Here is a 56,427-nt window from a genome sequence, read left to right on the forward strand (position 1 = left end):
CGTACGCGAGATCAAGGTCTCCCTGTCCCACTGCGACGACTACGCCACCGCGACCGCGCTGGTGACGTGGACGGACGGGAGTGGCGGGTGAGCCACGGCCTCGACCCAAGCCTCGACCCTGACCTCGTCACGCAGATCCTCAGCGATGCCGAGGGGCTCCGGGACCCGGACGCCGATCCGGAGCTGGAGGCGGTCAGAACCGCCATCCTGCTCGAGGACTCGCTCGGGATCGTGCTGAGCGACGACGACATCACACCCGCCGTCATGGGTGACCCGGCCGCGGTGGCCGATCTGGTCGAGCGGCGAGGCCACGCCTGATGTGCGGCATCTGCGGGATCGTGTCCACCGGCGCGCCACCCGACCTGGCCCTGCTGCGCCGGATGATGGGCCGGCTCGGCCACCGCGGCCCGGACGGCAACGGCTACTACCGGGACCGGGTCGCCGCGCTCGGCCACAACCGCCTCGCCATCATCGACGCCGCCGGCGGGGCCCAGCCGCTGTCCAACGAGGACGAGACCCTGTGGGTCACCTTCAACGGCGAGATCTTCAACTACGTCGAGCTGCGCGAGGAGCTGCGCGGTCGGGGTCACGAGTTTCGCACCGCGAGCGACACCGAGGTGATCGTGCACGCCTGGGAGGAGTGGGGCCCGGACTGCTTCTCCCGGTTCAACGGACAGTGGGCCCTCGCGCTGTGGGACCGGCGCGAGGAGCGCCTGGTCCTCTCGCGGGACCGGGTCGGGATGCAGCCGCTGTTCTTCGCCCGCACGCCGGGCGGGCTGATGTTCGCATCGGAGGTCAAGGCGCTGTTCGCCGATCCGTCGCTCGAGCGGGCTCTCGACCCGGCCGGGCTCGACCAGACCTTCACCTACTGGTCCACGGTCGCCCCGCGCACGGTCTTCCGCGGCGTCGAGCAGCTCGAGCCGGGACACTTCGCGGTCCTGGACCGCGACGGGCTGCGCACGGCGGCGTACTGGCGCATCTCGTTCCCGGAGCAGGGCCGGGAGCCGGGCCAGGACACACGTGCGAGCGCCGAGGCGCTGCGCGAGAAGCTGCTCGAGGCGACCCGGCTGCGGTTCCTCCGCAGCGACGTCCCGGTCGGCGCCTATCTCTCGGGCGGGCTCGACTCGTCCATCACGGCGGCGGTCATCTCGCACTACACCGACACCCCGCTGCACACGTTCTCGCTGCGGTTCTCCGAGGACGACCTCGACGAGGGGCGCTGGCAGAAGGAGATGGCGGCCCGGCTCGGCACCGAGCACGAGGACGTGGTCGTCTCGCCCGCGGAGATCGCCGACGTGTTCCCCGAGGTGGTCCGGCACACCGAGACCCCCGTGCTGCGGGCGGCGCCGGCACCGCTCTTCCTGCTCGCCAGACTGGTGCGCAACAACGGCTACAAGGTCGTGGTCACCGGCGAGGGCGCCGACGAGGTCCTCGCCGGCTACGACATCTTCCGCGAGGCGCGGGTGCGGCTGTTCTGGGCCCGTGAGCCGGAGTCGGCCAAGCGTGCCCGGGCGGCGGAGCTCCTCTATCCGTGGATGGCCCGTTCGCCCGGCCAGGTGCCGGCGTTCGCGCGCTCGTTCTTCGGCCGCAACCTCGACCCTGCCGACCCGGGCCTCTCGCACAGACCGCGCTGGGACTCGACCGCCGCGCTCAAGGGCCTGCTGTCGGCGGACCTGCGTGCCGAGATCGACCGCGGCGACACCCCGAACGTGGTCGGGTCCATGCCGCCGGGCAGCGCTGAGTGGGACCCGCTGAGCCGTGCTCAGTGGCTGGAGATGACGACCCTGCTCGCCGGCTACATCCTGAGCTCACAGGGCGAGCGGATGCTGATGGCGAGCTCGGTCGAGGGCAGGTTCCCGTTCCTCGACCCGGACGTGGTCGACCTCGCCAACACCCTCCCGGCCCGGCACAAGCTGTTCGGCCTGGAGGAGAAGTATCTGCTCAAGCAGGCTTTCGGCGACCTGGTCCCGTCCGGCATCCTCCGCCGGCCCAAGCAGCCTTACCGTGCGCCGGACGCGGCGAGCTTCTTCGCACCGGGGCGCCCCGCCTGGATCGACGAGCTGACCTCGGAGCGCGAGATCAGGGCGGCGGGCGTCTTCGAGCCGGCGCGGGTGGCGGGCCTGATGGCCAAGGCATCCAGGACCCGGGGCGAGAACATGAGCAACACCGACAACATGCGGGTCCTGGCAGTACTCTCCACGCAGCTGGTCCACGACGCCTTCGTCGAGGGGGACGACTGGTCAGCAGCAGAGCGCGCACTGCCGCCACCGGAGGTCGCCGTCGACCTCGTCACCCACGATGGGAGCGGTCGATGACCACGCCGGCCCCACGCTTCTCCGCAGCGAGCCTGCAGATCGATGCCGAGGCGGAGACGGCGCGGGTCCGCGAGTGCCTGGCCGGCTACCTGCGGGAGTCCAGGCGCAAGGGCGTCGTCGTCGCCCTCTCCGGCGGGATCGACTCCAGCGTCGTCGCGGCATTGTGCGTCGCCGCGCTGGGAAAGGAGCGGGTCTTCGGGCTGCACATGCCCGAGCGCGAGTCCTCGCCCAGGACGCTGACGCTGAGCCGGCTGCTCGCCGACTCGCTCGGCATCGACTCCACGCTCGAGGAGATCTCCCCGATCCTCGAGGCCGCCGGCTGCTACCAGCGACGCGACGACGCGATCCGGATGGTGGTCCCGGACTACGGGCCCGGGTTCCGGTCCAAGATCGTCCTGCCCAGCGTCATCGAGTCCGACAGCTTCCGGCTCTACTCGGTGGTGGTGAAGGCTCCCGACGGCACCGAGACCAAGCACCGCCTCACCCACGACGCCTACCTGGGCATCGTGGCGGCCACGAACTTCAAGCAGCGCGTGCGGAAGATGCTCGAGTACTACCACGCCGACCGGCTCAACTACGTCGTCTCGGGCACCCCCAACCGGCTCGAGTACGACCAGGGGTTCTTCGTGAAGCTCGGCGACGGCTCGGCCGACGTCAAGCCGATCGCCCACCTCTACAAGTCGCAGGTCTACGCCCTGGCCGAGCACCTCGGCGTCCCCGGGGAGATCCGCTGCCGGCCGTCCACGACCGACACCTACTCACTGGCGCAGTCACAGGAGGAGTTCTACTTCTCCCTGCCCTACGAGCGGATGGACCTGTGCCTGTTCGGCAAGAACCACGACGTTCCCGTCGAAGAGGTGGCGGCTGCCACTGACCTGACCGTCGAGCAGGTGCACCGGGTCTACCGCGACATCGACCAGAAGCGCAGCACGACGGCCTACCTGCACCGGGAGCCTCAGCTCGTGGCCGAGGTGCCGGAGGTCTGAAGACCTGAGCGACTAGCGGTTGACGCTGCTCATGTCGCCGTACCGGTCGCCGGCCACGGCGTCGCGAGGGACCGCGTCCTCGAGCGCCTTCAGGTCGTCGTCGGAGAGCACCACATCCGCGGCGCCGACGTTCTCCTCGAGGTAGGGGATCCGCTTGGTGCCTGGGATCGGTACGACGTCGTCGCCCTGTGCCAGCAGCCAGGCGAGGGCGAGCTGGCCGGGCGTGCAGCCCTTGGCCTCGGCCAGCTCGCGGACCTTGGCGACGAGCCGCAGGTTGGCGTCCAGCGCCTCGCCCTCGAAGCGCGGGAACCAGCCGGCCGCCCGCGAGTCGCCGGCCTCGAGCGTGTCGGCCGTGACGGCGCCCGTCAGGATGCCGCGGCCCAGCGGTGAGTAGGGCACCAGGCCGATGCCCAGCTCGCGGACCGTGGGCACGATCTCGTCCTCGAGGTCGCGGGTGAACAGCGACCACTCACTCTGGAGCGCGGTGATCGGGTGCACCGCGTGGGCGCGGCGGATCGTGTCGGCCGCGGCCTCGGACAGCCCGAGGTGGCGGACCTTGCCGGCCTCGACCAGCTCCTTCATGGCACCGACCGTCTCCTCGATCGGCACGGTGGTGTCGACCCGGTGCTGGTAGTAGAGGTCGATGTGGTCCACGCCCAGTCGCCCGAGCGAGGCGTCGCAGGCGGACCGGACGTAGTCGGGTCGGCCGTTGATCCCGATCCAGCTGCCGTCCGGGTTGCGCTCGTTGCCGAACTTGGTGGCGAGCTGGACCTCGTCACGCCGGCCGGCGATCGCCTTGCCGACGAGCTCCTCGTTGGTGAAGGGGCCGTACATGTCGGCGGTGTCGAGGAAGGTCACGCCCAGGTCGAGCGCCCGCTGGATGGTCTCGATGCCGTTCGTGTCGTCGCCGGTCCCGTAGAACTCGGACATGCCCATGCAACCGAGGCCGAGGGTGGAGACCTCGAGGGCCGAAGAGGATGGACCCGATGTGGTGCCGAGAGTGCGTCGTTGGAGAGTCATGCCCACCACTGAACTCCTTGGAGCGCGCTCCAGGTCAACCCAGGACTACGCGGCTGACACGCGCGTCTCATAGAGGCCGATCTTGTAGTCGATCGCGCCGAGGTGGTCCTGCACCTCGGCGAGGCGGGCCAGCACGACCTGCCGGTGGGAGCGCAGCAGCTCGAGGCGCTCGAGCTCGTTGCCGTCCCCGGCCCGGCAGAGCTCGGTGTAGCGGCGTACGTCGCGGATCGGCATTCCCGTGGAGCGCAGCTTGGTGATGAGCTGGATCCAGCCCAGGTCCTGCTCGGCGTAGCGGCGGTGACCGGATGCGCCACGAGGGATCTCGCGCAGCATCAGCCCGCCACGTTCGTAGTAGCGAAGGGTGTCGGCAGTCAGGCCGGTCCGCTCGGCGGCCTCGGCGATGGTCAGTCCACGTCCGTCCACCTGCCCAGTGTCAGGGTTGGAGTGCACTCCAGGTCAAGACGTTGCTGCCGTCGGGAATTAGTTAGCCTAGGTAATGAGTTAGGCTAACGACATGCCTACCGTCCAACGAGCTGCCCGCACCGACGCCGGACTCGCCGCCGAGCTGCGGGTCTCGGTCATGCGCCTGCGCCGCCGCCTCGCCAACGAGCGGGAGCCGGGCAACGAGCTGAGCATCGCCTCCATGAGCGTGCTGGGCTCGCTCTACCGGCACGGTGACCTGACCGTCGGCGACCTGGCGGCCCTCGAGCGGGTGCAGCCCCCGAGCATGACCAGGCACATCAACGCTCTCGAGGACGGTGGCTACGTCACCCGCAAGGCGCACGAGACCGACGGCCGTGTCGTCGTGGTCGAGCTGACCTCCGAGGGCCGCGCAAGGGTGCTGGCCGACCGTCGGCGCCGTGACGAGTGGCTGTCCCGGCAGCTGCGTGACCTCACCGCCGAGGAGCGCGACGTGCTCCGCGCCGCCGCCCCCTTGCTCCAACGACTTGCCGAGGAGGCCTGAGCCAGCCGTATGTCACAGATGTTCCGCACCCTCGAGCGCAACCACAACTTCCGCCTCTACTTCGCCGGGAGCGTCGTCTCCAACACCGGCACCTGGATGCAGCGGGTGGCCCAGGACTGGCTGGTGCTCAGCCTGCCCGGCACCGGCGGCTCGGAGCTCGGCATCACCACCGGCCTGCAGTTCCTGCCGATCCTGCTGCTCTCGCCGTACGCCGGGGTGATCGCGGACCGGTTCCCCAAGCGGGCGTTGCTCCAGCTGACCCAGCTGAGCATGGCGCTCTCGTCCCTCGCCCTCGGCGCCTTGGCCGTGTCCGGTCAGGCCGAGGTGTGGATGGTCTATGTACTGGCGTTCGTGTTCGGGATCGGCACCGCCTTCGACGGTCCGGCCCGGCAGAGCTTCACCTCCGAGATGGTCGACCGGGACGACCTGACCAACGCGGTGGGGCTCAACGGCGCGGCGTTCAACCTGGCGCGGCTGCTCGGGCCGGCCTCAGCGGGCCTGCTGATCGCGCTGCTCGGCAGCGGCGCCCGCGCGGCAGGGTGGGTGATCCTGCTCAACGGGGTGTCGTACTTCGCGGTGATCTGGCAGCTGCGGCGGATGGACGAGTCGCTGCTCCATCCCGCAGAGATCCAGCCGCGGAGCCCGGGGATGCTGGTCGACGGCGTGCGCTACGTACGCACCCAACCCACGATGCTCATGGTGCTGGTCCTGGTGTTCTTCGCCGGCACCTTCGGGATGAACTTCCAGATCACCTCCGCCCTGATGGCCACCCAGGTCTTCGACAAGGGCGCAGGCGAGTTCGGCGTCCTCGGGTCCGCGGTCGCGGTCGGGTCGCTGACCGGCGCGCTGCTGGCCGCCCGTCGTCCCCGGATCCGGCTGCGGCTGCTGCTCGTCGCCGCCACCGGGTTCGGGGTGGCGGAGATCGTCGCCGGGCTGCTGCCGAGCTATCTCACCTTCGCGCTGTTCGCGCCGGTGATCGGGTTCTTCGTCATCACCCTGCTGAACTCCGCGAACGCGACGATGCAGCTGGCCGCCGACCCGGTCTACCGCGGCCGGGTCATGGCGATCTACATGACCGTGGTGATGGGCGGCACCCCGCTGGGCGCGCCGCTGGTCGGCTGGATCGGCGAGGAGCTCGGTGCCCGGTGGACCCTCATCCTCGGCGGCGCCCTGGTGCTGGTCGGCGTCGTTGTTGCGGTGCTCGTCTACGAGCGGTCGAGCGCGGGCCGGAAGAACGTCTCGGTCACGAACGGTCCGCCGACGAACGCCGTCTCCACCTCGTCCTCGGGTCGCGAGGCGATCCTCGACGAGAACATCTCCGCATCGTCCTGAGGGTCGTAGCCGAGTGCCCGCCCCGGCGCGAGGTCCCACCACGCGCGGGTGTTGCGCGAGATGCCGTAGACCACGGCGTAGCCGGGCGCGGGAGCGGTCAGGGCCGCCTCGAACATCCGCACGCAGTCGTCATGGGACAGCCAGGTCGACAGGTGGCGCAGCGTCGTCGGCTCGGGCAGGAACGACCCGATCCGGCAGGAGATGACGTCCAGGCCGTAGCGGTCGGCGTACAGGCTCATCACGGCCTCGGCGGCGACCTTGCCGACGCCGTAGAAGGTGTCCGGACGAGGCCGGTGCTCGGCGGTGATCTCGCTGTCCCGGGGTCGCGGGGTCCGGCCCACCGCGTGGTTGGAGCCGGCGTAGACGAACCGCCGGACACCGTGCTCGACCATCGCGTCGAGGAGGGCCGCGGTGGTCACCGTGTGGGACGTGAGCGAGTCGGGCAGCGACGACTCGCCCGGGTGGCCGGCCAGGTGCACCACCGCGTCGAGGGACTGACCCCTGGACGCCTGGGCGGCGAACACGGCGGCGACGGCGTCCGCGTCCGCGCAGTCGCCGGTGTGCCACGGGATGTCGCTGCCGTCGGGTGCGGGGACCCGGTCGAAGGCGACCACATCGAGCCCGCGGTCGGCCAGGCCGACGGTGAGGACCTGACCGATGCTCCCGGCGGCGCCGGTGACCAGAACGCGCATGACCTGACCAGCCACTACAGCAGCGGGACGAGGTGGCCGAGGAGACTGCCCATCCGGGTCGCTGCGGCCCGCCCTGCTTCGAGGACCTCCTCGTGGTTCAACGGTTCGTGGCTGATCCCCGCGGCCAGGTTGGTGACCAGGCTGATCCCCAGCACCTCCATGCCGGCCTCGCGGGCGGCGATCGCCTCGAGCGCGGTGCTCATGCCGACCAGCTGCCCGCCCAGCAGCCCGGCCATCCGGACCTCGGCCGGGGTCTCGTAGTGGGGTCCGGGGAACTGGACGTAGACGCCCTCGTCGAGGGTCAGGTCGATCCGCCTGGCCAGCGCCCGCAACCGCGCGCTGTAGAGGTCGGTCAGGTCGACGAACTTCGCGCCGACGATGGGTGAGCGTCCGGTCAGGTTGATGTGGTCACTGATGAGCACGGGCGTCCCTGGCTCCCAGACCTCCCTGAGACTGCCGCAGCCATTGGTGAGCACGATGGTGCGGCAGCCGGCGGCGGCGGCGGTGCGTACGCCGTGCACGACGGCCGCGACGCCCTTGCCCTCGTAGTAGTGGGTGCGGCTCAGGAAGACCAGCGCCCGGACCCCGGCCAGGTCGAGCGAGCGGATCTTGCCCGAGTGGCCCGCGACCGCGGCCTCCCCGAAGCCCGGCAGCTCGGTGGCGTCGATCTCGGCCGCGGCCGGGCCCAGCGCCTCGACGGCCGGCAGCCAGCCCGACCCCAGCACCATGGCCACGTCGTGGCGTCCGACGCCGGTCAGCTCGGCAAGACGTGCGGCGGCCTCGTCGGCCAGGGCGTAGGGGTCCTGTTCGCTCACGCGCTCACCCTAAGACGGTCCTATGGTGAGCGCATGCTCGACCACTTCGGAATCAACTGCAGTGATCTCGCCGAGTCCTCGGCGTTCTACGACGACGTGCTGGCTCCCTTGGGTCACCGTCGGCTCATGGACTTCGGGGTGGCCATCGGCTACGGCACCGACAAGCCGGACTTCTGGCTGTCGACGTTCGAGGGGATGGGCCCCAACCGCGAGGTGCACATCGCCTTCACCGCGGCGGACGCGGCCACGGTGCGCGCCTTCGTGGAGGCCGCCCGGGCCCGCGGCGCCGAGGTGCTGCACGAACCGAGGCTCTGGCCGGAGTACCACGAGACCTACTTCGGCGGCTTCGTCCGCGACCCCGACGGCAACAACGTCGAGGCGGTCTGCCACCGAGGCGACGTCTAGTGGCCCGCTCCTAATGTCCCAGGGACCGGCAGGGCCGGGCTCGGAGTGCGGCCACGTAGTCGTCAGGCGCTGAGGCGGCCTCGGCGGCGTCGGCGAGGACCCCGAGGTAGGACGCCGACGGCAGGCCGCCCTCGAACGCGTCCAGCACGTAGGTCCACACGACCAGCTCCTCGGTCATCGTGGCGACCCGCACCTTGGTCTTGCGGTAGAGCCCGGAGTCGGCCGACTCCCAGCTGTCCAGGGCGGACTCGTCCTCGCGGGTGACGTCGTAGACAGCGACGAAGACCTGCTCGAACGGGTCCTGGACGATGGTCGCGAGGGCGCCGTCCCAGCCGAGGTCCTCGCCGCCGAAGGTCAGCCTCCACCCCGTCAGCCAGCCCGTCGCGTGCAGGGGTGAGTGGGGGCACCGCTCGCCCATGCGTTCGGGGTCGAGGTTCGTCCCGTAGGCGGCATAAAGCGTCATCGGGGTCCCCGCGCCGGCGCGAGCGAAGCGAGTGGCGTCGTGGGGTGAAGGGTCACGCAGAGGAGCGTAACCAGCCGACTAGGCTGCAACGGTGACCGCAGAGAACCACTTCGACGTCCTCGTCCTCGGTGCCGGGCCCGGCGGCTACGTCGCCGCGATCAGGGCCTCCCAGCTCGGCAAGACGGCGGCGGTGGTCGAGGAGAAGTACTGGGGCGGCGTCTGTCTCAACGTCGGCTGCATCCCCTCCAAGGCGCTGCTGCGCAACGCGGAGATCGCCCACATCATCACCCACGAGCGGAAGACGTTCGGGATCGAGGGCGAGCCCACGATGGCCTACGGCCCGACGCACGCGCGCAGCCGCGGGGTGGCCGACGCGAGCGCCAAGGGCGTGCACTACCTGATGAAGAAGAACAAGATCACCGAGCTCGACGGCTGGGGGACCCTCAAGGGGACGGTCGACGGCCGGCACACGGTCGAGGTGGACAAGGATGGCAACAAGGCGTCCTACACGTGCGACAGCCTGATCATCGCCACCGGCGCGAAGGTCCGGATGCTGCCCGGGATGTCGCTGAGCGACAACGTCGTCACCTACGAGGAGCAGATCCTCGACGCCGAGCTCCCGGGCCGGATCATCATCGGCGGGTCCGGCGCCATCGGCGTCGAGTTCGCCTACGTCATGAAGAACTTCGGGGTCGACGTCACGATCGTCGAGTTCCTGGACCGGATGGTGCCGACCGAGGACGCCGACGTGTCCAAGGAGCTCCTCAAGCAGTACAAGAAGCTCGGCGTCGAAGTGCTGCTCTCGACCAAGGTCGACTCCGTCGAGGACACCGGGTCGGGGGTCAAGGTGACCGTCAGCCCGGCGGCCGGCGGAGAGTCGAAGGTGCTCGAGGCGGACAAGTTCCTGGCGGCGTTCGGCTTCGCGCCTCGTCTGGACGGCTACGGGCTGGAGGCCACCGGCGTCGAGACCACCGACCGGGGCGCGATCGCGGTCGACGCCCGCGGCCGTACCAACGTCGACGGCATCTACGCGATCGGCGACGTCACCGGCAAGCTGATGCTCGCCCACACCGCCGAGGCGATGGGCGTCGTCGCGGCCGAGACCATCGCCGGCGCCGACACCGTCGAGATCGACTTCGACTTCATCCCGCGCGCGACGTTCTGCCAGCCCCAGATCGCCTCGTTCGGCTACTCCGAGGAGCAGGCCAGGGAGAAGGGCTACGACGTCAAGACGGCGCAGTTCCCGTTCTCGGCCAACGGCAAGGCGCGCGGCATGGCCGAGGGCGTCGGCTTCGTCAAGATCGTGGCCGACGCGAAGTACAACGAGATCATCGGCGCCCACATGATCGGTCCCGAGGTCACCGAGCTGCTGCCGGCGCTGACCCTCGCCCGGCAATGGGACCTCACCGCCGACGAGGTCGCGCGCAACGTCTTCGCGCACCCGACCCTGTCGGAGGCCATGAAGGAAGCCGTCGAGGGCATCGCCGGCCACATGATCAATCTCTGAGCCATGGCCACAGATCGCGTCGTCATCCTCGGCGGCGGCCCGGGCGGCTACGAGGCCGCCCTGGTCGCGGCCCAGCTCGGTGCCGAGGTCACCGTCGTGGACAGCGACGGGATCGGCGGATCAGCCGTCCTCACCGACTGCGTGCCGAGCAAGACGCTGATCGCCACGGCCGAGCTGATGTCGGACGTCCACAGCGCCAACGAGCTCGGCGTGATGATCGGCGACGACGGTGTACGTGTTGACCTCGCCCGGGTCAACGCCCGGGTGCTCAAGCTGGCCGCCGACCAGTCCGCCGACATCACCCGCCGTCTCGACAAGGAGGGTGTCCGGGTCGTCCGCGGCCGCGGCCGCCTCGACGGCCCGGGGAGGGTCGTCGTCGGCACCGGCGCCGACACGGCGTCGTACGACGCGGACGCCGTGCTGGTCGCCACCGGCGCGGCGCCGCGCACGCTGCCGAGCGCCCAGCCGGACGGCGAGCGGATCCTCACCTGGGAACAGGTCTACGACCTGGGCGAGGTCCCCACCGAGCTGATCGTCGTCGGATCTGGCGTGACCGGCGCGGAGTTCGCCAGCGCCTACCTGGCCCTCGGCATCCCGGTCACGCTGGTGTCGTCCCGTGACCGGGTGCTGCCGGGCGAGGACGCCGACGCGTCCGCGGTGCTCGAGGAGGTCTCGACGAGGCGCGGCATGAAGGTCCTGTCGAAGTCCCGGATGGAGTCGGTGACCCGCGAGGGGGACCAGGTGACCGTGACGCTCACCGACGGCCGGACCGTCGAGGGCTCCCACTGCATCCTGGCGCTCGGCTCGGTGCCCAACACCACGGACCTCGGCCTCGAGGAGGCCGGCGTGATCCTCAAGGACGGTGGTTTCGTCAACGTCGACCGGGTCTCCCGCACCTCGGCCCGAGGGGTCTACGCCGCCGGTGACTGCACCGGGGTGCTGATGCTGGCCAGCGTCGCCGCGATGCAGGGCCGGATCGCGATGTGGCACTTCCTCGGCGACGCGGTGCAGCCGCTCGACCTCAAGCGGGTCTCCTCCAACGTCTTCACGGCCCCGGAGATCGCCACCGTCGGCTGGTCGCAGCAGGCGATCGACGCCGGCGAGATCATGGCCGAGGCCGTCACGCTGCCGCTCTCCGGCAACGCCCGCGCCAAGATGCAGGGCGTGCACGACGGCTTCGTGAAGCTGTTCTGCCGCCCGGGCACCGGCATCGTGGTCGGCGGCGTCGTGGTGGGCCCACGGGCGAGCGAGCTCATCCACCCGGTGTCGATCGCGGTGGCGGAGTCGCTCACAGCCGACCAGCTGGCCCAGGCGTTCACCGTCTACCCGTCGATGAGCGGCTCGATCGCCGAGGCGGCCCGGCGGCTGCACAAGGTTTGATCGACGGACTCCGCGAGGAACGAGCGGAGTCCGGGTCGATCAAAGGTCGAGCAAGCCGCGCGACCGAGGAACGAGGTCGCGACCGGCGTGTCGAGACCACCGCAGCCAGCGCTGGAAGTCGATGCGCTCGGGCGAGCAGGAGCGTCGGCTGCGGTGGTCTCGACAAGCTCGACCAACGGTGGTCTCAGAGCCCGTCGAGCATCGCCTGCAGCCGGGCGATCTCCGCGCCCTGGTCGGCGATCACGTCGGTCGCGAGCTCGGCGACGCGCTGGTCGGCCCCGTGGGTGAGGACATACTGCGCCATCGCGATGGCGCCCTCGTGGTGCCGGATCATCGAGGTGAGGAAGAGCCGGTCGAACGCGGCGTCGCGGGCGGCCGCGAGCTCGTCGAGCTCCTCCTCGCTCAGCATCCCCTGCATGCCGGCGTGGCCGTGCTCGGCGTGGTCGTAGTCGTCCGGGTCCGCGTCAGGCGCGGGCACGTCGATGGAACGCTCGGTCAGCCACTGCGCCATCACCAGGATCTCGGCGGCCTGCGCGGCCGAAATGCGCTGCGCCACCTGGTCGAGCTGCCGGTTGTCGGTGCGGGCGCTGTCCACGAGCCCGGCCAGGTCCAGCGCCTGCCGGTGATGCAGCACCATCATCTGCATGAACGCGACGTCCTCGTGCGCGGCGTCGGTCTCCTCCAGCGGCTGGTCCGGGTCGCGAGTGGACGTGTCCTCACCGGGCGCACCTGGCTGCAGCTCGGGCACCGGCGCGGACGGCGCGCTGGGGGAAGGGGCTGCGTCCGCCGGGGCAGCCGGGTCGTCGCTGCAGGCGGTGACGCACACGACCAGGCAGACGGACCAGGCCACGCTCACCGCCGTACGCCGGGTCCGCTGCACGGTGCGTAACCTAGCCCGCCGCCCGTAGTTTGACCGTCGTGCCGACCCCACACCGGACCCCGCGACGACTCCGCCTCGCCCTGACCTCGCTCGCCCTGGGGGCCATGGGCCTCGCCCTGCTCCAGGCGCCCGCGATCGCCACGGCGCTGGCACCGGTGCTCGGTGGCGACGACGACCCCGCCACGTGCACCACCGCCGAGCTCAAGGCGCTCCAGGCGGCCGGCGACAACTTCGCAGACAGGTGTCTCCTGCCGGGCCAGGAGCTTGCCGGCCTGCGCGGCGCCGACTTCGGCGCGGCCGCGGAGGTCGACCGCTCCGACGACCTCGAGCTGGTCGCCAGCGTGCCGCTGAGCGGCGCGTTCGCGGAGGAGGGTGCCTACGGCACCGACATCGCGTTCAAGGGCAGGTATGCCTACCAGGGCAACTACAAGGGCTTCTCGGTCTACGACATCAAGACCCCCACCGCCCCGCAGCTGGTCGCCCAGGTCGTCTGCCCGGGCAGCCAGGGCGACGTGTCCGTCTATCGCAACGTGCTGATCCTCAGTGTCGACTCCAGCCGCAGCGACAACACATGCTCCAGCAAGGGGCAGTCGGCCAGCGAGAAGTCCTCGTGGGAGGGGCTGCGGGTCTTCGACATCCGCGAGCCCGCCCAGCCGAAGTACGTCGCCGCGGTGGAGACCGCCTGCGGTTCGCACACCCACACGATCGCGCCGTCCAAGAAGGGGAAGGCGCTCTACGCCTACGTCTCGTCCTACTCGCCCAGCGAGGACTTCCCGGACTGCCAGCCGCCGCACGACTTCATCAGCGTGGTCAAGGTGCCGCTCGCGAAGAAGAAGATGCCGAAGGCCCGGGTCGTCGCGACGCCCGTGCTCTTCCCGGACGGCGGCAACCCGGGCTCACCCACCCCGACCAGCGAGACCAGCGGCTGCCACGACGTGACGGCCTACCCCGCGAAGAACCTGATGGCGGGCGCCTGCATGGGTGACGGCATCCTGATGGACATCACGAACCGCAAGCGGCCGGTCGTCGTCCAGCGGGTCACCGACGAGGTCAACTTCTCGTTCTGGCACTCCGCGACGTTCAACAACGCGGGCACGAAGGTGGTGTTCACCGACGAGCTCGGAGGTGGCTCCCTGCCCACCTGCAACCCCGTCGCCGGACCGACCAGGGGCGCCGACGGCATCTACGACATCGTCGGCGGGCAGCTGCAGTTCCGCAGCTACTACAAGATGCCGCGGATCGAGGCGCTCACGGAGAACTGCGTGGCCCACAACGGGTCGCTGATCCCGGTCCCCGGCCGGGACATCATGGTCCAGGCCTGGTACCAGGGTGGGATCTCGGTCTTCGACTTCACCGACTCGGCCAACCCCGTGGAGATCGCCCACTACGACCCACCGCCGCTCTCGGACACCGAGCTCGTGCTCGGCGGGGTGTGGTCGGCCTACTGGTACAACGGCAAGATCTACGGCAGCGACATCACCCGTGGGCTCGACGTGTTCCAGCTCAGTGACCCGCTGGTGGCGCCGGCGCAGAACGTGCGCTTCGTCAGGTTCAACGCGCAGTCGCAGCCGTCCTACTGACGGTTCGGCCGGCCGGTCAGATGGTCGGGGCGTGTGGGGTGCCTGCGTAGAGCGCCCCCAGCGCGTAGCCCCCGGCGCCGCGAGCGTGCAGGGCCATCCGGCGCTGCAGCGATGAGGTGTCGTCCGGGTCGCTGAGCTCGGTCAGTCGCAGGAGCCGGCGGCGCGGGGCCAGGCCGGCCTCGATGCGCTGTACGTCGTCGGGACAGGCGCGGACCGTGCCGGCTCCCGGCCACTCGACCTCGGCCGAGGCGGGGCCGTGCCGGGGGTCGAACCAGCACGGCTCGGAGCTGGTCGGGGGCGGCTCGCCATAACAGATGGCCTCGGCCCGGGCGAGGTGGAAGCGGGCCTGGCACAGCGTCGTGTGCACGGCCATCACGTCGGCGAGCGTGGTGACCTCGCGCAAGGCCGCCCGGGCGGCGCCATAGAGCCCCGCGGCGCGCTTCCACTCGGTGGATGCCTCCCCGTCGAACCAGGGCGGGCTGTTGTCGAGGCTCTCGGCCAGCGCGGTCAGGTCCTCCCGGGCCAGCCGGGTGCCCAACCGGAACTCCGCCAGAGCGAGCTGTCGTCTCTCGGGCTGCGGTCGGCGGCGGGCGCCTCGGGCCATGTTCGGATGCTAGGTGCGCGGGACCCACCACCGGGTCACGGGAAGGTTGCAGATCAGAGAGGGATGCCACCCGGGAGGTGCGTGGCCCTGCCGGCACGCCTCAGGGCGATCGCGACTGCCTCGTAGTCGTTGGCCATGCCCCGCCTCCGCATGTCGGCTGGGGACCGGGGAGCGGAGCCCAGTTCGTCCCAAGTCACCTCGCCGCTGTCGAGCTTGATCGTTCGCCGTCGGGGCGCGCGACCCTCCGCGATCAGGTCGGCGTCCTGCTGGCAGCAGGCGTAGGTCGACGACTCTGCGCCGATCGGCGCCCACGTGGCCTCGGTGACGGCCGGCCCGTGCTGCGGGTTGAAGGCACACGGGTCCGTCCGGGTCGGCGGCTCCTCACCGCGCACGATCGCGTCGCTGCGAGCGAGGTGGACGAACGCCTGGCAGATCGTCTCCTGCACCGCGAGCAGGGCTTCGGCAGTCTCGGCCTCCCGCAGGCGTGGGCGGGCCTCAGCCGTCAGCGTGCGCGCCTTCGCCCGCTCGGCGAGCGCGTCCGGCTCCGCCGGGGGCGCCTCGTCCTCGAGGCGCTCGCCGAGCTCGAGGAGATCCTCGCGCGCCAGCTTGGTGAGCCACCGGAGCTGTGCGGATTCGTCCTCGGCTCTGCGCTTCCTGCCCAACGGGTTCCAGGCCATCCGACGATGGTAGGTCTGCCCGGTCGCCTGACAGCCTCCCCGCGCCGACCTACCCTCGGGACTCGTGACCATCTCTCGGGCTCCCGCCGCCCTCGCCCTCGTCGTCGCCGTCCTCGGGTTGCCGACGACGGCGCACGCCGCCGCAGACGACTGGACCATCCCCGACAAGGCGACCATCAGGATCTACGGGCACGGCTACGGCCATGGGCACGGCATGTCCCAGCACGGCGCCCAGGGCGCGGCCCTGCAGGGTCTCACCCATCAGGAGATCGTCGACTTCTACTACCCCGGCACGACCTGGGGGACCGCCAAGGGCAAGGTCAGCGTGCTCATCACTGCCGACACGACCAAGGACGTCCGGGTCGTCGCCTCCGGCAGCCTGCGGCTGCGGGTCCTCGCCAGCGGCAAGGTGCTCGAGCTCGCCAAGGCCCGGCCTCGGGCGACGCGGTGGCGGATCACCCCGGTGACCGGTGGCCGGTCGCAGGTGTCCTACCGGACCTCGTCGTGGAAGGTGTTCCGCACCGTCAACGGCGACGCCGAGCTCTTCACCCCGCGCGCGCCCACGACGTTGGTGCTGCCGAAGGGCGCCAAGGTCGCCTACCGCGGCGTGCTGCGCTCGGTGAAGAAGGACACGGTCAACGTGCTGCCGCTCGACAGATACCTCCAGGGAGTCGTGCCGCAGGAGATGCCCCCGCTGTGGGAGCCCGAGGCCGTCAAGGCGCAGGCCGTCGCCGCGCGCACCTACGCGGCCTACGAGCGCGCCCACCCGATCGCCTCGCACTACCAGATCTGCGACACCACCTCCTGCCAGGTCTACGGCGGCGCCAGCGCCGAGCACAGGGCCGCGACGGCGGCGATCCGGGCGAGCCGCGGCGAGGTCCTGCTCCACGACGGGGCGCCGGCGTTCACCCAGTTCTCGGCCTCGAGCGGCGGCTGGACCTCAGCCGGCTCCGCGCCCTACCTCGTGGCCCAGCAGGACCCCTACGACGGCTGGTCGGGCAACCCGCACAGCTCCTGGCAGACGGTCGTCAGCGACGGCACGGTCGAGAAGGCGTTTCCCGGCGTCGGCAACCTGACCAGGATCCAGTTCGCGGGCCGGGACGGCAACGGCGAGTGGGGCGGCCGGGTGGACCAGGTGACCGTCACGGGTGACAAGGGCGCCAAGACCGTCTCGGGGGAGGACTTCCGGTTCCTGCTCGGCCTCCGGTCCGAATGGGTCAACCTCACCGTGACCGCGGGGCGGGCTGGGAGCTAGCCCGACTCTCAGCTCAGCACCAGCACCAGGTCGCCGCCGTCGACGGCCTGGGTGCCGGCCAGTGCGATGCGCTCGACGGTGCCGTCGACCGGGGCGGTGATCGAGGCCTCCATCTTCATCGCCTCGATGGTCGCGACCGTCTCGCCGGCGGCGACCTTGGCGCCCTCCTCGACCACCACGGTGACGGCGCCCTGGAACGGAGCCGCGACCTGCCCGGGCTTGGCCGGGTCGGCCTTCTCGGCGACTTTCACGTCGGAGGAGACGCTGCGGTCACGGATGCTGATCGGGCGGAGCTGGCCGTTGATGGTGGCCATCACCGACCGGTAGCCGCGCTCGTCGGGCTCGCCGATCGCCTGGAGTCCGAGCAGGATCGTCTTGCCCTCCTCGATCGTGACCTCGTGCTCCTCGCCGTGGCGCAGGCCGTAGAGGTAGTCGATCGTGGGCAGCACCGAGACGTCGCCGTAGGTCTGCCGGGCCTCGGTGAACTCCTGGGTCGGGCCCGGGAAGAGGAGCCGGTTGAGGGTCTCGCGGCGCACCCGCGAGCTGCCGTGGGCGAGGGCCTCGCTCTGCTCCGCGGTCACCTCGCTCGCCGGCGGCCTCCAGGTCCGGCCCGCCAGCGCCCTGGTCCGGAACGGCTCGGGCCAGCCGCCGGGCGGGTCGCCGAGCTCGCCGTTGAGGAAGCCGATGACGGAGTCGGGGATGTCGAACCTGGCAGGGCCCTCCGCGAACTCCGCCGGGTCAGCACCCAGCCCGACCAGAGCGAGGGCGAGGTCGCCGACGACCTTGGACGACGGAGTGACCTTGACGATGTTGCCGAGGATGTCGTTGGCCGCGGCATACATGTCCTCGACCTGCTCGAACTTCTCGCCGAGACCCAGCGCGATCGCCTGCTGGCGCAGGTTGGAGAGCTGACCACCAGGGATCTCGTGCCGGTAGACGCGCCCGGTCGGGGCCGGGAGACCCGACTCGAACGGCGCGTAGACCCGCCTGGTGGCCTCCCAGTAGGGCTCGAGCGCGTTGACCGCGGCCAGCGACAGCCCGGTCTCGCGGGCGGAGTGGTCGGTGGCCGAGACCAGCGCGGACAGGGCGGGCTGCGAGGTCGTGCCTGCCATCGACGCGCACGCGGCGTCGACCGCGTCGACGCCGGCGTCGATCGCCGCCAGCAGGGTGCCGAGCTGACCACCGGCGGTGTCGTGGGTGTGCAGGTGCACTGGCAGGTCGAAGCGCTCGCGCAGCGTGGTCACCAGCGTGCGGGCGGCCGGGGCCCGCAGGAGGCCGGCCATGTCCTTGATGGCCAGGACGTGCGCGCCTGCCTCGACGATCCGCTCGGCCAGCCCGAGGTAGTAGTCGAGGGTGTAGAGCTTCTCGCCGGGGCTCGAGAGGTCGCCGGTGTAGCAGAGCGCGACCTCGGCCACGGTCGTCCCGGTCTCCCGGACCGCCTCGATCGCCGGCCGCATCTGCTCGACGTCGTTGAGGGCGTCGAAGATCCGGAACACATCGAGCCCGGAGTCGGCCGCCTCCCGGACGAAGGCCGCGGTTACCTCCGTGGGGTAGGGCGTGTAGCCCACGGTGTTGCGGCCGCGGAGCAGCATCTGCAGGCAGATGTTGGGGACCGCCTGGCGCAGGGCGTCCAGCCGCTCCCAGGGGTCCTCGGAGAGGAAGCGCAGCGCGACGTCGTACGTCGCTCCGCCCCAGCACTCCAGCGACCACAGCTCGGGGGTGGTGCGGGCGAGGTGGCCGGCCACCTGCAGCAGGTCCCGGGTGCGGACCCGGGTCGCGAGCAGCGACTGGTGGGCGTCGCGGAAGGTCGTGTCGGTGACGGCCACCGACGTCTGGGCGCGCAGCCGGCGTGCGAACTCCTCGGGGCCGACCTCGAGGAGGAGCTGGCGGGACCCGTCGGGCGCCGGGACCGACAGGTCGACACCCTGCTCACGACCAGGCAGCTTGACCGCTGGGTCCAGGGTCACCGGCGCCTCACCGTGCGGCTTGTTGACGGTGACGTCGGCGAGGTAGGACATGAGCTTGGTGCCGCGGTCGCCGGTGGCCCGCGCCTGGAGCAGGTGCGGGTGGGTCTCGATGAAGGACGTGGTGATCCGGCCCGCGGCGAAGTCCGGGTCGTCCAGGACGGCCTGCAGGAAGGCGATGTTGGTCGTGACGCCACGGATCCGGAACTCGGCGATGGCTCGTCGCGCCTTCTGGACCGCGGTGTCGAAGTCGCGGCCGCGGCAGGTGAGCTTGGACAGCATCGAGTCGAAGTGGGCCGAGACCTCGGCGCCGGTGTAGGTCGTGCCGCCGTCGATGCGGACGCCGGCGCCGCCGGGGGAGCGGTAGGTCGTGATCACACCGGTGTCGGGGCGGAAGCTGTTGGCCGGGTCCTCGGTGGTGATCCGGCACTGGAGCGCCGCCCCGCGCAGGGAGACCGTGTCCTGACTGAGGCCCAGGTCGGCGAAGGTGGCTCCCGAGGCGATCCGCAGCTGCGCCTGCACCAGGTCGACGTCGGTGACCTCCTCGGTCACCGTGTGCTCGACCTGGATCCGGGGGTTCATCTCGATGAAGACGTAGTTGCCCTGGGGGTCGAGCAGGAACTCCACGGTGCCGGCGTTGCGGTAGCCGATCTCGCGGGCGAACCGGACGGCGTCCGCGCACATGCGCTCCCGCAGGCCGGGGTCGAGGTTGGGCGCCGGGGCGATCTCGACGACCTTCTGGTGCCGGCGCTGCACCGAGCAGTCGCGCTCGAACAGGTGGATGACCTCGCCCTGGGCGTCGGCCAGGATCTGCACCTCGATGTGGCGCGGGTCGGTGACTGCCTGCTCGATGAACACGGTCGGGTCGCCGAAGGCACCCTCGGCCTCGCGCATGCAGGCCTCCACGGCCTCGCGGAGGTCCTCGGCACGGTCCACGCGTCGCATGCCCCGGCCGCCACCGCCGGCGACCGCCTTGACGAACAGGGGCAGGTCCAGGCCGGAAGCTGCCTCCACCAGCGCGTCGGCGTCGGTCGAGGGGTCGACCGAGGCGAGCGTCGGGACACCGGCGGCCTTGGCGGCCGCGATCGCCCGGGCCTTGTTGCCGGTGAGCTCCAGGATCCCGGCAGGCGGCCCGACGAAGGTGATGCCGGCGTTGGTGCAGGCCTCCGCGAGGGTGGGGTTCTCCGACAGGAACCCGTAGCCGGGGTAGACGGCGTCGGCCCCGGCGCGCACGGCCACCGCGACGATCGCCTCCGGGTCGAGGTAGGCCCGGACCGGATGGCCGCGCTCGCCGATCTCGTAGGCCTCGTCCGCCTTGAGCCGGTGTTCGGAGCCACGGTCCTCGTGGGGGAAGACCGCCACGGTGCGTGCCCCGAGCTCGTAGGCCGCGCGGAACGCCCGGATCGCGATCTCACCTCGGTTGGCGACCAGCACCTTGCTGAACATGGTCAGCAACCTACTTGCGCGAGATGGCCTCCGCGTTTCGCGTCTCAGCCTCGGGAGCGGCCCCCTGGGCAAGGGAGAGCCGGCCGGGTTCGAGGAGCTGGGTCTCCAGTGAGTCGGGGTCCAGCGGGCGGGCCATGAGATAGCCCTGGGCCTGGTTGACGTCGGCCTCGCGGAGGAGATCCATCTCGTCGGTGGTCTCCACGCCTTCGGCGAGGGTGGTCAGACCGAGGTCCTTGCCCAGCTGGACCAGCGTGCCCACCAGGGCCTGGGACTCCGGCGAGGTGGTGACGGCGCTGGTGAAGGCCCGGTCGATCTTGAGGCAGTCGACGGGGAACTGCTGCAGGTAGGCCAGGGAGGAGTATCCGGTGCCGAAGTCGTCCACCGCGATCCTGACGCCCAGCGCCCTGACGGCCTGCAGGCGGCGTGCGGTGGCCGCGACGTTGGCCATCAGCGCGGTCTCGGTGACCTCGATGATCAAGTGGCTGGCGGGCAGGCCACTCTCGAGCAGAGCGACTCGGATGTCCTCGACGACGCTGTCGGAGTCGAGCTGGCGGGCGGAGACGTTGACCGAGACGCTCAGGTCGTCGCCGCGGGAGTGCCAGGCAGCCATCTGCCGGCACGCCGTCAGGAGGACCCACGCGCCGACCTCCCGGATCTGTCCGGTCTGCTCCAGGACGGGGATGAACTCGTCGGGACCCACCACTCCGCGCGTCGGGTGGTCCCAGCGGAGCAGGGCCTCGACGCCGACGATGGTGAGGTCGTCGAGCTCGTAGATCGGCTGGTAGACCAACCGGTACTGACCACCGGTCAGTGCCGAGCGCAGGTCGAACTCCAGGTCGGTGCGGCGCACGATGTCGCTCTGCATGGCCGGGTCGAAGACCTCGTAGCGGTTCTTGCCGTCCGCCTTGGCCTGGTAGAGCGCCACGTCGGCGTCCCGCAGGAGCTCTCCGGCGGTGGCCCGGTCACCCGTGGCGATGCCGATGCTCACGTTGACCGTGAGCGGCATCGTCCCCTCACCGAGGTCGAAGGGCTGGCGCATGACATCGAGCAGCCGCTGCGCTACGAGTGAGGGTGCGACGTCGAGCTCCGCGCCGTCGACGAGCACGACGAACTCGTCGCCGCCCATCCGACCGATCGTGTCCACCCCCCGCAAGGTGCTCGACAACCGGTCCGCCACCCCGATCAGGAGCCGGTCGCCCACTGCGTGACCGAGCGTGTCGTTGACGTTCTTGAAGTTGTCCAGGTCGAGGAACAGCAGCGCGCTGGAGGTGTGGTGGCGGCGGTCGCGGGCGAGCATCTGCTCGGCCCGATCCATGACGAGGGCCCGGTTGGGAAGACCAGTCAGGGCGTCGTGCAGTGCCTGGTGGTGCAGCTGGCTGGTCCGCTGGACGAGCTGACGCCGGGCCCGCTCGCGCCCGGTTCCGAGCACGAAGATGAGGACACCGAGCAGCAGGCTCGACAGCATCCCTGCGAGTAGCAGCAGCAGTGCATCGCCGTCGGTGATGCTGCCGGTCTCGATGACTCCCGAGACGTGAACGGTCCAGCCGTTGTGCAGGTCGATCGTCGCCGTCTCGGCTCCCGGCTCGGGCACGCCCCTGTCGAATGCCACGTCCGATCCGCCGCCGCGGTAACGCATCTGCGCAGACCAGCTCGGGTGCTCCCGCAGCGCCCGGTCAAGGAGCACGGTGGGGTCGAGCTGCATGGCGACCAGCGCCGCGAACGCCTCCCGGCGACCGTCGTCGGTCGAAGGGATCTCCTCGCTTCGGTAGATCGGGGTTTGCATCGCCAGCCAGGTCTCCCCGCCGGACAGGTAGGGAAGGTAGGCGCCCTCGCCGGAGTCCCGTGCCGCCAGCAGGAGATCACGGATCTTCTCGTCCGCGCAGTAGTCGACGTTGCCGGGCGCATCGGCCACCACCTCGGTGGCGACGGCCGCCGAGACGAGGCAGTAGAACGGCCGTGGCCCGGGGGGTTGCACGGTGAACTCCCCGTCCGGCAGCACTCCGACCGGATCGGCCTCCGCCTGAGCAGCGAACGCCGGCAGGTCGGCGTGCTCGACCACCTTCAGCACGGCAAGACCGGCCATCTCGGGGTAGCGCTCGAACGTGCGTGCCGCGGCAGCCCAACGAGCGAAGTCGCTCTGGGTGAGTTCGGGGTCGGACACGAGACCACCGGCGTCGACGACGATGTCGTCTTCGTGCTGGATCGCCAGCTGAAGCGTCGAAGCCACCCCCGCGGCGGAGGTCTCGAAGGCCTTTCGTGAGCGGTGGGTCCGGTTGTCGGCCACGGCGCTTGCGGCGAGGACCGAGATGACGAGCCCACCAGAGACCACGAGGGCCGCTGCGCCTAGCCACGTGGCGTGCCGCCGCGAACGCCCGGCCTGGTTGGCCGAGTCGTTGCTGACAGGCAGATCCATGCTTCCTCCCCCGTGGGCCGGACACACCGCGACCAGCGGCACGCGCGCCACTCCCGGCGAAATCACGATGGCATGAGTTGGAGGTGCGTGAGGGGGTTATCTGGAAAGCGGCGACCGGCCGCTCACGACGCGCGGAACTGGCTGACCAGGTCGGGAAGCGCGCGCTGCGCGAGCTCGACCGCCAGGTCCTCGGGGATGTCGAGGACCGGGACCGCCTGACCGCCACCGGCCGTGGTCGCCACCAAGGTCGTGAGCCCGACCCGGCGCTGGAACCAGGTCGCCCGGAAGTTCCAGCCGATGACGTGGTCGGTGTGCAGCACCCGCCGACGGCGGACGACGCTGCCGGCTCGGGCCACCACGTGCCCGTCGACCAGTGCGTGGCCGAGGGCCCGGACCCGGTCCGCGGCCAGCAGCGCGGCCACGGGCAGCGCGACCAGCGCCGTGAGCAGCCACACCGGCTGCCCGAGCACGACTGCGACGGCGGCGGCGACCGCACCGAGCGCGGCCGGGACCATCGCGCGGGTCCAGCGGCGGCGTACGGCGGCCGGTCCGTGGGGCACCAACGGGCCCGACACGGGCGACCCCACGCCGAGCACTGCCGCGGCCGTGCGCTCCACTGTGGCCCGCGGTGCCGGCGGCACCAGGGTGGAGCTGCCCTGCTCGCTGCGGTCCAGCCCGGTGACGATGGCACTGAGCCGGGCGCCGCCCGCGGCGCGAACCCCGATCGCCTCGGTCAGCGTCACCCCGGCGACCCGGTCGTCGTCCAGGGTGGTCTCGCGGGTGGTGAACAGCCCGCGGCTCAGGTGCCAGTCGCCGCCCGGGCCGGGAGGGCGTCGGGACACCCGGAAGGCCCAGTTCGTCACCAGATAGCCCCCGATGGCGAGCGCCGACGTCACCACCAGCGCCACCAGGACGCCGAGGGGGACGAGGACCACCAGGGGCAGGGTCGGTCCGCTGAGCGACTCGTAGTCCTCGGCGTCGACGTCCTCCCAGAAGCCGAGGATCTCGAGGAACTGGGCGCCCAGGCCGAGCGCGGCGGCCGCGATGATGACGCCGCTCCCGGTCAGCGGGGCGTACTTCAGCCACGAGGGTTCGAAAGCCGCCACGACCTCCTCGGCCATCGGCGCGGGACCGATCGCCGAGGGTGCGCCGTCGTCCGCGACGCTGACCCGCAACAGTTCCGATCGCAGCTCGCGGGCGCGGGCGACCGGCAGGCCGTCGAGGTCGAGCTTCTCGTCGTCGCTGGTCGAGGCGGTGCCGGTGCCGACCCGCAACGTCGTGAGCCCCAGCGCACGTTGGATCAGCGACGACGTCAGATCCACCGTGCGGACCCGCTCGACCGGAGTGGAGAGCACGTGCCTGCTGACCAGGCCGCGCCTGAGCTCAACGCGGCCCGCCGCCACCCGGAAGCTGGTCGTCAGGTAGCGCAGCAGGCCGATGGCGATGGGGATCACGATGCCGAAGGCCTGCCAGACCTGGCCGCCGGCGGCCTGGCCCGCGAACACGATCGCGATCAGCGCCGGGAGGAACCGGATGACCTCGCGAACCGGGTGCACCAGCAGCATTCGCGGGTCGAGGCGCTGCCAGTCCTGGTCTCGCTGGAGCTCGCTCACGTGGCGTCGCCCTCGACCGCGTCGGCCTTGAGGGTCAGCTCGTCGACGAGCTGACGGGCGACGTCCCTGTCGAGCCCGGAGATCCGCAGGGCGCCGGCGGCCGAGGCGGTCGTGACGGTGACGGTGGCGAGCCGGAACAGCCGCTCGACCGCGCCCTCGGCGTGGTCGACGGTCTGGATCCGGGACATCGGCGCGATCCGGCGCTCCCGGGCCCACCAACCGGTCTGGGTGTAGACGGCGGTCTCGGTCACCTCCCAACGGTGCACGAGGTAGCGCCACTGCGGGACGACGGCAGCCCAGACGACGTGTACGCCCGCCGCGATCGCGAACGCCCACCACGGCAGGTCGATCTCGTCGATGAGTCCGTCGGCGACAGCCATGACGGTGACCGTCATGACCGCCTCGACCAGCGCGGAGACCCGCCACATCAGGCGTGCGCGCGGGCTCACCCGGCGGCTGGGCTCGCGCAGCGAGGTCACTTCAGTTCGCAGATGACCGCACCGTTGGTGACGGTGACACCGACCTCGGCCTCGAGCCCGGTCACGGTGCCGTCCTTGTGGGCCTTGAGCGGCTGCTCCATCTTCATGGCCTCGAGGACGACGACCACGTCGCCCTCGGCGATCTCCTGCCCCTCCTCGACGGCGATCTTGACGATGGTGCCCTGCATGGGGCTGGTCACCGCGTCGCCGCTGGCGGCCGCGCCGGACTTCTTGCCGGTCGCCCGCTTCGGCTTCTTCCCGCCTGCGGCTGCGCCGGCCCCGACCGCGCCCAGACCACCGGGCAGCACGACCTCGAGGCGCTTGCCGCCGACCTCCACGACCACGCTGTGGCGCTCGTCGGGCTCAGGTGCCTCGGCCGAGTCGCCGGCGTAGGGCTCGATCTGGTTGTCGAAGTCGGTCTCGATCCAGGTCGTGTAGACCTCGAACGTCTCCGGCCTCTCGGCAGGCGTGCCGACGAAGGCCGGGTCGTCGACCACCGCGCGGTGGAACGGGATCACCGTGGGCATCCCGTCGACCTCGAACTCGTCGAGCGCCCGGCGGGACCGCTCCAGGGCCTGGGTGCGGTCGCGTCCGGTGACGATGAGCTTGGCGATCAGCGAGTCGAAGGAGCCGGGAACGGTCTCACCGTTCTCGTAGCCACCGTCGAGCCGGATGCCCGGACCGAGGGGCGGGCTCCATGCGGTGAGGGTGCCCGGGGCCGGCATGAAGTTGCGGCCACCGTCCTCGGCGTTGATGCGGTACTCGATCGAGTGGCCGCGGACCTCCGGGTCGTCGTAGCCAAGCTCCTCGCCCGCCGCGATCCGAAACATCTCGCGCACCAGGTCGATCCCGGTGACCTCCTCGGAGACGCAGTGCTCGACCTGGAGCCGGGTGTTGACCTCGAGGAAGGAGATGGTCCCGTCCCTGGCGACCAGGAACTCGCAGGTGCCGGCGCCGACGTAGCCGGCCTCGCGCAGGATCGCCTTGGACGCCTCGTAGAGCCGGGCGACCTGGTCGTCGGTGAGGAACGGCGCAGGTGCCTCCTCGACTAGCTTCTGATGGCGGCGCTGGAGGGAGCAGTCCCGGGTCGAGACGACCACGACGTTGCCGTGGGCGTCGGCCAGGCACTGGGTCTCGACGTGGCGGGGCTTGTCGAGGAACTTCTCCACGAAGCACTCGCCGCGCCCGAACGCCGTCACCGCCTCCCGGACGGCGGACTCGAAGGCCTCGGCGACCTCGGACATCTCGCGGGCGACCTTGAGGCCGCGTCCGCCGCCGCCGAAGGCGGCCTTGATGGCGATCGGCAGGCCGTGCTCCTCGGCGAACCTCACCGCCTCGTCGGCGTTCTCGAGCGGGTCCTTGGTGCCCGGGGCCAGCGGTGCCCCGACCTTCTCGGCGATGTGCCGCGCACGGACCTTGTCGCCGAGGTTCTCGATGGCCTCCGGGGGAGGCCCGATCCAGATGAGCCCGGCGTCGATCACGGCCTGCGCGAACCCGGCGTTCTCGGCGAGGAAGCCGTAGCCGGGGTGCACAGAGTCGGCCCCGGTCTTCTTGGCGACCCCGATGATCTTGTCGATGTCGAGGTATGACTCGGCCGGCGTCGACCCGCCCAGCGCGTGCGCCTCGTCGGCGATGCGCACGAAGTGCGCGTCGCGGTCAGGGTCGGCGTACACCGCGACCGAGCCGATCCCCGCGTCCTTGCAGGCGCGGATCACGCGCACGGCGATCTCGCCTCGGTTGGCGATGAGGACCTTCTTCAGAGGGGTCGTCTCAGGCACGACGGGCAGGCTACCGCTCCCCGTTCGCGGTCCTTCCGAAGGACCCATACTGGGACACATGAGGTCTCGATGCGCGGTCTACGTCGATGCCGGCTATCTGCTCGCTTCCGCGGCCACCCGGGTGACCGGCACGTCGCTGCGCTCGGGTGTGCACGTGCTCTACGACCACCTCGTCGACGCGCTCATCGACCAAGCGGAGGAGGCGAGCGGGCTCCCGCTGCTGCGGGTCAACTGGTACGACTCGGGATCACGTGGCGGCCTGCCCGACCCGTTCCAGGAGCAGATCGGGATGCTGCCTCGGGTCAAGCTCCGGCTCGGCCGGCTGTCCTATTCGGGTGAGCAGAAGGGCGTCGACCTGCGGATCGGCCTCGACCTGGTGATGCACGCGCGCAACCAGGCCGTCGACATGATCTTCCTGGTCTCCGGCGACGACGATCTGACCGAGGCGGTCGAGGAGGTGCAGGGCCACGGCATCCCGGTGATGCTGCTCGCCGCGCCCGACAAGGACGGCCGACCGCACGCGGTGAGCCGGCACCTGCTGCGTGAGGCCGACGGCATCGTGACCATCAACCCCGACGCCATCGACATGTATGTCCAGGCGCGGACCCGGCCCGAGCCGGAGCCCGAACCGGTCGCCCCGGTCGAGGAGCCGGCCCGGCCGACACCGGCGCTGCTGGCCGGGCGCAAGCCGACCCCGCCCGGCGTCGTACCCCCGTCGCCCGAGGTGGTGCGGGCCTCGGCGCTCGTCTACTCATCGGCGAGCGGGCAGGCCGGCCCCGCGCCCGTGGACGAGTCGGCGCCCGAGGGGCTGATCGACGAGGTGTGCACCAGCGTGCTGACCACCTGGCTCCAGCGGGCCCGCCCCGACGAGGTGCGCGAGCTCCGGGACGGCCAGCCGCTCATTCCCGGCGACATCGACCGGGCGCTGCTCACCGACCTCTCGGCGCGGACCGGGCACTACTACATCGAGGACCACGACCGCTACCTGCTGCGCGAGCGCTTCTGGGTGACCCTGGCGGGGATGAAGCAGTGACAGGTTAGCGATCGTTAACCAACGCGGCTAGCATCGGGGCATGACCTACGAGCTGTCGCGCGAGCACGAGGAGTTCCGGCGCAGCGTCCGCGAGTTCGCCCTGGCGGAGATCGCGCCGCACGCCGCGCAGTGGGACCGGGACCACCACTTCCCGGTCGACGTGGTGCGACAGATGGGCAAGCTCGGGCTGTTCGGCCTGACCGCCCCGGAGGAGTACGGCGGCGCCGGCGAGCACGGCGACTTCACCAGCCTGTGCGTGGCCATCGAAGAGCTCGGCCGCGTGGACCAGTCGATGGGCATCACCCTCGAGGCCGCGGTCGGCCTGGGCATCAACCCGATCCTCACCTACGGCACCGACGACCAGAAGCAGCAGTGGCTGCCCGACCTGGTCGCGGGCCGGGCGCTCGCCGGCTTCGGCCTGACCGAGCCCGGAGCCGGGTCCGATGCCGGCGCCACCCGGACCAAGGCCGAGCTGGTCGACGGGCCGGACGGCAGGGAGTGGGTCGTCAACGGCGCCAAGCAGTTCATCACCAACTCCGGCTCCGAGATCACCAGCGTGGTGACCGTGACGGCCCGCACCGGCACCGTCTCGGCGGGGGAGGGGGACAAGGCGGAGATCAGCGCGATCCTGGTGCCGTCCGGCACGGAGGGCTTGGTCGTCGAGCCGGCCTACGACAAGCTCGGCTGGCACGCCTCGGACACGCATCCGCTCACGTTCCAGGACTGCCGGGTGCCCGAGAGCAACCTGCTCGGTGAGCGCGGGCGCGGCTACGCGCAGTTCCTCGCGATCCTCGACGACGGCCGGGTTGCGATCGCGGCGCTGGCTGTCGGGTGCATCCAGGCGTGCGTCGACCTGAGCGTCCAGTACGCCCTCGACCGCCAGACGTTCGGTGTCCCCATCGGTCGCAAGCAGGGTGTCGCGTTCCAGGTCGCCGACCTCGAGGTGATGCTCCACGCGAGCCGGCTGCTCACCTACCGGGCCGCGGCCATGAAGGATGCGGGAGCACCCGTCAAGGACTTCAAGCAGGCCGCGTCGATCGCCAAGCTCTACGCCACGGAGTCCGCGGTCACGGCCACCCGGATCGCGACGCAGGTCTTCGGGGGCTACGGCTTCATGGAGGAGTACGCCGTCGCACGGCTCTACCGCGACGCGAAGGTGCTCGAGATCGGCGAGGGTACCTCCGAGGTGCAGCGGATGCTCATCGCCCGCGGGCTCGGCCTGCCTGTCGAGTAGCGCCCCGGTCCCCGGCATACGCTGTGCCCGTGGACAACCCCTGGAAGCGGTTCCGCCAGGAGGCGGGCCGGTTCCTGGCCGTGGGCCTGGTCGCCACGATCGTCGCGCTCATCCTGTTCAACTTCCTGGTCCACGGCTTCGGCGCCATGGACGATGCCTGGTTCAACGACAGGCCGGAGATCGCCTACGTCGTCGCCAACGCGGTCGGCATGGTCATCAGCTTCCGCGGCACCAAGGTCTGGGCGTTCCGGGACCGGCACACCAGCCACGTCGACGGCGGCGTCGTCGCCTTCGTGGTCATCAACCTGGCCACGATGCTCATCCCGATGACCTGTCTCTGGGTCAGCCGCGGCCTGGGTCTCGACGACCCCCTCTCGGACAACGTCTCCGCCAACGTGATCGGTCTGGCGCTGGCCAACGCCGCCCGGTTCTTCCTGTTCCGCGAGTTCGTGTTCCTGCGCGTCGACGACCCGGAGATGGTGCTCGACCTGGAGTTCCTCGAGCTGCACGAGCACACGCACGAGATCCCGGCGATCACCGACCCGATCCTCAGCGATGTCACCGAGCCGCCCCAGGCGTCGCCCACAGGTCGACCCACGACCGACCCAGCTCCACCACGAGCTCCCTGACCAGCGGCAGGCTCAGGCCCACCACGTTGTGGTGGTCGCCCTCGATCCCGGTCACGAACGCGCCACCGAGGCCGTCGACGGTGAACGCGCCCGCGACGTGCAGCGGCTCGCCGGTCGCGACGTACGCCGCGATCTCGGCGTCGGTGACGTCCGCGAAGTGCACCGTCGTCGAGGCCGTCGCCGAGGCGACCCGACCTCCGGTGCTCTCGCCCAGCGCGTGGCCGGTGTGCAGCACCCCGGACCGGCCACGCATCGCCTGCCACCGGGCGACCGCGTCAGCCTCGTCGACGGGCTTGCCCAATGGCTGGCCGTCCAGCTCCAGGACCGAGTCGCACCCCAACACCAGTGAGTCCCGCGGGAGGTCCTCGCGAGCGACCACGGCGGCGCACTTCAGCTCTGCGAGCTGCAGGGCCAGCTCGGCGGGAGGCAGGCCCTCGAGCTGGTCCTCGTCCACGCCCGACACGACCACCACCGGCTCGACGCCGGCTCGGCGGAGGGTCTCCAGCCGCGCCGGCGACTGCGAGGCGAGGACGAGGGTGGTCACGTCTTCAGCGTGGGAGCGCGCTGCTGCGCCAGCCGCCCGGGCCGTGCGGCAGGGTGACCCGGACCTTGCGGTGGTGGGCGGCCCAGGCGGGAGCGGGCCGCTTCTCGGGAGCGGGGCGGCCGCCGACCGACGCGAGGACGGTCACGAGTGCCGCGAGCTCCTCCTCGGTGGCGTCGCCACGGACCACTCGCAGGAAGGGCTGTGCCTGCTCGTCAGGACTGCTCACAGCGGGATGTTTCCATGCTTCTTCGCGGGCAGCGTCTCCCGCTTGGAGCGCAGCAGCCGCAGGGCGCGGACGATCTCGACCCGTGTCTCGTGCGGGCTGATGACCGCGTCGATGTAGCCGCGCTCGGCGGCGATGTAGGGGTTGGCCAGTGCCTGGTCGTAGTCGTCGATCAGCTCGGCGCGCCGGGCCTCGGGGTCCTCGGCTGACTTCAGCTCGCCGCGGTAGAGGATGTTGACTGCTCCTTGGGCGCCCATGACCGCGATCTGCGCGGTCGGCCAGGCCAGGTTGATGTCGGCGCCCAGGTGCTTGGACCCCATGACGTCGTAGGCGCCGCCGTAGGCCTTGCGCGTGATGATCGTGACGAGGGGAACGGTCGCCTCGGAGTAGGCGTAGATCAGCTTGGCGCCGCGGCGGATGATGCCGTTCCACTCCTGGTCGGTGCCGGGCAAGAAGCCGGGCACGTCGACGAAGGTCAGCACCGGGATGTTGAAGGCGTCGCAGAAGCGGACGAACCGCGCGGCCTTCTCGGAGGCGTCGATGTCGAGGGTGCCGGCGAACTGCATCGGCTGGTTGGCGACGATGCCGACCGGGTGCCCCTCGACGCGGCCGAACCCGATGATCAGGTTGGGCGCGAACAGCTCCTGGACCTCGAGGAACTCCTCGTCGTCCAGCACGGCTGTGAACACGTCGTGCATGTCGTAGGGCTGGTTGGGCGAGTCCGGGATGATCGTGTCGAGTGTTCGGTCGAGGTCGGTGAACGACATGTCCACCTCCTCGTCGTAGACGTGGTGGTGGTCGAGGTTGTTCTGCGGGAGGTAGGACAGCAGCGCCTTGACGTACTCGATCGCGTCGGCCTCGTCCGAACCCATGTAGTGGGCGTTGCCGGACTTGGTGTTGTGGGTGCGGGCACCCCCGAGCTCCTCCATGGTCACGTCCTCGCCGGTGACCGTCTTGATGACGTCGGGTCCGGTGATGAACATGTTGGAGGTGCCGTCGACCATGATCGTGAAGTCGGTGACCGCCGGGGAGTAGACGTGGCCTCCGGCACAGGAGCCCATGATCATGCTGATCTGCGGGATGACGCCGGAGGCGTGCACGTTGCGGCGGAAGATCTCGCCGTAGAGCCCGAGCGAGACGACGCCTTCCTGGATCCGCGCGCCGGCACCCTCGTTGATGCCGATGATCGGGCAGCCCGTCTTGATCGCCAGGTCCATGACCTTGGTGATCTTCTCGCCGTAGACCTCGCCCAGCGAGCCGCCGAAGATCGTGAAGTCCTGGGAGAACACGCAGACCTGGCGGCCGTCGATCGTGCCGTAGCCGGTGACCACGCCGTCGCCGTAGGGGCGCTTCTTCTGCAGCCCGAACGCGGTCGAGCGGTGCCGAGCCAGCTCGTCGAGCTCCACGAAGGAGCCCTCGTCGAAGAGCTGCTCGATGCGTTCCCGGGCGGTCTGTCGGCCCTTGGCGTGCTGCTTCTCGATGGCCTTCGCCGACCCGGCGTGCACGGCCTCGTCGAGGCGGCGCTCGAGGTCGGCGAGCTTGCCGGCGGTGGTGTGGGTGTCGATGTCAGCGGGGAGATCGGTGCCTTCACCGGGCTGGGCGGTCACGGCGAGCAGACTAACGGCCATGACCACCAGCGACTCCGCCCGCCCGTCCCAGCGTCCGGAAGAGCGACTGCCCGTCGACGCCGCCCGCGTGCCTGACCACCAGGTGGAGGTGGTCGAGGAGGCCGGCTCGACCAACGCCCTGGTCGCTGACCGGGCCCGGGCCGGCGGCCCGGAGGGTCTGGTGATCCTCGCGGAGCACCAGACCGCGGGCCGCGGCCGCCTCGACCGGTCGTGGGAGACCCCGGCGCGATCGGCCCTCACGTTCTCGGTCCTGCTGCGACCGACAGTGCCTGCGGCGTCGTGGCCGTGGCTGCCGCTCCTGGCCGGTCACGCCGTGAGCACGGCGCTGCGCGCGGCCGGCTTCGACGCCACGGTCAAGTGGCCCAACGACGTCCTGCTGGGCGAGCGCAAGGTCGCCGGGATCCTGGTCGAGCGGGTCGAGACGCCGTCCGGCGCGGCCGCCGTCGTCGGCATCGGGGTGAACGTCGGCATGACCGCCGACGAGCTCCCGGTGCCCGAGGCCACGTCCCTGGCTGTGGAGGCGGAGGCTGTGGAGCGGGAGGCCCCCGACCGCACGGAGCTGCTCGGCCTGCTGCTCGACACGCTGTGGGACTCCTATGTCGCGTGGCAGGAGGGCGGCGCCGAGGGGATGGCCCGGCTGGCGACGGCGTACGCCGGGTCTTGTGCCACCCTCGGCCGGGACGTGCGCGTCGCGCTGCCGGCGGGGGAGACGCTGACCGGTCGCGCGGTCGGGATCGACGCCAACGGGCGCCTGCAGGTCTCGGCCGGACCCGGCGAGCCCACGCCGGTGGGCGCCGGAGATGTCGTACACGTCCGCGACGCGTGACGTTTTCGGTGCAATGATCCGTCCGTGGCCATCGACAAGGACCTGCTCAACCCGGGTGAGACCATCGTCATCAGCACCCGCACGCACCCCAAGGCACTCATCCTGCCGATCCTGGCGCTCGTGGTGCTGCTCGCCGTCGGGGTCTTCGTCCAGACCCAGATCGACGAGCGCGTCGTCAGCCTGGTCGTCTGGATCATCGTCGCCGTCGGCATCGTCTGGTTCGTGCTCCGGCCGTTCCTGATCTGGCTGACCGCGACATACGCGATCACCACCCGCCGGCTGATCACCCGCCACGGGGTCATCACCCGCCGCGGCCACGACATCCCGCTGGCCCGGATCAGCGACGTGGCCTACGAGAAGGACCTCATCGACCGGCTGCTCGGCTGCGGCACGCTCATCATCAGCGACGCGAGCACCCACGGCCAGGTCGCCCTTCCCGACATCCCGCGCATCGAGAAGGTCCAGCGCGACCTCAGCGACCTGCTGCACGAGATCCAGTCCGAGGACGCGCGCGACGAAGGTGTCTGAGCCACCCGGCCCCCCTCCCGCGGCCGGCGGATCGCCCGGAGAGGACTTCGAGCGTGCGGTCCTGGGCGAGGAGCCGGTCTTCACCGCGCTCGACGTCGCCGCCGAGACCGGGGCCACGATCGAGCAGGCCCAACGGCTCTGGCGTGCGCTCGGCTTCCCCGAGCACGGCAGTGCGGTGGCCTTCACCAAGGGCGACGTCGGTGCCCTCTCGACGCTGATCAACCTGGTCGACAGCGGGATGCTGGACTTCGACCTGGCCGTCAACCTCACCCGGGCGGTCGGCCAGACGATGGCGCGGCTCTCGGACTGGGAGGTCTCGGCACTCATCCACCGGGTCGAGGAGCTCGAGCGCGAGCAGCGCAGCGCCGGCCAGGACGTTGCCGAGAGCCGCGCCGAGGTGGCGATGCGGATGATCGAGGCCATCGGCGCCCCGTTCGAGACCCTGCTGGTCTACGTCTGGCGGCGTCACCTCGCGGCCGCGGTGGCTCGCACCGCGGCACTCGGTGCCCGCGAGGAGGACCTGCACACCACCGAGCTGACCGTGGGGTTCGCCGACATCGTCAGTTTCACCGCGCTGTCCAACGAGCTCTCCGAGGAGCGGATCGGCGACCTGGTCGAGCTGTTCGAGGCCCGCTGCGCCGACGTCGTCGCCGCCCACCGCGGCAGGGTCATCAAGTCGATCGGTGACTCGGTCCTGTTCGTCAACGACGACGCCATCCAGGCCTACGACACGGCCGAGGGGATCATCACCGTCGTCGGGCGTGACACCCGGATGCCGGACATCCGGGTCGGCCTGGCCTCCGGGTCGGTGGTCATGCGGCTCGGTGACGTCTTCGGCCCGCCGGTAAACATGGCCTCGCGCCTCACCGGCGTCGCGCGCCGCAACCGGATCATCATCGACTCGCGCACCGCCGAGCTGCTGCCCGACGACCAGTTCGAAACCCGCGCCCTGCCGGCCCGCCCGGTGCGCGGCTTCGGGGTCATCGAGCCGGTCGCGGTGCGCCGGCACTAGCTCGACGCGAAAAAGCTGCAAGGTCTGTCGTATCTGCGCGCTCCTATTCGTGGTCCATGCAAGAGAACCCACGAACAGGAGCCACGGAGATGTGGGACACGCCCCAGACCAACACGGTCCACCTCTCGCACGATCTGCCGTGCCCGCGCTGCGGACACGGCGCGCACACCTACCTCGCCTGCAGCGACACGTGCGCGTGCGTGCCTCCGTCGGTGCCGGGCACGGTCGGCCAGGCGGCCTGACCCGGGTGCGGATCCTGCGACTCTGGGCTTAGCGTCGCCGAGTGACGATGCGACTCGTGGCAGTGACCTTCGACGTTCATGACCCGTCTGAGCCGGCGGCGTTCTGGGCCGCCCTGCTCGGTCGCGAGGTGGTCGACGAGCCCGGCGGGGCCTTGCTGCCAGGTGACGGCACGCAGATGGGCCTGCGGTTCGTCGCTGGCCCCACGGAGAGGTCCGGAACCGACCGGATGCACCTCCACCTGACCAGCGCCGGCCCCCAGGACCAGCAGCGGACCGTCGAGACCGCCCTGAGCCTCGGTGGGCGGCACGTCGACGTCGGCCAGCTCCCGGAGGAGGAACACGTCGTACTCGCCGACCCCGGCGGCAACGAGTTCTGCGTGATCGAGGCCGGCAACGGCTTCCTGGCCGGCTGTGGCCTGCTCGGGGAGGTCTCGTGCGACGGGACCAGGGACGTCGGGCTGTTCTGGACTGAGGCGCTCGGTTGGCCGCTCGTCTGGGACGAGAACGAGGAGACAGCGGTCCAGTCGCCCCTGGGCGGCACCAAGATCTCGTGGGGCGGACCGCCCGTCGCCCCGAAGCACGGCAGGAACCGGCAGCGGTTCGACCTCGTCGCCGACGACCTCGAGGGGGAGGTGGCGCGACTGGCGTCGCTCAAGGCCACCAGGATCGGGGATCGGAACGGCAGGGTCGAGCTCGCCGATCCCGACGGCAACGAGTTCTTGGTGGGGGAGACGCGCTAGGACGGCGCGCGAAGAGTGCGGTGCCGGATCCAGACGTTCGGCTCTACGTAGGTCGCGGTGCCGTGCTCGACGTCGCACCACACCGGGGCCAGGGCCTTGGGCACCTCGACCGGGCCGGTCGTGTCGAACGGCAGGCCGGTCCACTCGCGCCACTCCTCGAGCGTCCCGGGCACGACCAGCGAGCGCGGGGCCACCCGGTCGATCACGCCCCCCGCGCGGACGTGGACGCGCAGCCACGGGTCGACGGGCAGGCCGTCCGCGCGGACCCGGAAGGCGTACGACGACATCGGCTCGTGGACGTCGGTCTTCCGGTTCGGGCGGACCGGGGCGACGAGCTCGGCGAACCCGAGCCGCGCGGCGTTGTCGCGCATCGCCACGAGCATCCGGCTGGAGAGGCCGTGGCCCTGCAGGTCGGCCCGGACCGCGATCTCGACCGCGGAGATCGCGTCCGGCTCCTCGCCGTGGATGCGCGCCAGCAGCCCGCTGCGGATGGCGCCGTCCCAGCCATTGACGGGAAGCTCGGAGCCGCCGAGCACGAACGGGACCGAGAACGCCAGCGCCACGACCCCTCCGGCCGCGTCCTGGGCGATGAGGACGTGGTCGGCGAACCGACCCTCGACGTTGCTGTAGTACAGCCCGCCGATCGGGTCGTGGCGCATGAACTCCGGCCAGGTGTTCTCCATGGCCCACATGGCCTCGGCGAGGTCGGGGCGGTCGGCCAGGACCGAGATCGTCAGCTCCACCCGGACATCCTGCTGCCGGAGGAGCGCCGGTCACTACTGTTTTCCTGTGCCTGACCTCGCGCCCGTCGTCGCCGTGATCGGTGGCGGCCAGCTCGCCCGGATGCTGGCCGAGCCGGCCGCGGCTCTCGGCATCCCCCTGCGGCTGCTCGCCGAGGCCGAGGGTGTCTCCGCCGCCCAGGTCATCCCGGACACGCTGGTGGGCGACTACCGCGACCTGGAGATGTTGCGGAAGGTCACCAGTGGCGCGCACGTGGTGACCTTCGACCACGAGCACGTCCCGACCGAGCACCTGCACGCCCTGCAGGACGACGGCGTCGCCACCCGGCCCGGTCCCGAGGCCCTGGTGCACGCCCAGGACAAGGCGGTGATGCGCGCCCGGCTGGCCGAGCTCGACGTGCCGTGCCCGCGCAACGCGGTCGTGACGAGCGTCGACGAGGTGGAGGTGTTCGGCTTCCCCTGCGTCCTCAAGACCGTCAGGGGCGGCTACGACGGCAAGGGCGTGTGGTTCGTCGACAACGCCGGGGAGTGCGCCGAGGCGTTCGCCATCGCCGCGGAGACCGGCGTGCGCATCCTGGCCGAGGAGCGCATCGACTTCCGCCGCGAGCTCTCGGCGCTGGCGGCGCGCAGCCCGAGCGGCCAGGCGGCGGCCTACCCGGTCGTGGCCAGCACCCAGGTCGACGGCATCTGCACCGAGGTCGTCGCACCGGCACCCGACCTGGCGCCCGAGCTGGCCACCCAGGCCCAGCAGATCGCGCTGACCATCGCCAAGGAGCTCGACGTGACCGGCGTCCTGGCGGTGGAGATGTTCGAGACCACGGACGGCCGGATCCTGGTCAACGAGCTGGCGATGCGCCCGCACAACACGGGTCACTGGACGCAGGACGGCGCGGTGACGAGCCAGTTCGAGAACCACCTGCGAGCGGTGCTCGACCTGCCGCTCGGCTCGCCGGCGCCGCGGGCGCGGTGGACGGTGATGGTCAACATCCTCGGGGGGCCGGCCGAGGACGGGGCCGGGGTCGGGCGGCTCTACGACGGCTACCCGCACGCCCTGGCCCGCGACCCGCACCTGCGGGTGCACCTCTACGGCAAGGAGCTGCGCCCCGGCCGCAAGGTCGGCCACGTCAACGCCTACGGTGACGACCTCGAGGACTGCCTGGAGCGGGCCCGGCACGCAGCCGCCTGGTTCTGCGGCGAACTCGGCAACGAGAGCGAGTAGTGATGACAGAGCAGGCACGCGTCGGCATCGTCATGGGCAGCGACTCCGACTGGCCGGTGATGGAGGAGGCTGCGAAGGCGCTGGCCGAGTTCGGCGTGGCCTACGAGGCCGACGTGGTCTCGGCCCACCGGATGCCCGAGCAGATGCTGGCCTATGGCAAGGACGCGGCCGGCCGCGGGCTCGAGGTGATCGTCGCCGGCGCCGGGGGAGCCGCCCATCTCCCCGGCATGCTCGCGTCGGTCACCCCACTGCCCGTGATCGGCGTCCCCGTCCCGCTCAAGCACCTCGACGGCATGGACTCGCTGCTCTCGATCGTGCAGATGCCCGCCGGCGTGCCGGTCGCCACGGTCGGCGTCGGCAACGCCCGCAACGCGGGTCTGCTCGCCGTCCGCATCCTCGCCGGGTCCGACCCGGCCCTGCGTGAGCGGATGACCGCCTTCCAGGCCGAGCTGCGGGAGTCTGCCGAGGCCAAGGGCGAGTCGGTCCGACAGGTGTCGTCGGGAGCACGCAGGCTGGGCTTCTGACGGCACGCGTCGTGACCGGCGCGCGGGCCGACCGGCTGGTCGGGGTCGACGTCGCCCGCTGTCTCGCCCTCCTGGGCATGGTGGCCACGCATGTCCTCGCCGAGCGGGACGCCGACGGCAGCCTGACCACCGCCCAGTGGCTGGCCGGCGGCCGGGCGTCCGCGCTCTTCGCGGTGCTCGCCGGGGTGAGCATGGCGCTGATGAGCGGGCGGCGTACGCCGGCGCGCGGCCGGGAGCGGACGAGGATCGGTCTCGGCCTGGCGGTACGGGCCGCCCTGATCGCCCTGTTGGGCCTGGCACTCGGCGGGCTCGACCACGGGATCGCCGTGATCCTCACCTACTACGGCCTGCTGTTCCTGCTGGGACTGCCCTTCCTCGGCCTCCGGACCCGGCCCCTGCTCCTCCTCGCCGGCGGGTGGGCGGTCCTCGGCCCGGTCGTCTCCCAGCTGGTCCGGCCGCACCTGCCCGAGCGCCGGTTCGGCAGCCCGTCGTTCGAGCAGCTGTCCGACCCGGGGCGGATGCTGGGCGAGCTGCTGTTCACCGGCTACTACCCGGTGGTGCCGTGGCTCGCCTACGTGCTGCTCGGCCTCGCGCTCGGGCGCGCCCACCTGCGCAGCCGACGAGTCCAGGTCTGGCTCGCTGGTGCCGGGCTGGCGACCGCCGTCGCCGCGACCACGGTCTCGCGGTGGCTGACCACTGCCGATCCGGTGTCGGCGAGACTGCTCGCGGACCGCCCGAGCCGGGGCATCGAGGACCTGCTGGACCAGATCTCCGAGGGGATGTACGGCCAGACTCCCGCCGACGGCTCGTGGGCGTGGCTGCTCGTGGTGGCGCCGCACAGCACCACGCCCTTCGACCTGCTGCAGACCATGGGCTCGGCGGCGTTCGTCCTCGGCTGCTGCCTGGGCCTGGCCGGTCTCGCGGGTCGCTTCGGGGAGCGCGCGCTCGCGGTCTTCTTCGGGGCCGGGGCGATGACCCTGACCCTCTACACGCTGCACGTGCTGATGAGGACCGACCGGTTCTGGCCCGCCGAGGAACCGGACAGCTTCCGCTGGCACGTGCTGGTGCTGCTCGCGGTCGGCGCCGTGTTCGTCGCCGCCCGGCGGCGCGGCCCGCTGGAGTGGGTGGTGGCCAGGGTCAGTGGGTTCGCCCGGCGTTAGCCATCCGGATGGCCCCTGGTGACCCGGACGGATGAATCTGCCCGGTTCGGCCACGAGGACCTCCTGGGTCGACCTACCGTCGAATGGTGTCCGCACGTCGCACCCCGCAGCGCCTCGTGGCCGCCACCGCCATCGTGGTCGCCGCCGCCGGCATGCCGGTCCTCACGGCGCCGGCTCCGGCCTCGGCGGCGCCGGCCACCACGACCTACCTGTGCACCTTCCCGGAGCTCGGTGACGTCGACGTGCCGCTCACGGTGAACGTGTCCAACCTGCCCGTTGAGCTGCCCGTGGCGGTGCCGGTCGCGGCCGGACTGTGGAACGTGGTGGCGACCCTGCATCTCGACGACCTCACCACCGCCTACCTGGTCGGCCACACCAACGCCATCCGGGCGGAGGTCGATGCCCTCGGGCCGCTACTCGGTGACAAGGCGGTCCCGATCGCCATCGCCTCGGCGACCGAGGCACTGCCGGTCGCCGACCCGCTCGACGTGCCGATGACGGGCACCAACGCCGAGTTCACGCCGAAGTTCTGGGCCGACGACCTCCCGCTGGAGCTGCCCGAGGCCTTCACCCTCGACCTGGCCGACGGGGCCGGTGCGCCGCTCTTCTCCGTGGACTGCGAGTGGGGCGACGGCGACCTCGGGGTCATCGGGACCATCGACGTCGTCAAGCAGTCGGCCACCATGACCCGCAAGCTCCTCAAGAAGCCGGTCAAGACGACGAAGCGGGCCAAGGTGCTGGTCACGGTGCTGACCCAGACCGGCGCGAGTGCGCCCGGCCAGGTGATCGCCGCCCTGGGTGCCCGGAACCTGGCCGTGGGGGAGCTGGTGGACGGCCGAGTCAAGCTGAGGCTGCCGAAGCTCGCGGCCGGCAAGCACCGGGTGACCCTGACCTATCTCGGCAGCAAGTTCGTCGACAAGACCGTCAGGAACGTCACGGTCAAGGTGGTCCGGCCACCTACTAGGACGTCCTAGAATCGGGGCCGTGACCGAGGCCCTCGACAGCCCCATGTTCGCGCTCTCCGACGAGCACCGCGAGATCCGGGCGGCCGTGCGGGCCGTCTGCGAGGCCAAGGTCGCGCCGTACGCCGCCGATGTCGACGAGCAGGCGCGCTACCCCGACGAGGCCGCGGCCGCGCTGCTGCAGGCCGACTTCCACGCACCGCACGTCCCCGAGGAGTACGGCGGAGCCGGTGCCGACGCGCTGGCGACGGTCCTGGTGATCGAGGAGGTGGCCCGGGTCTGCGTGTCGTCGTCGCTGATCCCCGCGGTCAACAAGCTCGGCTCGTTGCCCGTCCAGCTCGCCGGTTCGGAGGAGCTCAAGAAGCACTACCTGGGGGCGCTCGCCCGGGGCGACGGCGGCTTCTCCTACTGCCTGTCCGAGCCGGAGGCCGGCTCCGACGCCGCCGCGATGACCACCCGGGCGGTGCGCGACGGCGACCACTTCGTCCTCAACGGCGTGAAGCGGTGGATCACCAACGCCGGCGTCTCTGAGTTCTACACGGTCATGGCGGTGACCGGGTCCGCCGAGGACATGGCCGACCCCCGGAAGCGGGCCGGGGCCATCTCGGCGTTCGTGGTCGAGAAGTCCGACGCGGGCGTCAGCTTCGGGGCGCCGGAGAAGAAGCTCGGCATCAAGGGCTCACCGACCCGGGAGGTCTATCTCGACAACGTGCGGATCCCCGCCGAGCGGATGATCGGCGCCGAGGGCACCGGCTTTGAGACCGCGATGCGGACCCTCGACCACACCCGCGTCACGATCGCGGCCCAGGCGGTGGGCGTCGCCCAGGGAGCGCTGGACTTCGCTCTTGGCTACGCGAAGGAGCGCCAGCAGTTCGGCAAGCCGATCGCCGACTTCCAGGGGCTGCAGTTCACGCTCGCCGAGATGGGCATGAAGGTCGAGGCGGCTCGTCAGCTGACCTACGCCGCCGCCGGGCGCTCCGAGCGCGACGACCCGGACCTGACGTTCTTCGGTGCCGCCGCGAAGTGCTTCGCCTCCGACGTCGCCATGCAGGTCACGACTGACGCGGTCCAGGTGCTGGGTGGCTACGGCTACACCCGGGACTACCCGGTCGAGCGGATGATGCGCGACGCCAAGATCACCCAGATCTACGAGGGCACCAACCAGGTGCAGCGGATCGTGATGGCGCGCCAGCTGCTGGCCGGGGTGCAGAGCCAGCTCAGCTGAAGGCGCAGCCGTCCTTGACCCCGAACCGCTTGAAGACCAGGGCGGCGGGGCAGAAGCCGGTGACGCTCGACTGCAGCAGGTTGAGCCCGACGAAGGCGGTGAGCAACAGCCACCACGCCGAAACCAGGCTCGCCAGGATGGCGCTGATCAGGATCATGACGCCGGCGAAGCCGAGAACGGCGCGGTCGAGGTTCAGTGAAGGCATGGCAGGCATGACGGACTCCTGGCGGGACGGGAACCCCCTGGGGGGATATAGGCCACGCTACCAGAACCCCCTAGGGGGATGCGGCGGGCAGGGTCGTCGGCGAGGGTGGCGCTCGATGTTCACTGAGGTGGAGCTGGCCGACGGCACCCTCGCCGTCATCCTGCCCCTGCGGCCGCAGGACCGCGAGGCGATCCGTGAGGGCTACGAGAGCCTCTCCCTGGAGTCGCGCAACCACCGCTTCCTCTCCAGCGTCCCGCACCTGACCGACACGATGCTCGACCACCTGGTCGACGAGGTGGACGGCATCGACCACGTGGCGCTGGCCCTGGTCGTGCTCGACGAGGACAACGTGGGCACGCCTGTGGGGGTGGCCAGGATGATCAGGTACGCCGACCGACCGACCGAGGCGGACCTCGCGGTCACCGTGCTCGACGACTGGCAGGGGCACGGAGTCGCCAGCGCCCTGCTCGCCGAGCTGATGCAGGAGCGCCCCGTGGGAGTCAGCCGGATCGTCACTGCGGTCGCCGCTGACAACCCGGCGTCGCTGGCGATGCTGCGCCGCCTGGGCGAGACCACCACGGCGCCGGCCGGGATCGGCCGGCTCGACGTGGCCGTGGAGCTGCCACCCGTGGACTACGTCGCGCTGGGCCGATAGCGGATCCGCAGGCGGGTCAGTAGATCCGGGGCAGGTCGGAGGCCTTGCCGGTGAACCGCGGGCTCCGCTTCTCCCGGAAGGCGGCCACGCCCTCCTTGCCGTCGCCGAGCGAGGTCCAGAACATCGCCAGCGAGTCCGAGAGGTGCGCCTCGAGGGGCTCCGCCGCGGCGCTGTTGCGATAGAGCATCTGCTTGGCCAGGCCCAGCGCTACAGGCGACCGGTCGACCACGAACGAGCGCGCCAGCCCCACCGCCGCGGGCAGGAGGTCGTCGGGCTCGTGCACGGAGCGAAGCAGCCGTCCCGCCAGGGCGGCCTGGGCGTCGAGGATCTCGGCGGAGTAGACCCACTCGAGCGCCTGCTGGATGCCGACGATGCGGGGCAGGAACCAGGAGGAGGCCGCCTCGGGGACGATGCCGAGCCGCCCGAAGACGAAGCCGATGCGGGCCGCGGTCGAGGCCAGGCGCAGGTCCATGGCCAGCGTCATCGTGGCGCCGATCCCGACCGCGGGCCCGTTGATCGCGGCGATCACCGGCTTGGGCAGCGCGTGGATCGCCAGGGTCACCTTGCCCCCGGTGTCGCGGACGCCGTCCTGGTAGGGAGCGTCCTGGAGGTGCTGGCGCAGCTCCTCGGGCGTCGGCCGCACGGACTCGTCGAGCCCGAAGACGTTGCCCTCGGCCGAGAGGTCCATGCCGGCGCAGAACGCCCGTCCGGCCCCGGTGACGACCACCGACTTGATCGCGTCGTCGCGGGCGTCGGTGGAGAAGAACTCCCGGAGCTCACGGGCCATCGTCAGGTCGAAGGCGTTGAGCTGCTCGGGACGGTTCAGGGTCAGGATCGCCACCCCGGCGTCGTCGACGTCGCAGACCAGGGTCTCGTAGGTCACTGGATGCCTCCGGTGGGCGAGCACAGCTTCTTGTCGATCGACTCCGTGTCGTCGTCGATGATCCGCTGGAACATCTGGGGGGCGAGCTCGGGGTGCCAGTTGACCGCCAGGTCCTGGAGCGGCACGACGCAGGTGAGCCCGGCGTCGCCGTCCACCCGGGTCATCGCGGTCGCCCACATGCCGGCCCGGGTCGGGCCCATGCCCTCGCCGAACTTGAAGAAGCCCGGGATCTCGTGGTTGAGCCGCCACCAGCGGACCGGGTTGACGACCGTCCACGGCGACAGCACGGCCTTGCCGACGGCGGCGACCACCTCGCGCTGGCGGCGTACCCGGTCGATGTCACCGATGCCGGACGTGTGCCGGGACCTCGCGTAGCCCAGGGCGGTGGCGCCGTCGACCTCCTGGCAACCCTTCTTGATCCTGAGACCGGCGAGCTTGTCGACCATGTTGCGCTTCGGGCAGACCTCGATGCCGCCGACCGCGTCGACGATGCCGGCCACGCCGCCCATGCCGATCTCGACGTAGTGGTCGATCCTGATGTCGGTCTCGCTCTCGATCGTCTCGACGAGCAGCGGGGCGCCGCCGAACGCATAGGCGGCGTTGATCTTGTTCTCCCCGTAACCAGGGATGTCGACGATCGAGTCGCGAGGGAGCGAGAGCAACAGGTTGGGGCCCGCGCCGGTGTGCAGCAGCATGATCGTGTCGGTGCGGCTGCCGCCGGGGTTGCCGGTGTTGAGCTCCTGGCGCTCCTCCTTGGTCAGCTCCTCGCGGGAGTCGGTGCCGACCAGCAGGTAGGTCGTGCCCGGCTGGTCCGAGGGTCGCTCGCCGTCGGGCTCGAACTCGACCTTGTCGACGCTGGTCCAGGCGAGGATCGGCACGGCGACCAGGAACACGACCCAGGCCAGCAAGAGCAGGAAGACGTAGCGGATCCGGAACCGCGGGCGCCGCAAGCCCCGGCCACCAGCGGAGCCAGAGTGCGGGCCGACCGGCGGTGCGACTGGTGGCGGGGTGGGCCGGGTCCGGCGGTTGGGGGTGGTGGGCCCGGCCGCGGTGCCAGTGGTCGACCCCGGCCGCGGTTGGGTCGGCATCATCCGGGTCGCGTCAGGGGGCGGTTCGCTCGGGTCGTCGGGTCGCTCGCCCTTCCCGCCGTACAGCCAGCCGTACTCGGGCCCGTCCCCAGCCATGGCGGTGAACCTACCGGGTGGGCGGGCGCCCGCTGTCGGCATGTCGGGGCCGGAGGTGACCTGAGGCCGGGTCCTTAGCCTCTGTGCCGGCTCCTCCGGGGCGGCGGAGGGTGAAGCGACTGCTCAAGTTGAGGAGACGCTCGTGCGCAGGCCCATCGACCCCGTCGACACCATCTGGCTCAACATGGACCGGCCCAACAACCTGATGGTCATCGAGAGCCTGATGACCTTCGCGGACCCGATGGACTGGGACCGCCTCCTGGCGACCTACACCACGCGGGTCCTCGACCGATTCCCCGTCTTCCGCCAGCGGCCGGTGTTCTCGCGGCTGCCACTTGTGCCGCCGCACTGGGAGGACGACGAGGCCTTCGATATCTCCCGCCAGGTCCGGCGGGTGACCCTCGGTGGTGATGGTGACGACGCCGCGCTGCAGGACTACGTCAACAGCCACCTGGGTCGGCAGCTGCCGCGCGACCGACCGCTGTGGGAGCTGCACCTGATCGACAGCTACGGCGAGGGGTCAGCGGTCTACACACGTCTCCACCATGCGCTCGCCGACGGGATCGCACTGTTGCAGGTGCTGCTGTCCCTGACCGACCCCGAGCCCGAGCCGTCGCCGGCTGTGCACGCAGCCGTCGAGGCCCACGCGGGCCACCACGGTCCGCTGGACGCGGCCCTGCACGCGGCCGAGGCGGCCGGCGGCGCGCTGCTCGACCTGCCTCGGCTGGTCTCACCGCACGTGGTCCAGGACGCCCTCACCGTGGCCCAGCAGACGGCGTCGGTCGCCGCCAAGCTGACCTTGAGCCACCGGCCGGAAGTCTCGCTCACCGGCACGGCAGGCCCACGCAAGCGCGCGGTGTGGGCCCCACCCTTCCCCCTCGCGGAGGTCGCCGAGGTCGGGCACCGGACGGGTACGACGGTCAACGACGTCCTGGTCGCCGCGCTGGCGGGCGCCGTGGCGACGTACCTCCAGGAGCACGACGGAGAGTCGGTGGACCTGCCGACGATGGTGCCGGTCAATCTCCGCGGCGACGAGCTGCCGCCGAGCGAGCTCGGCAACAAGTTCGCCCTGGTGCTGCTCAGCCTGCCCTCCGGGCTGGACACGCCGTTCGCTCGGCTCGCCGAGACCAAACGGCGCATGGACGCGATCAAGGACTCCCCGGAGGCGGTGCTGACCTTCGGGATGATCCGCGGCATCGGGCGCACGGGGCGTGACGTGGAGCGCTACCTGGTCGACTTCTTCGCCGACAAGGCGAGTGGGGTCACCACCAACGTCCCGGGGCCGCGACAGCCGCGCTACATCGCCGGCAACCGCGTCGTGTCGATGCTGGGTTGGGCACCCGAGTCCGGCAACCAGACCCTCGGGACCTGCATCTTCACCTACGACGGCAACGTCCATGTCGGCTTCAAGACCGATGTCGACACGGTGGCCCACCCCGAGCGTCTCGTCGAGGCGTTCCGCGACGAGCTGCGACGGCTGGTCCTGATGGCAGCCTGAGCGCCATCTCCGGCGCGTCGCGCGGGCATGTGACGGGTGTGACTGGTGATACTGGCGGTCACAGCTCGATCCCAGACCATCGGAGACCAGGTGCCTTCCCCCACCTCTCCCGGCCCCGCCCCGCACGGCAGGGTTCCCAGCGCGACGGCCGTCCGCGCCGGTCGCGTGCGCTTCCGGCGGGCACTCGCGCTGATGGTCATGACCCTCGTGGTGCCCGGCTCGGCGCAGCTCGTCGCGGGTGACCGGCGGGTCGGTCGCGCCGCGATGCGCATCTGGATCGGCGTACTCGCGATCGGGGCATTGGTGCTCCTGGCCTCGCTGGTCCGCCGCCAGTTCCTCTTCGACCTGGTCTTCGACACCCGGCTGCTGCTCGTCCTGCGGGTCGGGCTGGTCCTGGGGGCGGTCGGCTGGGCGTTCCTGCTGGTGGACGCGTGGCGGATCGGTCAGCCGTTGTCCCTGTCGATGCAGCACCGGCGCGCCGCGATCGGCGTCAACGGCGCCCTGTGCCTGTTCGTCGCCAGCGCGCTGCTCTTCGGCTCCCACCTGGTCGGCGCGCAGCGCGAAATGGTCCAGGCGATGTTCGGCGACGGCGAGGCGAGCGACGCCACGCACGGCCGCTACAACGTGCTCCTCCTGGGCGGCGACAGCGGCGCCGACCGCTGGGGCCTGCGCCCGGACTCCATCACCGTCGCCAGCATCGACGAGGAGAACGGCAAGACCGTGCTCATCTCGCTGCCGCGCAACATGACCAACTTCCCCTTCGCGCCGGGGTCGGTCATGGAGGAGCAGTTCCCCGACGGCTTCGACTGCGGCGAGGAGTGCATGCTCAACGGCGTCAGCACCTGGGCCGGCGACAACACCGAGCTGTTCCGGGGGAGCAAGAACCCCGGCGTCGACGCCACGATCATGGCCGTCGAGGGCATCACCGGCCTGGAGATCAACTACTGGGCGATGGTCAACCTCCGCGGCTTCCGCGAGCTGGTCGACGCGGTCGGCGGCGTGACGCTCAACGTGCGTGAGCCGATCCCGGTCGGCATCGGCAGCGACGTCAACTACGTCCAGCCCGGCCGCCGCAAGCTGACCGGCTTCGAGACGCAGTGGTTCGCCCGGGCCCGCCAGGGATCCGACGACTACTCCCGGATGGCGCGCCAGAAGTGCGTGATGACCGCAATGCTCCAGCAGATCAGCCCGCAGACGATGCTGCGCAACTTCTCGAGGATCGCGAAGGCCAGCTCGGACATGGTGTCCACCAACATCCCGGCCGGCGAGGTCGGCCAGTTCGTCGACCTCGCGCTCGAGGCCAAGGGCCAGCCGGTCTCCACGCTGTCGCTGGTGCCGCCCCTGGTCAACACCGGGGACCCTGACATCGCGTTGATCCAAGACAAGGTCCAGGAGGCCGTCGACCGTTCCGAGGGCGACTTCGAGGCGGACGACAAGTTGGACGAGTCCGCGCCGGGCAAGGCCGAGAAGAAGAAGGACAAGCCCAAGCCGCCGCCCGCGGTCACCGGGGGCTCGGTGGGCTCCCTCAGCCAGGGGTATGCCGCCAACGACACCGAGGACGTCGCCGCGGCGTGCTGAGCGCCTCCTGACCCCGGGGGGTGGGCGGGCATAGGCTGCCGCTGATGTCCCAGCCCACCGTGCTCGCCGTCGACGGCAACTCGCTGCTGCACCGGGCCTTCCACGCCTCGGCGCGCAGCGGCTTCCGCCTCGACGGTCGGCCGGCCTGGGCGGTGCGGGGGCTCCTGTCCCAGCTCGTCGCCGCCGTCGACCGGGTCTGTGCCGATGCGGTCGTCGTGGGGTTCGACGACCGTGGCAACAGCTCGCGCAAGAAGCGCTGGCCCACCTACAAGGCGCATCGGGTCCCCAAGCCGGAGACACTCGAGTCCCAGCTCGACCTGGCGGTCGAGGTGCTCCGAGCGCTGGGTGTCGTGGTCGTCGTCCCGCCCGGGCTCGAAGCCGACGACGTGCTGGCGAGCGTGGCGGCGCAGGCACCGGCACAGGGGGCTCGCACCGTCGTGGCGACGTCCGACCGGGACAGCTTCTCGCTGATCGACGAGCACACCCGGATGTTGCGCATCCTCAACGGCGGGGTGGACGCGTCGCCGCTGCTCGACCCCGCACGCCTGGCCATGGTCACCGGCGTGCGCCCGGAGCAATACTCCGACCTGGCCGCGCTCCGGGGTGACGCCTCTGACAACCTGCCCGGCGTCAGCGGCTTCGGCGCCAAGACCGCGGTCAAGCTGCTCACCGAGCTCGACACCGCCGAGGCGGCGTTCGCCGACGCGCTCGACGGGGGCGAGCGGTGCCGCGCCGCCGTCGGGTCGGCGCGGGCGAAGACGCTGGCGACGACCGAGGCCCGGGAGCGGTTCGACCTCAACCGCGCGGTGATGACGATGGTCGCCACCGCCGAGCTCGGCCTCGACCTCACCGCGGGCCCGGGCGCCGGGGTGCTCCCGCTCGACGAGGAGACCGTACGTTCGGTGTTCACCCGGTTCGAGCTGCACGTGCCAGCCGCGATCAGGGCGCTCACCCTCAAGGAGCCCACCCGGTCGGTCGAGCCGACCTACGTCGACCCGCGCTGGTCTGCCCCGCCGGCCCCGCGGTTCGCCCCGCTGCCCCAGCTCGTGCCCAGCGCCCCGGCGTACGTCCAGGAGACGCTCTTCTGAGAGGCTTCCTGGCGTGACTGACGACCAGGGCCGACGCATCGTCGCCGTGGTCGTCACCCACAACCGGCTGCCCCTGCTGCGGCGGCTGACGGCGCGGCTGGTCGAGGTCCAGGAGCTCGACGAGGTGCTGGTCGTCGACAACGCCTCGACCGACGGCACGGGGGCCTGGTTGCGCGACGCCCCCGTGACCAGCCGGACCCTGCCCACCAACTCCGGCGGCGCCGGCGGCTTCCACGACGGACTGGAGTGGGCGGTCGAGAGCGGCGCCGACCTGGTCTGGCTCATGGACGACGACGGGCTGCCTGCGCCCGACTGCCTGAGCCTGCTGCTCGACCACCCAGACCTCGACTTCTGGGGACCCGTGGTCGTCGACGAGGACGACCCGTCCCGGCTGGTCTTCCCGATCCGGCTGCCGGGCGGCACCCGGACGGTGCGGCGGCTCGACGAGGTCTGGGCGGCCGCGACCGACGGCGTGATCCGAGACGTGGTGATCCCCTTCAACGGCGTGCTCGTCACCCGTGAGCTGGTCGAGCGGATCGGGCTGCCCCGCGCCGAGTTCTTCATCTGGGGCGACGACGTGGAGTACCTCTGGCGCGCCAACGCGGCCGGCGCCCGCACGGCCACCGTCGTGGGCGCGGAGGTGCGCCACCCCAGCGTGGGCGACCTCGGGACGCGGATGATGTTCGGCCGCACGACCTACAACCACAGCCCCAGCGACCTCAAGCACTACTGCATGGCCCGCAACAACACGCTCAACCTGCGCACCTACCGCGGCTGGCCCCACGTGCTGATGTTCTGGGTCAAGACGCTGTGGTTCTACACGGTGACCCGCCGCCAGCCGGGCCGGCTCCCGATGAGCGCGCGGGCGGCGTACGCCGGTCTGCGCGGCGACTTCACCGGTCACCGGAGGTTCATCGATGGTTGAGGTGCGAGCGCAGCGAGCCTCGAAACCCGAGACCGTCGCCGTCGTCGTGGTGACCTACAACCGGGCCGGCCTGCTGCTGCGGATGCTCGGTGCCCTGGCCGCGTCGCAGCGGTCACCGGATGCGGTGATCGTGGTCGACAACGCGAGCACCGACCACACCAAGACCGTGCTGGACGGGGTGCTCAACCTCCCCCTCCAGGTGATCCGGCCGGAGCACAACCTGGGCGGGTCCGGTGGCTTCAACCTCGGCGTGGCGGCGGCCTACGAGCAGGGCTTCGACCGCATCTGGCTGATGGACGACGACGTGCTTCCGGCACCGGACTGCCTCGGCGTCCTCATGGACGTCGATGAGGACTGCCTGATGGCGGTGCGCGAAGACACCTCCGGGCGGCTGGTCGAGAAGGCCGCGGTCACCTTCGACCTGCGCAACCCGCTGCGGATCAAGCCCAAGACGGCCATGGTCGAGACGACCTACGGCGAGCGATCGGCGATGCCGGACAAGGTCGAGCTCGAGAACGTCGCCTTCGAGGGCTTCATGGTGCGCCGCCGGGTGGTGGAGCAGATCGGCCTCCCCGACCCGGACTTCTTCATCTTCTACGACGACGTGGACTACGCACTGCGCGCGCGGCGCGCCGGCTTCCGCATCTGGGCGGTCCGCGACGCGGTCCTGGTGCGCCAGCTCGAGTTCGACCAGCAGCACGACCTGGGCGGCTGGAAGGGCTACTACATGTACCGCAACCTCTTCACGGTGCACCGTCGCTACGGCGAGAACCGGCTCGTGCGAGCCAAGCCGTGGCTGATCGCCGCCGGCGTGGTGGCGCTGTCCCCACTGCGTGGCGGGCAGGACGAGGTGCGCAACGTCAGCCGTGCCCTGAAGGACTCCCGGCGCCGACCGTGACACCGGAGCCGGTCACCCGGGAGCCACCGCCACTTCGGGGGCCGGTGATCTCCACCCAGGACTGGCGCGACCTGACCTTCCTCCACTGGGCCGTCGACCCGGCCAGGGTCGAGGGCCTCATGCCCGACGGCGTCCGTCCCGACGTCCACGAAGGCCGGACCTACGTCGGCCTGGTGCCGTTCCGGATGGTCGGAGTCAGCCTCGGCAGCAGCCCGGGCATCCCCTACTTCGGCACCTTCCTCGAGACCAACGTCCGGCTCTACTCCGTCGACGGGACCGGCCGGCGCGGTGTGGTGTTCCTCAGCCTGGACACCGACCGGGCCGTGGTGGTCCCCGCGATCCGGGCCGCCATCGGCGCGCCCTACCGCTGGGCCCGGATGCGATTCGGCCGCGAGCGCGGCGTCGTCACCTACCAGGCGTGGCTCCGGAGGCTGGGGGAGCGGCCGCAGTGCAGGGTCGTCGTCCGGGTGGGCGGCGTCCGCGAGCCGACACCGCTGGACGACTTCCTCACCGCGCGATGGGGAGCCCACGTCGCGCGGCGCCGCGGCACGACCTACGTCCCCAACACGCACGAGCCGTGGACCCTGCGCGACGCCGAGGTGCTCGAGCTGGACGACGGGCTGCTCGCGTCGGTGGGTCTCCCTGGGCTCGCGGACCGGCCACCGGACCAGGTGGCGTTCAGCGACGGCGTGCACGCGGAGTTCGGTCGCCCTGTCAGAGTGACGGGATGACCCAGCGAGACAGCGCCCTCCCGGTGGCGCTCAACCACGCACAGCGCTGGCTGGCGTCCCTCGACGACCGGCCGGTGCCTCCACGGCTGCAGGTCGAGGAGCTCGTCCAACGGCTCGGTGCGGAGCTGCCGGACGGCCCGCGGGAGGCCAGCGCCGTGGTCGAGCACCTGGCGACCGCGCTCGAGCCGGGTCTGACCGCGATTCCCTCCGGACGCTTCTACGGGATGGTCATGGGCGGCACGCACCCGGCGGCCCTCGCCGCCGACTGGCTGGTCAGCGCCTGGGACCAGAACGCCGGGCTGGCCAGGCTCACCCCGGCCGCGACGGCCACCGAGGTGGTGGCGAGCGCCTGGCTGCTCGACCTGATGAGCCTGCCGGCGGGGAGCGCGGTCGGGTTCGTCACCGGCGGGACGATGGCCAACTTCACCTGCCTGGCCGCGGCCCGGGACCAGGTGCTGCGCAAGGCCGGCTGGGACGTCGGGGCACGTGGGCTGGCCGGCTCGCCCGGCGTGCGGGTCCTCGTCGGCGAGGAGCGGCACGACACCGTGGACCTCGCGCTGCGCTACCTCGGGCTCGGTGCGCCCGAGCCGGTCGCGGCCGACGACGAGGGGCGCCTGGTGGCCGAGGACCTCCGGCGAGCGCTGGGGGAGCGGGACGGCCCCACGGTGGTGTGCCTGCAGGCGGGCAACGTGCACTCCGGCGGGTACGACCCGTTCACCGAGGCCGTCGAGGTCGCCCACCGGCACGGCGCCTGGGTGCCCGTCGACGGCGCGTTCGGGCTGTTCGCGGCCGCCGCGCCGGCGTACCGCCACCTCACGGAGGGCGTGGCCGGCGCCGACTCGTGGGCGACCGACGCGCACAAGACGCTCAACGTGCCCTACGACTGCGGGATCGCGATCGTCCGCGACCCGGCTGCCGTCAGGGCCGCGATGGGGATGCACGGTGACTACCTGATCCAGGACGAGGCCGGGGACCCGTTCGAGAAGGTGCCGGAGCTGTCCCGACGCGCGCGGTCGATCCCGGTCTGGGCGGTGCTCGCGTCACTGGGCCGCACCGGGGTGGGCGACCTGGTCGAGCGGATGGCGGGCCACGCGGCGGCGTTCGCGCGAGGGATCGCAGAGATCCCCGGCGCCGAGGTGCTCAACGACGTCGTCTTCACGCAGGTGTGCGTGTCCTTCGGTGACGACGACCGCACCCGGCAGGTGGTGGCTCGGCTCCTCGAGGACGGCGAGGCGTGGATGAGCGGCTCGGTCTGGCGCGGCCGGGCGGTGCTGCGCATCTCGGTGAGCAACTGGTCGACCACCGAGGGTGACGTTGGTCGCAGCCTCGGCGCGCTGCGCCGGGCCGCGGGCGCGCCGAATCGGGCCGACGCGGCGCCGTCCGTAGACTGATCTGTCGTGTCGTCGGAGAGCTCCCTGCCTGATCTCGTCGTCGTCGGCTCCGGGTTCTTCGGGCTGACGGTCGCCGAGCGCTGCGCGACCGAGCTCGGCCTCAAGGTCCTGGTGCTGGAGCGTCGCCCGCATCTCGGCGGCAACGCCTACAGCGAGGTGGAGCCCGAGACCGGCATCGAGGTGCACAAGTACGGCGCGCACCTGTTCCACACCTCCAACAAGAAGGTCTGGGACTACGTCACCCGGTTCACGACGTTCACGGGCTACCAGCACCGCGTCTTCGCGAAGTACCAGGGCCAGGTCTACTCGTTCCCGATGAACCTGGGGCTCATCAACCAGTTCTTCGGCGAGGCGCACACGCCCGACGAGGCGCGCGAGCTGATCGCCAAGCAGGCCAGCGAGATCGCCACCGAGGACGCCACCAACCTCGAGGAGAAGGCGATCAGCCTGATCGGCCGGCCGCTCTACGAGGCGTTCGTCAAGGGCTACACCGCCAAGCAGTGGCAGACCGACCCGACCGAGCTGAGCGCGGACATCATCACTCGCCTCCCGGTCCGCTACACCTACGACAACCGCTACTTCAGCGACACCTATGAGGGCCTGCCCACCGACGGCTACACCGCGTGGCTGACCCGGATGGCCGACCACCCCAACATCGAGGTGCGGCTCGAGACCGACTTCTTCGACGTCCGCGACGACTACGTCGGCAAGGTGCCGGTCGTCTACACGGGCCCGGTCGACGAATACTTCGGCAACTCCGAGGGCCGGCTGTCCTGGCGGACCGTCGATCTCGAGCCGGAGGTCGTCGACGTCGACGACTTCCAGGGCTGCCCGGTGATGAACTACAACGACTACGAGGTCCCGTTCACCCGGATCCTCGAGTTCAAACACTTCCACCCCGAGCGCACCTACCTGCCCGGCAAGTCCGTGATCGTGCACGAATACTCCCGGTTCGCCGAGGAGGACGACGAGCCCTACTACCCGATCAACACCGCCGAGGACCGCGAGAAGCTGCTGAAGTACCGCGAGCTCGCCAAGGCCGAGCCGATGGTGCTCTTCGGCGGGCGGCTCGGCACCTACAAGTACCTCGACATGCACATGGCGATCGGCTCCGCGCTGTCCATGTTCGACAACAAGCTCAGGCCGCACTTCGCCGACGGCGCGGCCCTGACAAGTGGGGGAGTCGACGAGTGAGCTCGTCCCAGGACAACACCGACAACAACTCGGGCACCACCGTGCGCCGGGTGCTGCAGCGGCAGATCATGCCGATCGACCGCGACTTCGACGTGTTCGCTCTCTACGTCGACCCCGAGGACGTGGCCCTGGACGCCGACAAGTACGAGGTGGGCGGCAGCCGGGCGGCCAAGGACCTCAACAACGCCGCCATCCGGCAGTCCACCACCACGGGCCGGTCGATCCACCCGGACCAGATCGAGTCGCGCACGGCGCTGCGTGTGAAGTCCGGCGAGCGGCTGTCCTTCGGCACCTACTTCAACGCCTTCCCCGCCAGCTACTGGCGGCGCTGGACCGTGGTCTCCGACGTCCGGCTCACCGTCGACGTCTCGGGCCGGGGGGCGACGGTGGTCGTCTACCGCTCGATGGCCAACGGCCGATCGCAGCGGGTCACCTCCGCCAGCACCGGCGGCGAGGCCAAGGGCACCTTCGTCTTCGACCTCCCGCTCAAGCCGTTCATCGACGGGGGCTGGTACTGGTACAACGTGGTCGCCGGCGACGACGACGCCGTCGTGGAGTCGGCCGAGTGGTCGGCCGAGGTGCCGGAAGACCGGGCCGCCCACGGCACCACCGACATCGCGATCACCACGATGAACCGGCCGGACTTCTGCGCCAAGCTGCTCACGCAGATCGGCACCGACGAGCGACTGAAGCCCTACCTCGACACCGTCATGGTCATGGAGCAGGGCACCGACAAGGTGCTCGACTCCGAGTTCTACCCCAAGGCCTTGGACGCGCTGGGCGACAAGCTACGGGTGATCGAGCAGGGCAACCTGGGCGGCTCCGGCGGCTACGCCCGTGGGCAGCTCGAGTCGGTCCGCAAGGGCAGTTCGACCTACGCCCTGATGATGGACGACGACGTGGTCTGCGAGCCCGAGGGCATCATCCGCGCGGTCACCTTCGGCGACCTGGCCCGGCGTCCGACGATCGTCGGCGGCCACATGTTCAGCCTCTACAACAAGTCCGAGCTGCACAGCTTCGGCGAGATCGTCCAGCCGTGGCGCTTCTGGTGGATGACCCCTCTCGACGGGTTCAGCCGCTGGGACCTGCAGGCGCGCAACATCCGATCCGCGCGGTGGCTGCACAAGCGCGTCGACGTGGACTTCAACGGCTGGTTCATGTGCCTGATCCCGCGCCAGGTCCTCGAGGAGATCGGGCTGTCGCTGCCGCTCTTCATCAAGTGGGACGACGCCGAGTACGGCCTGCGCGCCAAGGAGGCCGGCTTCCCGACGGTGACCTTCCCGGGGGCGGCCGTGTGGCACATCCCGTGGACCGACAAGAACGACGCGGTCGACTGGCAGGCCTACTTCCACGTGCGCAACCGGTTCGTGACCGCGCTGCTGCACTCGCGCTACCCGCGCGGTGGCCGGCTGATCCGCGAGGACCTCAACCACACCATCGCCCACCTGGTGTCGATGCAGTACTCCACCGTCGAGATCCGCCACATGGCGCTCAAGGACGTGCTGGCCGGTCCTCATGGTCTGCACGAGCTGCTGCCCGACCGGCTCGCCGAGGTCAACGCGCACCGCAAGCAGTTCACCGATGCCCAGCTCCAGCCGGACCGCGAGGCGTTCCCGGAGGTGCGCCGCGAGAAGCCGCCGCGCAAGGGCCGCGACGTGGTCGAGGTCCCGGGCCGGCTGTCCCAGCTGATGACGGCCGGCCTCTCGCCGATCCGACACCTGCGCCCGGCACGCAAGATGTCGCAGGAGTTCCCCGAGGTCGAGATCCGCGCGGTCGATGCGCGGTGGTACCGGCTGGCGTCCTACGACTCCGCGGTCGTCTCCATGAACGACGGCACCTCGGCAGCGCTCTACAAACGCGACCCGGTCAAGTTCCGCGAGCTGATGAAGGAGACCGCCCAGCTGCACGAGCAGCTGGTGCGTGAGTGGCCGCGGCTGGCGCAGGAGTACCGCGACGCGCTCGGCGACATCACCTCCCCCGAGCGGTGGGAGGAGACCTTCCGGCCCTGGACCGACGGCGGGGACGCGGCCGATGACTGACCTGGCCACCCGTCACGACCTGGCGCGCGTGCCGATGGTCGACCCCGGGGCCAAGGGCGGCCTGCTCGGGGTGCTCCGGCATCGCTACCTGCTGCGACTCATGGTCCGGCGTGAGCTCCGGGCCCGCTACATCGGGTCGAAGATGGGGCTCCTCTGGTCCTACATCAACCCGTTCAGCCGGTTCCTGACGTTCTACTTCGTGTTCGGGATCATCATCGGCCGTGGGCAGGTGCCGCACTTCGCTATCCACCTCTTCACCGGCATGGTGCTGGTCAACCTGTTCGTCGAGTCGTTCAACGCCGGCACCCGCTCGATCGTGCAGAACAAGGCGGTGGTGCAGAAGATGCCGCTGCCGCGGGAGATCTTCCCGATCGCCTCGACCCTGGTGACGCTCTACCACACCGGGCCGCAGATGGTGATCCTGATCGGTGCCTGCCTGGCCACTGGCTCGTTCGAGCCCGACGTCGTGGGACTCCTGGCCGCCCTGCTGGGCTTCGGGATCGTCATCCTGCTGGGCATCGGCATGGCGCTGATGTTCTCCGCGGTCAACGTGATGTTCCGCGACTTCACCAGGGCGGTGAGGATCGTCACCGGGATGATCCCGTTCAGCGTGCCGATGATGTACCCCTACACGCTGGTGCAGGAGCGGTTCGAGGCCTTCCCCATCATCGAGCGTCTCTACCTCGCCAACCCGATCGCCGAGGCCGTCCTGCTGTTCCAGCGCGGCTTCTGGATCACGACGGTGAGCGATGCGGACGCCAAGGACGCCGGTGAGGAGTGGGGGTTCACGCCGGGGCTGCACGCGAACTTCCCTGACGACCTCTACGTGCGTGGGCTGATCATGCTCGGCATCGCGGCCGTCTTCCTTGTCTTCGCGCAGTGGGTGTTCACCCGGCTCGACGACAAGATCCCGGATCGGCTCGTGGCATGAGCACCCCGACCACGTCGATCGAGGTCACCGGGGTCTCCAAGGAGTTCGCCCGCCACTACCAGCGGACGCTCAAGCAGGTCGCGGTGGCCAAGCTGCGCCGCCAGGAGACCAAGATGAAGTTCTGGGCCCTGCGCGACGTGACGTTCAGCGTCGAGCAGGGCGAGGCGATCGGGCTGATGGGCCTCAACGG

The 56,427-nt window shown here is 70.9% G+C and carries 55 protein-coding genes and 1 pseudogene (2 of these 56 running past the window's edge); 36 read left to right on the forward strand and 20 right to left on the reverse strand.

The window, feature by feature from the left end:
* The 4 genes in view from acpS to nadE are tightly spaced (each overlapping or abutting the next) and all read left to right on the forward strand, a layout consistent with a single transcriptional unit that may run on beyond the window.
* Positions 1–91: the 3' portion of a holo-ACP synthase gene (gene acpS, locus ACYVC6_RS13110; protein WP_460714732.1), read on the forward strand. It extends 314 nt beyond the left edge of the window; only the last 91 of its 405 coding nucleotides appear in the window; its start codon lies off the left edge, out of view; the stop codon is at positions 89–91.
* On the forward strand, positions 88–318 hold the full coding sequence (locus ACYVC6_RS13115; protein WP_460714734.1) for a hypothetical protein: 231 nt from the start codon (positions 88–90) through the stop codon (positions 316–318). The genes acpS and ACYVC6_RS13115 overlap by 4 nt, the downstream gene beginning before the upstream one ends.
* Positions 318–2,315, forward strand: coding sequence for an asparagine synthase (glutamine-hydrolyzing) (asnB, locus tag ACYVC6_RS13120; RefSeq protein ID WP_460714736.1), 1,998 nt, complete (start codon positions 318–320; stop codon positions 2,313–2,315). Before ACYVC6_RS13115 ends, asnB begins: the two co-directional genes overlap by 1 nt.
* Positions 2,312–3,301, forward strand: a complete 990-nt coding sequence (nadE, locus tag ACYVC6_RS13125) for an NAD(+) synthase (protein WP_460714738.1) — start codon at positions 2,312–2,314, stop codon at positions 3,299–3,301. The genes asnB and nadE overlap by 4 nt, the downstream gene beginning before the upstream one ends.
* Positions 3,302–3,313: 12 nt before the next feature.
* Here the strand turns inward: nadE and ACYVC6_RS13130 are convergent, their stop codons facing one another.
* Together ACYVC6_RS13130 and ACYVC6_RS13135 are read right to left on the reverse strand one after the other, a co-directional pair.
* On the reverse strand, positions 3,314–4,321 hold the full coding sequence (locus tag ACYVC6_RS13130) for an aldo/keto reductase (RefSeq protein ID WP_460714740.1): 1,008 nt from the start codon (positions 4,319–4,321) through the stop codon (positions 3,314–3,316).
* A gap of 45 nt (positions 4,322–4,366) precedes the next feature.
* A complete protein-coding gene (locus ACYVC6_RS13135; protein WP_460714742.1) occupies positions 4,367–4,744 on the reverse strand; it encodes a MerR family transcriptional regulator in 378 nt (125 codons plus the stop codon).
* 91 nt (positions 4,745–4,835) lie between these two features.
* Here ACYVC6_RS13135 and ACYVC6_RS13140 point away from each other — a divergent pair, with 91 nt between their 5' ends.
* Both ACYVC6_RS13140 and ACYVC6_RS13145 read left to right on the forward strand, forming a co-directional pair.
* Entirely contained in the window at positions 4,836–5,285 is a 450-nt protein-coding gene (locus tag ACYVC6_RS13140; RefSeq protein WP_460714744.1) for a MarR family winged helix-turn-helix transcriptional regulator, read from the forward strand.
* A gap of 9 nt (positions 5,286–5,294) precedes the next feature.
* A complete protein-coding gene (locus ACYVC6_RS13145) occupies positions 5,295–6,617 on the forward strand; it encodes an MFS transporter (RefSeq protein WP_460714746.1) in 1,323 nt (440 codons plus the stop codon).
* Positions 6,618–6,814: 197 nt separating this feature from the next.
* Here the strand turns inward: ACYVC6_RS13145 and ACYVC6_RS13150 are convergent.
* Positions 6,815–7,309, reverse strand: a pseudogene (locus tag ACYVC6_RS13150) (NAD-dependent epimerase/dehydratase family protein); the annotation flags it as partial.
* Between the two features lie 14 nt (positions 7,310–7,323).
* Positions 7,324–8,124: a purine-nucleoside phosphorylase gene (locus tag ACYVC6_RS13155; protein ID WP_460714748.1), complete on the reverse strand. Its 801-nt coding sequence runs from the start codon at positions 8,122–8,124 to the stop codon at positions 7,324–7,326.
* 33 nt (positions 8,125–8,157) lie between these two features.
* Between ACYVC6_RS13155 and ACYVC6_RS13160 the strand changes: the two genes are divergently transcribed.
* On the forward strand, positions 8,158–8,529 hold the full coding sequence (locus tag ACYVC6_RS13160; RefSeq protein WP_460714750.1) for a VOC family protein: 372 nt from the start codon (positions 8,158–8,160) through the stop codon (positions 8,527–8,529).
* A gap of 10 nt (positions 8,530–8,539) precedes the next feature.
* On the opposite strand, the gene ACYVC6_RS13165 is transcribed toward ACYVC6_RS13160, so the two are convergent.
* On the reverse strand, positions 8,540–8,992 hold the full coding sequence (locus ACYVC6_RS13165) for a gamma-glutamylcyclotransferase family protein (RefSeq protein WP_460714752.1): 453 nt from the start codon (positions 8,990–8,992) through the stop codon (positions 8,540–8,542).
* 91 nt (positions 8,993–9,083) lie between these two features.
* Between ACYVC6_RS13165 and lpdA the strand changes: the two genes are divergently transcribed.
* Together lpdA and ACYVC6_RS13175 are read left to right on the forward strand one after the other, a co-directional pair.
* On the forward strand, positions 9,084–10,499 hold the full coding sequence (gene lpdA, locus ACYVC6_RS13170) for a dihydrolipoyl dehydrogenase (RefSeq protein ID WP_460714754.1): 1,416 nt from the start codon (positions 9,084–9,086) through the stop codon (positions 10,497–10,499).
* Positions 10,500–10,502: 3 nt separating this feature from the next.
* Positions 10,503–11,879, forward strand: coding sequence for an NAD(P)H-quinone dehydrogenase (locus ACYVC6_RS13175; RefSeq protein WP_460714756.1), 1,377 nt, complete (start codon positions 10,503–10,505; stop codon positions 11,877–11,879).
* A 184-nt stretch (positions 11,880–12,063) separates the two neighbouring features.
* On the opposite strand, the gene ACYVC6_RS13180 is transcribed toward ACYVC6_RS13175, so the two are convergent.
* Positions 12,064–12,759: a DUF305 domain-containing protein gene (locus tag ACYVC6_RS13180; protein ID WP_460714758.1), complete on the reverse strand. Its 696-nt coding sequence runs from the start codon at positions 12,757–12,759 to the stop codon at positions 12,064–12,066.
* A gap of 38 nt (positions 12,760–12,797) precedes the next feature.
* Between ACYVC6_RS13180 and ACYVC6_RS13185 the strand changes: the two genes are divergently transcribed.
* Complete coding sequence (locus tag ACYVC6_RS13185; RefSeq protein WP_460714760.1) at positions 12,798–14,339, forward strand: LVIVD repeat-containing protein; 1,542 nt, start codon at positions 12,798–12,800, stop codon at positions 14,337–14,339.
* A gap of 16 nt (positions 14,340–14,355) precedes the next feature.
* Here the strand turns inward: ACYVC6_RS13185 and ACYVC6_RS13190 are convergent, their stop codons facing one another.
* Together ACYVC6_RS13190 and ACYVC6_RS13195 are read right to left on the reverse strand one after the other, a co-directional pair.
* Positions 14,356–14,943 carry a hypothetical protein gene (locus tag ACYVC6_RS13190; protein ID WP_460714762.1) on the reverse strand — a complete coding sequence of 196 codons (588 nt, stop codon included), beginning with the start codon at positions 14,941–14,943 and terminating at the stop codon, positions 14,356–14,358.
* A gap of 53 nt (positions 14,944–14,996) precedes the next feature.
* The gene (locus ACYVC6_RS13195; RefSeq protein ID WP_460714764.1) at positions 14,997–15,620 is read right to left on the reverse strand and encodes a hypothetical protein; all 624 of its coding nucleotides are present in this window, start codon (positions 15,618–15,620) and stop codon (positions 14,997–14,999) included.
* A 64-nt stretch (positions 15,621–15,684) separates the two neighbouring features.
* On the opposite strand from ACYVC6_RS13195, the gene ACYVC6_RS13200 reads away from it, so the two are divergent.
* The gene (locus tag ACYVC6_RS13200) at positions 15,685–16,875 is read left to right on the forward strand and encodes a SpoIID/LytB domain-containing protein (RefSeq protein ID WP_460714766.1); all 1,191 of its coding nucleotides are present in this window, start codon (positions 15,685–15,687) and stop codon (positions 16,873–16,875) included.
* 8 nt (positions 16,876–16,883) lie between these two features.
* Here ACYVC6_RS13200 and ACYVC6_RS13205 read toward each other — a convergent pair whose 3' ends face one another.
* The 5 genes from ACYVC6_RS13205 to ACYVC6_RS13225 all read right to left on the reverse strand — a co-directional run bounded on the left by ACYVC6_RS13205 (position 16,884) and on the right by ACYVC6_RS13225 (position 26,568).
* Complete coding sequence (locus ACYVC6_RS13205) at positions 16,884–20,285, reverse strand: pyruvate carboxylase (RefSeq protein WP_460714768.1); 3,402 nt, start codon at positions 20,283–20,285, stop codon at positions 16,884–16,886.
* Positions 20,286–20,295: 10 nt separating this feature from the next.
* The gene (locus tag ACYVC6_RS13210) at positions 20,296–22,698 is read right to left on the reverse strand and encodes a putative bifunctional diguanylate cyclase/phosphodiesterase (RefSeq protein WP_460714770.1); all 2,403 of its coding nucleotides are present in this window, start codon (positions 22,696–22,698) and stop codon (positions 20,296–20,298) included.
* Between the two features lie 122 nt (positions 22,699–22,820).
* Positions 22,821–24,311 carry a PH domain-containing protein gene (locus tag ACYVC6_RS13215; RefSeq protein WP_460714772.1) on the reverse strand — a complete coding sequence of 497 codons (1,491 nt, stop codon included), beginning with the start codon at positions 24,309–24,311 and terminating at the stop codon, positions 22,821–22,823.
* Positions 24,308–24,790 (reverse strand): PH domain-containing protein, encoded by a 483-nt coding sequence (locus tag ACYVC6_RS13220; RefSeq protein ID WP_460714774.1) that lies wholly within the window; start codon positions 24,788–24,790, stop codon positions 24,308–24,310. The genes ACYVC6_RS13215 and ACYVC6_RS13220 overlap by 4 nt, the downstream gene beginning before the upstream one ends.
* Complete coding sequence (locus ACYVC6_RS13225; RefSeq protein ID WP_460714776.1) at positions 24,787–26,568, reverse strand: acetyl/propionyl/methylcrotonyl-CoA carboxylase subunit alpha; 1,782 nt, start codon at positions 26,566–26,568, stop codon at positions 24,787–24,789. Before ACYVC6_RS13225 ends, ACYVC6_RS13220 begins: the two co-directional genes overlap by 4 nt.
* 58 nt (positions 26,569–26,626) lie before the next feature.
* On the opposite strand from ACYVC6_RS13225, the gene ACYVC6_RS13230 reads away from it, so the two are divergent.
* The 3 genes from ACYVC6_RS13230 to ACYVC6_RS13240 are packed head-to-tail and all read left to right on the forward strand — an operon-like array spanning position 26,627 to position 29,464.
* The gene (locus tag ACYVC6_RS13230; RefSeq protein ID WP_460714778.1) at positions 26,627–27,601 is read left to right on the forward strand and encodes an NYN domain-containing protein; all 975 of its coding nucleotides are present in this window, start codon (positions 26,627–26,629) and stop codon (positions 27,599–27,601) included.
* Positions 27,602–27,641: 40 nt separating this feature from the next.
* Entirely contained in the window at positions 27,642–28,835 is a 1,194-nt protein-coding gene (locus ACYVC6_RS13235) for an acyl-CoA dehydrogenase family protein (protein WP_460714780.1), read from the forward strand.
* 29 nt (positions 28,836–28,864) lie between these two features.
* Entirely contained in the window at positions 28,865–29,464 is a 600-nt protein-coding gene (locus ACYVC6_RS13240) for a GtrA family protein (protein ID WP_460714782.1), read from the forward strand.
* Here ACYVC6_RS13240 and ACYVC6_RS13245 read toward each other — a convergent pair.
* The 3 genes from ACYVC6_RS13245 to ACYVC6_RS13255 are packed head-to-tail and all read right to left on the reverse strand — an operon-like array spanning position 29,394 to position 31,859.
* Entirely contained in the window at positions 29,394–30,008 is a 615-nt protein-coding gene (locus tag ACYVC6_RS13245; protein WP_460714784.1) for a Maf family protein, read from the reverse strand. The two genes, ACYVC6_RS13240 and ACYVC6_RS13245, sit on opposite strands and share 71 nt — an antisense overlap.
* A 4-nt stretch (positions 30,009–30,012) precedes the next feature.
* Positions 30,013–30,234: an acyl-CoA carboxylase subunit epsilon gene (locus ACYVC6_RS13250; RefSeq protein WP_460714786.1), complete on the reverse strand. Its 222-nt coding sequence runs from the start codon at positions 30,232–30,234 to the stop codon at positions 30,013–30,015.
* Positions 30,231–31,859, reverse strand: a complete 1,629-nt coding sequence (locus ACYVC6_RS13255; RefSeq protein WP_460714788.1) for an acyl-CoA carboxylase subunit beta — start codon at positions 31,857–31,859, stop codon at positions 30,231–30,233. Before ACYVC6_RS13255 ends, ACYVC6_RS13250 begins: the two co-directional genes overlap by 4 nt.
* On the opposite strand from ACYVC6_RS13255, the gene ACYVC6_RS13260 reads away from it, so the two are divergent.
* The 5 genes from ACYVC6_RS13260 (at position 31,858) to ACYVC6_RS13280 (ending at position 35,207) form a co-directional block, all read left to right on the forward strand.
* Positions 31,858–32,685: a biotin--[acetyl-CoA-carboxylase] ligase gene (locus ACYVC6_RS13260; RefSeq protein ID WP_460714790.1), complete on the forward strand. Its 828-nt coding sequence runs from the start codon at positions 31,858–31,860 to the stop codon at positions 32,683–32,685. The two genes, ACYVC6_RS13255 and ACYVC6_RS13260, sit on opposite strands and share 2 nt — an antisense overlap.
* A gap of 24 nt (positions 32,686–32,709) precedes the next feature.
* Complete coding sequence (locus ACYVC6_RS13265; protein WP_460714792.1) at positions 32,710–33,213, forward strand: PH domain-containing protein; 504 nt, start codon at positions 32,710–32,712, stop codon at positions 33,211–33,213.
* Positions 33,206–34,225, forward strand: coding sequence for an adenylate/guanylate cyclase domain-containing protein (locus tag ACYVC6_RS13270; protein ID WP_460714794.1), 1,020 nt, complete (start codon positions 33,206–33,208; stop codon positions 34,223–34,225). The genes ACYVC6_RS13265 and ACYVC6_RS13270 overlap by 8 nt, the downstream gene beginning before the upstream one ends.
* 89 nt (positions 34,226–34,314) lie before the next feature.
* On the forward strand, positions 34,315–34,467 hold the full coding sequence (locus ACYVC6_RS13275) for a hypothetical protein (protein ID WP_460714796.1): 153 nt from the start codon (positions 34,315–34,317) through the stop codon (positions 34,465–34,467).
* A gap of 47 nt (positions 34,468–34,514) precedes the next feature.
* On the forward strand, positions 34,515–35,207 hold the full coding sequence (locus ACYVC6_RS13280) for a VOC family protein (RefSeq protein ID WP_460715337.1): 693 nt from the start codon (positions 34,515–34,517) through the stop codon (positions 35,205–35,207).
* Here the strand turns inward: ACYVC6_RS13280 and ACYVC6_RS13285 are convergent.
* Positions 35,204–35,950, reverse strand: coding sequence for an N-acetyltransferase (locus ACYVC6_RS13285; protein WP_460714798.1), 747 nt, complete (start codon positions 35,948–35,950; stop codon positions 35,204–35,206). The two genes, ACYVC6_RS13280 and ACYVC6_RS13285, sit on opposite strands and share 4 nt — an antisense overlap.
* A 46-nt stretch (positions 35,951–35,996) precedes the next feature.
* Between ACYVC6_RS13285 and ACYVC6_RS13290 the strand changes: the two genes are divergently transcribed.
* The 5 genes from ACYVC6_RS13290 to ACYVC6_RS13310 all read left to right on the forward strand — a co-directional run bounded on the left by ACYVC6_RS13290 (position 35,997) and on the right by ACYVC6_RS13310 (position 41,037).
* A complete protein-coding gene (locus tag ACYVC6_RS13290) occupies positions 35,997–37,166 on the forward strand; it encodes a 5-(carboxyamino)imidazole ribonucleotide synthase (protein ID WP_460714800.1) in 1,170 nt (389 codons plus the stop codon).
* A gap of 2 nt (positions 37,167–37,168) precedes the next feature.
* Positions 37,169–37,690, forward strand: coding sequence for a 5-(carboxyamino)imidazole ribonucleotide mutase (gene purE, locus ACYVC6_RS13295; protein WP_460714802.1), 522 nt, complete (start codon positions 37,169–37,171; stop codon positions 37,688–37,690).
* Positions 37,691–37,701: 11 nt separating this feature from the next.
* A complete protein-coding gene (locus tag ACYVC6_RS13300) occupies positions 37,702–38,850 on the forward strand; it encodes a heparan-alpha-glucosaminide N-acetyltransferase domain-containing protein (protein ID WP_460714804.1) in 1,149 nt (382 codons plus the stop codon).
* 86 nt (positions 38,851–38,936) lie between these two features.
* Positions 38,937–39,824 carry a hypothetical protein gene (locus ACYVC6_RS13305; protein WP_460714806.1) on the forward strand — a complete coding sequence of 296 codons (888 nt, stop codon included), beginning with the start codon at positions 38,937–38,939 and terminating at the stop codon, positions 39,822–39,824.
* Between the two features lie 34 nt (positions 39,825–39,858).
* On the forward strand, positions 39,859–41,037 hold the full coding sequence (locus tag ACYVC6_RS13310; protein WP_460715338.1) for an acyl-CoA dehydrogenase family protein: 1,179 nt from the start codon (positions 39,859–39,861) through the stop codon (positions 41,035–41,037).
* Here the strand turns inward: ACYVC6_RS13310 and ACYVC6_RS13315 are convergent.
* Positions 41,030–41,251: a YgaP family membrane protein gene (locus tag ACYVC6_RS13315; RefSeq protein ID WP_460714808.1), complete on the reverse strand. Its 222-nt coding sequence runs from the start codon at positions 41,249–41,251 to the stop codon at positions 41,030–41,032. The genes ACYVC6_RS13310 and ACYVC6_RS13315 overlap by 8 nt on opposite strands.
* Positions 41,252–41,357: 106 nt before the next feature.
* Here ACYVC6_RS13315 and ACYVC6_RS13320 point away from each other — a divergent pair, with 106 nt between their 5' ends.
* Complete coding sequence (locus tag ACYVC6_RS13320) at positions 41,358–41,897, forward strand: GNAT family N-acetyltransferase (protein WP_460714810.1); 540 nt, start codon at positions 41,358–41,360, stop codon at positions 41,895–41,897.
* Positions 41,898–41,913: 16 nt separating this feature from the next.
* Here ACYVC6_RS13320 and ACYVC6_RS13325 read toward each other — a convergent pair whose 3' ends face one another.
* Both ACYVC6_RS13325 and ACYVC6_RS13330 read right to left on the reverse strand, forming a co-directional pair.
* On the reverse strand, positions 41,914–42,780 hold the full coding sequence (locus tag ACYVC6_RS13325; protein ID WP_460714812.1) for a crotonase/enoyl-CoA hydratase family protein: 867 nt from the start codon (positions 42,778–42,780) through the stop codon (positions 41,914–41,916).
* Positions 42,777–43,964, reverse strand: a complete 1,188-nt coding sequence (locus ACYVC6_RS13330; protein WP_460714814.1) for an LCP family protein — start codon at positions 43,962–43,964, stop codon at positions 42,777–42,779. The genes ACYVC6_RS13325 and ACYVC6_RS13330 overlap by 4 nt, the downstream gene beginning before the upstream one ends.
* 142 nt (positions 43,965–44,106) lie before the next feature.
* On the opposite strand from ACYVC6_RS13330, the gene ACYVC6_RS13335 reads away from it, so the two are divergent.
* From ACYVC6_RS13335 to ACYVC6_RS13385, 11 genes are all read left to right on the forward strand, one after another.
* On the forward strand, positions 44,107–45,462 hold the full coding sequence (locus ACYVC6_RS13335) for a wax ester/triacylglycerol synthase family O-acyltransferase (RefSeq protein WP_460714816.1): 1,356 nt from the start codon (positions 44,107–44,109) through the stop codon (positions 45,460–45,462).
* Positions 45,463–45,552: 90 nt separating this feature from the next.
* Positions 45,553–47,040 (forward strand): LCP family protein, encoded by a 1,488-nt coding sequence (locus tag ACYVC6_RS13340; RefSeq protein ID WP_460714818.1) that lies wholly within the window; start codon positions 45,553–45,555, stop codon positions 47,038–47,040.
* A gap of 44 nt (positions 47,041–47,084) precedes the next feature.
* Positions 47,085–48,128 (forward strand): 5'-3' exonuclease, encoded by a 1,044-nt coding sequence (locus ACYVC6_RS13345; protein WP_460714820.1) that lies wholly within the window; start codon positions 47,085–47,087, stop codon positions 48,126–48,128.
* A 13-nt stretch (positions 48,129–48,141) separates the two neighbouring features.
* On the forward strand, positions 48,142–49,053 hold the full coding sequence (locus tag ACYVC6_RS13350) for a glycosyltransferase family 2 protein (protein WP_460714822.1): 912 nt from the start codon (positions 48,142–48,144) through the stop codon (positions 49,051–49,053).
* Entirely contained in the window at positions 49,046–49,951 is a 906-nt protein-coding gene (locus tag ACYVC6_RS13355) for a glycosyltransferase family 2 protein (RefSeq protein ID WP_460714824.1), read from the forward strand. The genes ACYVC6_RS13350 and ACYVC6_RS13355 overlap by 8 nt, the downstream gene beginning before the upstream one ends.
* Positions 49,948–50,682: a YqjF family protein gene (locus ACYVC6_RS13360; RefSeq protein ID WP_460714826.1), complete on the forward strand. Its 735-nt coding sequence runs from the start codon at positions 49,948–49,950 to the stop codon at positions 50,680–50,682. Before ACYVC6_RS13355 ends, ACYVC6_RS13360 begins: the two co-directional genes overlap by 4 nt.
* A complete protein-coding gene (locus ACYVC6_RS13365; protein ID WP_460714828.1) occupies positions 50,679–52,073 on the forward strand; it encodes a pyridoxal phosphate-dependent decarboxylase family protein in 1,395 nt (464 codons plus the stop codon). Before ACYVC6_RS13360 ends, ACYVC6_RS13365 begins: the two co-directional genes overlap by 4 nt.
* Positions 52,074–52,079: 6 nt before the next feature.
* Positions 52,080–53,267 carry a UDP-galactopyranose mutase gene (gene glf / locus ACYVC6_RS13370; RefSeq protein ID WP_460714831.1) on the forward strand — a complete coding sequence of 396 codons (1,188 nt, stop codon included), beginning with the start codon at positions 52,080–52,082 and terminating at the stop codon, positions 53,265–53,267.
* Positions 53,264–55,306 (forward strand): glycosyltransferase, encoded by a 2,043-nt coding sequence (locus ACYVC6_RS13375; RefSeq protein WP_460714833.1) that lies wholly within the window; start codon positions 53,264–53,266, stop codon positions 55,304–55,306. The genes glf and ACYVC6_RS13375 overlap by 4 nt, the downstream gene beginning before the upstream one ends.
* Entirely contained in the window at positions 55,299–56,237 is a 939-nt protein-coding gene (locus ACYVC6_RS13380; RefSeq protein WP_460714835.1) for an ABC transporter permease, read from the forward strand. The genes ACYVC6_RS13375 and ACYVC6_RS13380 overlap by 8 nt, the downstream gene beginning before the upstream one ends.
* Positions 56,234–56,427: the beginning of an ABC transporter ATP-binding protein gene (locus tag ACYVC6_RS13385; protein WP_460714837.1), read on the forward strand. 601 nt of this gene lie beyond the right edge of the window; 194 of the gene's 795 nt are visible here — the first part of the coding sequence; its start codon is at positions 56,234–56,236; its stop codon lies off the right edge, out of view. The genes ACYVC6_RS13380 and ACYVC6_RS13385 overlap by 4 nt, the downstream gene beginning before the upstream one ends.

Source organism: Nocardioides dilutus (assembly GCF_054779555.1).

Coding starts and splice junctions, on each gene's coding strand:
- asnB (WP_460714736.1), top strand. CDS start 318: ATGTGCGGCATCTGCGGGATCGTGTCCACCGGCGCGCCACCCGACCTG.
- nadE (WP_460714738.1), top strand. CDS start 2,312: ATGACCACGCCGGCCCCACGCTTCTCCGCAGCGAGCCTGCAGATCGAT.
- ACYVC6_RS13130 (WP_460714740.1), bottom strand. CDS start 4,321: ATGACTCTCCAACGACGCACTCTCGGCACCACATCGGGTCCATCCTCT.
- ACYVC6_RS13140 (WP_460714744.1), top strand. CDS start 4,836: ATGCCTACCGTCCAACGAGCTGCCCGCACCGACGCCGGACTCGCCGCC.
- ACYVC6_RS13145 (WP_460714746.1), top strand. CDS start 5,295: ATGTCACAGATGTTCCGCACCCTCGAGCGCAACCACAACTTCCGCCTC.
- ACYVC6_RS13160 (WP_460714750.1), top strand. CDS start 8,158: ATGCTCGACCACTTCGGAATCAACTGCAGTGATCTCGCCGAGTCCTCG.
- ACYVC6_RS13165 (WP_460714752.1), bottom strand. CDS start 8,992: ATGACGCTTTATGCCGCCTACGGGACGAACCTCGACCCCGAACGCATG.
- ACYVC6_RS13175 (WP_460714756.1), top strand. CDS start 10,503: ATGGCCACAGATCGCGTCGTCATCCTCGGCGGCGGCCCGGGCGGCTAC.
- ACYVC6_RS13190 (WP_460714762.1), bottom strand. CDS start 14,943: ATGGCCCGAGGCGCCCGCCGCCGACCGCAGCCCGAGAGACGACAGCTC.
- ACYVC6_RS13195 (WP_460714764.1), bottom strand. CDS start 15,620: ATGGCCTGGAACCCGTTGGGCAGGAAGCGCAGAGCCGAGGACGAATCC.
- ACYVC6_RS13205 (WP_460714768.1), bottom strand. CDS start 20,285: ATGTTCAGCAAGGTGCTGGTCGCCAACCGAGGTGAGATCGCGATCCGG.
- ACYVC6_RS13210 (WP_460714770.1), bottom strand. CDS start 22,698: ATGGATCTGCCTGTCAGCAACGACTCGGCCAACCAGGCCGGGCGTTCG.
- ACYVC6_RS13230 (WP_460714778.1), top strand. CDS start 26,627: ATGAGGTCTCGATGCGCGGTCTACGTCGATGCCGGCTATCTGCTCGCT.
- ACYVC6_RS13235 (WP_460714780.1), top strand. CDS start 27,642: ATGACCTACGAGCTGTCGCGCGAGCACGAGGAGTTCCGGCGCAGCGTC.
- ACYVC6_RS13260 (WP_460714790.1), top strand. CDS start 31,858: ATGACCACCAGCGACTCCGCCCGCCCGTCCCAGCGTCCGGAAGAGCGA.
- ACYVC6_RS13255 (WP_460714788.1), bottom strand. CDS start 31,859: ATGGCCGTTAGTCTGCTCGCCGTGACCGCCCAGCCCGGTGAAGGCACC.
- ACYVC6_RS13275 (WP_460714796.1), top strand. CDS start 34,315: ATGTGGGACACGCCCCAGACCAACACGGTCCACCTCTCGCACGATCTG.
- ACYVC6_RS13280 (WP_460715337.1), top strand. CDS start 34,515: ATGCGACTCGTGGCAGTGACCTTCGACGTTCATGACCCGTCTGAGCCG.
- purE (WP_460714802.1), top strand. CDS start 37,169: ATGACAGAGCAGGCACGCGTCGGCATCGTCATGGGCAGCGACTCCGAC.
- ACYVC6_RS13310 (WP_460715338.1), top strand. CDS start 39,859: ATGTTCGCGCTCTCCGACGAGCACCGCGAGATCCGGGCGGCCGTGCGG.
- ACYVC6_RS13315 (WP_460714808.1), bottom strand. CDS start 41,251: ATGCCTGCCATGCCTTCACTGAACCTCGACCGCGCCGTTCTCGGCTTC.
- ACYVC6_RS13320 (WP_460714810.1), top strand. CDS start 41,358: ATGTTCACTGAGGTGGAGCTGGCCGACGGCACCCTCGCCGTCATCCTG.
- ACYVC6_RS13330 (WP_460714814.1), bottom strand. CDS start 43,964: ATGGCTGGGGACGGGCCCGAGTACGGCTGGCTGTACGGCGGGAAGGGC.
- ACYVC6_RS13345 (WP_460714820.1), top strand. CDS start 47,085: ATGTCCCAGCCCACCGTGCTCGCCGTCGACGGCAACTCGCTGCTGCAC.
- ACYVC6_RS13355 (WP_460714824.1), top strand. CDS start 49,046: ATGGTTGAGGTGCGAGCGCAGCGAGCCTCGAAACCCGAGACCGTCGCC.
- ACYVC6_RS13365 (WP_460714828.1), top strand. CDS start 50,679: ATGACCCAGCGAGACAGCGCCCTCCCGGTGGCGCTCAACCACGCACAG.
- ACYVC6_RS13380 (WP_460714835.1), top strand. CDS start 55,299: ATGACTGACCTGGCCACCCGTCACGACCTGGCGCGCGTGCCGATGGTC.